The following is a 48,501-nucleotide window of genomic DNA, read 5'->3' as shown; positions in this document are numbered from 1 at the left end:
TTTTTCTTTTTTTTTTCTTTTTTTTTTTTTTTTTTTCTTTTTTTTTTTTTTTTTTTTTTTTTTTTTTTTTTTTTTTTTTTTTTTCTTTTTTTTTTTTTTTTTTTTTTTTTTTTTTTTTTTTTTTTTTTTCAAGCAGAAGACGGCATACGATATCCTATGACTCGTCTCGTGGGCTCGGAGATGTGTATAAGAGACAGGTTCAGAGCACGCCCCGACGTCCCAGCTGTTGTTCCAGCCACCCTGCGGCCCCGTCACCGGCTGGGCTGATGGTGACGTCCTCCGCGCCACCGGCATCCCGTACGCCACGGCCGGACGCTTCCAGCCTCCGGTGGCCGCCCGGGACTGGACCTCGGAATTTTCCGCCACGTCCCTCTCCCCCGCCTGCCCACAGGCACCAGTCCCCTTCCTCGACGACGTCCTGGGCACCAGGTACGGTGAACTGCCCGGCAGCGAGGACTGCCAGAACCTCTCCATCACCATGCCCGGAGACCTCAGGCCGGAGGAACGGCTGCCGGTCATGGTCTGGATCCACGGCGGCTCCTACACCACAGGCTCGGGCGACCTGGCCATCTTCGACCCCGCTCGGCTGGTCGCCGAAAACCGCGTCATCGTGGTGTCCGTGACGTACCGGCTGGGCCTGTTCGGGTTCCTGGCCACTCCGACCGGCCGGCCCGGCAACCTGGGCCTGCTCGACCAGCTTGAGGCCTTCCGCTGGGTGCAGCGGAACATCGCCGGCTTCGGCGGCGATCCGGGCCGGGTCACAGCGTTCGGCCAGTCCGCGGGCGGCGACGCCATCGCCCACCTGATGGCTGTGCCGGAAGCACCCAGGCTCTTCCACCGCGCCATCATCCAGAGCGCGCCACTCGGCATTACCCAGGGACGGGCCAGGATGAACCACGCGATGGGAACCGCTGCGGAGTCCCTGACGGAGGAGACCCCGGCCATGGAGGTGGTGGCCCGCGAGGCCGACGTGGCGCAGGTGGCCAGGAAGTTCGGGATGCTGGCGGCCATGCCGTTCGGCACCCAGTACGGGCACGATCCGCTTCCCGAGGAGCGAGGCATTGAAGAAGCGTGGAACCGCGCCGCGCCGGCGATCGACGTGCTGATCGGCCATACCTCCGAGGAGGCGCGCCTGTTCCTTCCCCGCAGCCCGCGGCTGATGCGCCTGGCCGCGGTTCCGTTTGTGGGCAAGGCCGCCGTGCGGGCCGTCGACTGGGTGGTCACCGAGACCGTGTACGGCAGGGCCACCCGCCGGTTCGCCCGCCGCCACGCCAAGGCAGGCGGAAAAGCGCACCGCTATGTGCTGGACTGGCACGCGCCCGGCAACATCTTCGGCGCCGCGCACACGGTGGATTTGCCCCTGCTGCTCGGCAACCGGAAGACCTGGGACGGCGTTGGGCTCATTGCCGGCGCGGACTGGGCGGACGTGGACGCAGCGGGCCGCAGGATGCGCGCCCTGTGGGCCGGCTTCGCCTCCGGCCGGGACCTCGGGGACTCGGGCAGCATCCCCGGCGTCCTGCGGTACCGGGCCGTCTGACGCAATGCCGTCTGACCGCAGGGGTGGTGGGCAGCCCATGAAGACGCTCGGCGTGGACCTGGCGGCCGCGACCAAGAAAACCGCCGTGGCCGTCATCGAGTGGAGCGATGACCGGGCCCGGCTCACCCACCTGGCCTTGGACGTGGACGACCAGGAGATCGTGGACCTGTTCGGCACCTGCGCCATGACCGGCGTCGATTGCCCCGTGGGCTGGCCGGACGCGCTGATCCCGTTCCTCACCGGCCACCTGAATAATGATCCGGCACCCGTCCTTGACCACGACGGGATCGCCGGCCGCCGGCTCCTCGCCTATCGCGATACCGACCGGTTCTGCACCGCGCAGACCGGCCTGATTCCGCTCAGTGTCTCCGCTGACCGGCTGGCGCACCCGGCCATGCGCTGCGCCGTCATCCAGGCGAAGATCGCTGCGCTGCACGGCCCGCAACCGCGTGACGGCTCGGGCCGGCTGGCAGAGGTGTACCCGGCGGCATCGTTGAAGATCTGGGGGCTCAAGGGCCGGGGCTATAAGGGCCGGGGCACTCCGGAAGCGGAGCGGCTTGGCGTGCTGCTCGGCTCACTCCAGGACCAGGCACCATGGCTGGACCTGGCCGGGAACGAGGCGCGGCTCGCGGCTTCGGACGACCTGTTCGATGCCGTCATCGCCTCGCTGACCGCCCGGGCCGTGGCCCGCCGTCGTACCCTCGCCCCTGACGATGCGCATGCCCGGGCGGCCCGCAGCGAAGGCTGGATCCACCTGCCCTCCTGCACCCTGGACGAACTCCCGGGGCAGTAAGTCAGCCGCCCAGCTTCCAGTTCCGGATCTCCTCCGGGTCCTCGCCGTGCGTGCGGGTGTGTTCGCGCGCCCGGTTGCGCCGGTCCTGCAGGTCCTGGCGCAGGAGTGAGTGCTTCTCGGCAAGGCCCGGTACGCGATCGATCGCGTCGATGGCCAGGGTGAAGCGGTCGATGCCGTTGAGCATGGCCATATCGAACGGGGTGGTGGTGGTCCCCTCTTCCTTGTAGCCGTGCACGTGAAGCCCCTGCTGGTTGGTGCGCCGGTACGCCAGCCGGTGGATCAGCGCCGGGTAGCCGTGGTACGCGAAGATGACGGGTTTGTCAGCGGTGAAGATGCCGTCGAAGTCATGGGCGGGGAGGCCGTGCGGGTGCTCGCTTTCGTCCTGCAGCCGCATCAGGTCCACTACGTTGACCACCCGCACCTTGAGGCCGGGGGCGCCGTTGCGGAGCAGTTCCGCGGCGGCAACGGTCTCCACGGTGGGGACGTCGCCCGCGCAGGCCAGTACGACGTCGGGCTCCTCGCCGGGCACCTCGGAGCCGGCGAACGTCCAGATGCCCAGGCCGCGGTGGCAGTGGTTGGCGGCATCGGCCGGGCCAAGCCAGGTGGGCGAGGGCTGCTTGCCGCTGACCACGATGTTCACGTAGTCCGTCGATGCCAGGCAGTGCTCCATGACGGACAGGAGGGTGTTGGCGTCCGGCGGCAGGTACACCCGGATGACCTCGGCCTTTTTGTTGACCGCGTGGTCGATGAAGCCCGGGTCCTGGTGCGAGAAACCGTTGTTGTCCTGCTGCCACACGTGGGAGGACAGCAGGTAGTTCAGCGATGGGACCGGCTGGCGCCAGTGCAGTTTGCGGGATACCTTCAGCCACTTTGCGTGCTGGTTGAACATCGAATCGACGATGTGGACGAAGGCTTCGTAGCAGTTGAACACACCGTGGCGGCCGGTGAGGAGGTAGCCTTCCAGCCAGCCCTGGCACAGGTGCTCGCTCAGTACCTCGATCACCCGACCGGACCGTGCCAGGTGCTCGTCGACGTCGTCAATCCGGTACTGCCACACCTTGTCGGTGACCTCGTAGACGTTCTGCAGCCTGTTGGACGCCGTCTCGTCCGGGCCGAACAGCCGGAAGTTGTCCATGTTCTGTGCGATGACGTCCCGCATCCAGGAGCCGAGGGTGATCATCGGGCTGACCCGGTCGGTTCCCGGGTTGGGCACCTCCACGGCGTGGTCCTGGTACGCGGGGAGCTTGAGGGCCCGCCGGAGCAGCCCGCCGTTGGCGTGCGGGGTGGCACTCATGCGGAAGTCCCCGGTGGGTGCCCCTTCGGCGACGTCGGGCCGGAGCCGGCCGTCGCCGTCGAACAATTCCTCCGGCCGGTAGGACTGCAGCCATTCCTCCAGCTGCTTCAGGTGTTCGCCGTTGGTGCGCACCTCGGACAGCGGCACCTGGTGGGCCCGCCAGGTTCCTTCCACCTGCAGCCCGTCCACCATGCGCGGCCCGGTCCAGCCCTTCGGCGAGCGCAGCACGATCATGGGCCAGCGGCGGCTCCCCTCCCCCGCCTGTTCTCCGGCGGGGTCCCGCCGGTGGGCGTCCTGGATGGCCCTGATGTCCGCCAGGCAGCGGTCCAGTACGGCGGCGAAATCGCGGTGCGCCTGCTCCGTGCTGTCCGGGTCCGCCACCGTCACGAAATACGGCTCGTGGCCGTACCCGCGCAGCAGCTGCTCCAGCTGGTCCTGCGGCATCCGGGCCAGGATGGTGGGGTTGGCGATCTTGTAGCCGTTCAGGTGCAGGATGGGCAGCACGGCGCCGTCCGCGGCGGGGTCCAGGAAGTTGTGCGAGTGCCAGCTGGCGGCCAGCGGCCCGGTCTCGGCCTCGCCGTCGCCAATGACGACGGCGGTGACCAGCTGGGGATTGTCGAACACCGACCCGTAGGCGTGGGCTAGCGCGTACCCCAGTTCCCCGCCTTCGCTGATGGAGCCGGGGCTTTCCGGCGCGGCGTGGCTGGGGATGCCGCCCGGGTAGGAGAACTGCCGGAACAGTTCCGCCAGGCCGGCCTCGTCATTGCCCACATGGGCATAGATTTCCGAGTACGTCCCCTCCAGCCAGGCATTGGCGACGACGGCGGGACCGCCATGGCCCGGACCGGCAACAAAGAGCATCTCAAGGGAGTCGCGGCGGATCACCCGGTTCAGGTGTGCGTAGACGAAGTTGAGCCCGGGCGTCGTTCCCCAGTGGCCCAGGAGCCGGGATTTGGTGTCCTCTGCCTGCAGAGGTTCGCGCAGCAGCGGGTTGGACCGCAGGTAGATCTGCCCCACGGAGAGATAGTTCGCGGCCCGCCACCACCGGTCGACGAGCTCCAGCTCCGCCTGGTCGATGCCGTCCCGCTGCACCGTGGCCTGCTGTTTCCCGTCCTGCTGCTTACTGTCCTGTCCAGTGCTGCCGGCCATAACCATCCTCACCTTGGGTGCGCCGCTGCAGGCGGCCGTTCCCCCATCGCAACAGATCAAAGGGCACGCAGGCAACCCCCGCCGTCGCGCCTTTCCACCTTGCCCCGCCTCTGCGGGCCACCTGTAGGGTAGTAAGCAAGCTTAGCTTCCGCCTGGCGGGGCTGGGAACATCTGATGAGGGGAGATCAAGACATGCCAGCCGAAGACAACATCGCAATTCCCGGGGCGCCGGCCAGTGAGGCTCCGGCGCAGGCAGAGCCCACCACACCCCGTGAACCGCTGCCGCCCAAGCCGGACCAGCGCGGCCCGGAGGCAGTGTCGCCAACCGGCAGCCCCACCGGGGCACCGGCCACTGCGCGCGCCCAGTCCGGGCAGTACCTGACCACGGCCCAAGGGCTCCGGCTGCAGGATACGGACCACTCGCTGAAGGCCGGCACGCGGGGACCCATCCTGCTGCAGGACCACCACCTGCGCGAGAAAATTACCCACTTTGACCACGAGCGGATCCCGGAGCGCGTCGTCCACGCGCGCGGAGCTGGAGCACATGGCGTGTTCCGCTCGTACGGGACGGCTTCGAAGGTCACGCGCGCCGGATTCCTTGCCCCGGACGTCGAAACGCCCGTGTTTGTCCGGTTCTCCACGGTGCTTGGCTCCCGCGGGTCAGCGGACGCGGTGCGGGACACCCGCGGGTTCTCCACGAAGTTCTACACCGATGAAGGAACCTACGACCTCGTGGGCAACAACATTCCGGTGTTTTTCATCCAGGACGGCATCAAGTTCCCGGATATCGTCCACGCGGCCAAACCCCATCCCGACCGTGAAATCCCACAGGCCCAGAGCGCGCACGACACTTTCTGGGACTTCGTCTCGCTCCACACCGAGGCGCAGGCCCACACCATGTGGAACATGTCCGACCGCGGCATCCCGCGGTCATACCGGACCATGGAGGGCTTCGGCGTCCACACGTTCCGGCTGGTCAATGCCGACGGGGACACCACGCTGGTGAAGTTCCACTGGAAGCCCAAACAGGGTGTCCACTCGCTGGTCTGGGAAGAAGCCCAAATCATTAACGGCATGGATCCGGACTTCCACCGGCGCGACCTTGCCGACGCCATCGAAGCCGGCGCCTACCCGGAGTGGGAACTGGGCATCCAGACGTTCCCGGACACCGAAGACCAGATGTTCGAAGGCATCGACCTCCTGGACCCCACGAAGTTCGTTCCCGAGGAACTCGCGCCGGTGCAGCCCATCGGGATGATGACCCTCACCGCGAACCCGACGAACTACTTCGCCGAGACCGAGCAGGTGGCCTTCCACCCGGGGCACCTGGTGCCGGGCATCGACGTCACCAATGACCCGCTGCTGCAGGTCCGCCTGTTTTCCTACCTGGACACGCAAATCTCGCGGCTGGGCGGCCCCAATTTCGCGCAGATCCCGATCAACCGGCCGCACGCCCCCGTCAACGACATGCTGCGGGACGGCATGCACCAGACGGCGGTCCACGCGGGGGTTGCCCCGTACCGGCCCAATTCGCTGGATGGCGGCTGCCCTTTCCTTGCCGGACAGGACCTGGGGGCCTTCGTGGACGTGCCGGCCGCGGTTGCGGAATCCATCAAGGAGCGGCGCAACCCGGCCTCCTTCGATGACCACTACAGCCAGGCCCGGCTGTTCTTCCGCAGCCTCAGCGCGGTGGAACAGGACCACGTGATCCAGGCGTATACGTTCGAGCTCGGCAAGTGCTACGAAACCGCCGTCCGCGAACGCCAGCTGCAGGCCCTGGCCAATATCGACGCCGCGCTGTGCGCCGCAGTGGCCGCCGGCCTCGGCATGGCTGCCCCGGAAGCTTCTGAGCAGGTGGCGGAGCATGCTCCCAGCCCGGCGCTGTCCCAGGTCGGCCTGACGTGGCCGGTAGCCGGGCGCGTGGTGGGCATCATTGCCGATTCCTCCAGCGACCTTTCGCAGGTGGACGCGGCCCGCAAGGCGCTCGACGGCGAGGGCATGGTCCCGCTCGTCATCGCACCAACCGGCGGCACGCTTTCCTCCGACGGGCTTTCCGTCACGGTGCAGCGGACCTTCCTCACGGCTCGGTCCACCGAATTCGACGCGCTGATTGTTGCCGGCGGGCAGCGTCCTGCCCCGGACGCCACTGGCGGTCGCGATGCCAAAGGCGGGGAGCCGGCGGCAGGCGCCGATCCGCGCGTCGGACTCATGCTGTCCGAGGCCTACCGCCATGCGAAGGCCATCGGCTTCTGGGGTTCGGGTTCCGGGGTTCTGGACGCGGCAGGCATTCCGCAGCAGTCTGCTGGAATAGCTGCCGGAGATGACGCTGCGTCGGTAACCTCTGCGGTCTCGGAACTTCTCGCCGCCCACCGCGCCTGGGATCGTTTCCCGGCGACCGGAGCAGCTGCGGGCCCGGCACGCTGACCCACAGAAACTGACCCAGGCAGGCTGGTCGAGGCAGGTGGTTCCGCCGCTTTATCGCTGGGGGTCCGCGTCATCCCGATGCGGGCCCCCGGCCCTGTTCCCGGGAGGTCCGGGCCGCTGACCAGTCGTAACATGCCGGTTCCGCAGTTCCTACTTCCGGGTAGTGTGGATCCAGAATGTTCACCCTGACCATCAACCAGACGGACAGCCGGCTCGACGGAGACCAGGTCCCGCAGCTGCTCAAGGCGCTGCGGCACATCCCCGCGCGCCTGGACTTCGACCGGTCGGTGGAGGACGAAGTCCAGGGAATCGTCGATTGCCCGCACCAGGCCGTTGATGCCGCGCTGATCGCGCTGCGCACCGGCCACTGGTATGTGGGGATCGGCGCCGGGCCGGTGAATGAGCCCCTGCCCAACCAAATCAAGGACGCCTCCGGCCACGGCCTGGTCTATGCCCGCCGCGCGGTGGACCGGCTGCGGAGCAGCAAGGAACGCATCCCGGTGGCGGTGGAGGGGCCCCTGGCCGATGTGGCCCATGATGCCGAGGCCATCCTCCGGCTGCTGGGACACATCGTGCGGGACCGTTCAGAGGCGGAATGGCGGGTGCTGGACCTGCTGACGCCCGGGGTCCGCGGCCAGCAGAAGGCCGTGGCCCAGGAGCTGGGCATCACTACGCAGGCCGTCAGCAAGGCCGTGGCACGGGCCCAGTGGAACGAGGAGCATGCCGCCCGGCCGGCGGCCGCCAGGTTGCTGGCGCTGATCCTGGCCGTGCAGTAACCGGTTCAGCTCCCGGTGGCGGCCATGACCGGTTCGCCGTTGAAGTACTCCAGCTTCCAGCCATCGATCGCGTGGTGGTGCGCAAGGTTGAGGGCCGCGTTGTCCACGCTGGTGAGGGTCTGGCCGATGGCGCGGCCGAGCGTGACGCGCAGGAGGGTGCCGTGGGTGACCACCAGGAGCCGCCGGCCGCGGAACTCCTCGGCCAGGGCTTCCAGGGCTGCAATACCGCGGTCGGCGGCCTCGTCTTCGCTCTCGGCACCCTCGAACCCGCCGGGGACGCGCAGCGCCTCCAGCTCGGGGCCGGCCTGCATTCCTTCGGCGGGGCCGAAGCTGCGCTCGGTGAGTTCCGGGACGCGGCGGGCCACGGTCAGCCCGAGGCCTTCCGCGATCAGGTCGGCCGTTTCAGCGGCACGGCTCAGCGGCGAGGAGACGATGGCGTCCCATTCGTACGGGGCCAGGATGCCGACGGCGGCACGCGCCTGTCCGCGTCCGACGTCGTTCAGCGGGATGTCGGTGGATCCCTGCAGCCGGCGCTCGGCATTCCAGTCGGTCTGGCCATGGCGGACGAGGGCGAACGTCGTAAGGGTCATGCGTCTATTCTGCCTTGGCGCCGGCCGCCGGCCGGAATCGCGGCAGCGGGCCCTGCCCTGCCCTGCTCAGAGGAGGCTGCGCAGCACGTGGGCCGCGCCGTCGTCGTGCACGGAGTGGGTGACCTCATCCGCTGCGGCCACCACTTCCGCGGGAGCCTGCCCCATGGCCACCCCCCTGCCGGCCCAGGCGAGCATCTCGATGTCGTTCCGGCCGTCGCCCACCGCGACGGTCAGGTGCTCTTCGAAGCCAAGCCGGACCCGGAGGTTTTCCAGGGCGCTGGCCTTGGTGACGCCGGCTGCGGCAATGTCCAGCCACGCGGTCCAGCCCACGGAGTACGTCACGCCCGCAAGTCCCACGTGGTTGATGGCCTCGTTGAACTCCTCGGGCGTGTTCTCGGTGCTGAACACCACCACGCGCACGGCGGTGGCCTCCAGCATGGTGTGGAAGTCAACGCCGATGGCCTCGACGCCGAAGCTGGCGTCCTGGAACCGCTCGGTGGAGAGGAAATTGCCGTCGGCGTCCTCGAGGGCGTACTTGGCGGAGGGCAGCCGTTCCCGGAGTGCGCGCAGGGCCGGGGCGGGGTCGAACGTAGCCTTGTGGATCACCTCGTAGCCGTTCTCCAGCTCCGGGTGGAGCCGGAGCGTCACGCCGCCGTTGCAGCAGATGGCGTACCCGCGCTCGATGCCGATCTTTTCGATGATGGGAAGGGTGGCATTCAGGGAGCGGCCGGTGGCAATCATTACTTCATGCCCTGCGGCCACCACCGCCTGCGCGGCCTCCCGCACTCCCGGGGACATGTGGCCGTCGTGGTTCACCAGGGTGCCGTCCACGTCCAGGGCGACCATGAACTTCCGGTCGACACCGGTGAAGGCGGCGTTGTCCTGGTTGTTGTCTCGATTGGTGTCTCGCCGGTCATCGTTGCCGGCGACTGAGGTTTCAGTCAGCGTTGTCATCCACATAGTGAACCAGACGTAACTGACAGGCGCTAGGACGCGGACCACAGGTTTATTGAACTGTTGGTTAACACGGCGGATTTCCACATCTGGGGGCCGGTGCTCGTCAGCTTCGTAATGCACCCGCCTGCGGACATCACAGCGCCGCCCGCACCGGTGCACCGTCCATACGGCGGTGCAAATGCGAAATCCATGGTTGTCCACATGCCCGGGCTGTCCCCTTCAACGGCCGTCCGTTGGCCGGTGAGGATAAGTGGCATGCACCTGATCTCCGCGCAGGACCTCCGCCGCACCACGGGTGACACCCGTTCACTCAGCAGGCGCTATGCGCGGGGTGAACTCGTCCGCGTCCGCAAAGGTGTTTACGCCGACAAGGAAGAGTGGGTATCCCTGGCTTCGTGGGAAAGATATCTCCAGACAGTCCGCGCCGTGGATTTGGAGCTCCCGGGATCCACATTTTGCCTGAACTCAGCCATTGCTGTTTGGAATCTGGCCCTCCTCGCAGTTCCCGGGTACGTCCATCTGGCCGGGGCATCGAGGGGGCACACCGGGCGGAAGCAGTCAACCACTTCCGCAGCCTGCAACAATTTCGGAGTAACGGGCATCGAACACATCAGCGCTTACGGAGTTCATAGGCATCCGGGGCATCCTGCCGCAGTTGAGTACGCAGGGCTTCAGGTGACTGCCCTGCCCGAGACCGTAGTGGAAGTCATCGCGAGGGAGAGCTTCGCGGCAGGAGTAGTGCTGGCGGATCACGCCATCAGCAGCCGCCGCCCTTCGGGACCTGCGCTCAGCAAGGATGAACTGCTGGACAAGGCTTCCCGGCTCCCCTCAGGAGCCCGCCGGGATTGGGTGGCCAAGGTGCTCGACTTCGCCTCGCCCGAGTCAGAGTCGGCTGGTGAATCGCTCAGCCGCGCCCAGATGCATCTGCTCGGCTTTCCGGCCCCCATGCTCCAAGCAACGTTCCGGCAGGGGGGTTCACTGCTCGCCCGGACTGACTTCTTTTGGCCTAAGTACCGGCTTATCGGGGAGTTCGACGGCGACGCAAAGTACCTGAGTGACGACTACCTGGGTACACGGACGGCACGGCAAACCGTGCTGGCGGAGAAGAAGCGCGAGGACAGGCTGCGGGCAGCGGGTTTCCGGTTTGTTCGATGGGACTGGGCAACGGCTTCAGACGCCACCCGCTTCGCGGCATGCCTCCGGCGGGCAGGCCTGCAGAGCACCCGGAGCAGATCATCCGGCACCCACTAACGGACAGTGCACCCCCGCACTCGCGGGTGCACTGTCCGTCCAAGGGTGAACTGTCCAGATGCGGGTGTATCACACAGGACTAGAGAACCGGCAGGACCTCAAGCCCGCCCAGGTACTTCTGCAGCGCCTTGGGGACGTTGACCGAGCCGTCCGGGTTCTGGTGATGCTCCAGGAGCGCCACAATCCAGCGGGTGGTGGCCAGCGTACCGTTCAGGGTGGCCACGGCGCGGGTGCCCTTGGAAACGCCCTCCGCGTTCACTACCCGCTCCCGGATGTTCAGGCGGCGGGCCTGGAAGGTGGTGCAGTTGGACGTGGACGTCAGCTCGCGGTACGCGCCCTGGGTGGGGACCCAGGCTTCGCAGTCGTACTTCCGGGCCGCTGAGGTGCCCAGGTCGCCGGCGGCGGTATCGATCACGCGGTACGGCAGCTCGCACTTGGCCAGCATTTCCTCTTCCCACGCAAGCAGGCGCTGGTGCTCCGCTGCGGCTTCCTCCACCGTGGTGTAGATGAACATCTCCACCTTGTTGAACTGGTGCACGCGGATGATCCCGCGCGTGTCCTTGCCGTGCGATCCGGCTTCACGCCGGTAGCAGGAGCTCTGGCCGGCATACCGGATGGGACCTGCGGAGAAGTCCAGGATCTCGTCCGCGTGGTACCCGGCGAGGGCGACCTCCGAGGTGCCCACCAGGTACAGGTCGTCCTCGGCCAGGCGGTAGATCTCGGCGTCGTGCTTGACGTCGAAGCCGGTGCCCTGCATGGTCTCGGGCCGCACCAGCGTGGGGGTGATCATCGGAATGAAGCCGGCTTCGATGGCCTGGTCCATAGCCATCTGCAGCAGGGCCATCTCCAGTCGGGCGCCCACGCCGCGGAGGAAGTAGAACCGCGCGCCGGAGACCTTGGCCCCGCGTTCCATGTCGATGGCGCCAATCAGCTCGCCGATCTCCAGGTGGTCCTTCGGCGTGAAGTCAGGGAATTCACGCGGCGTGCCGACGGTCTTGACCACCACGTAGTCGTCTTCGCCGCCTTCGGGAACGCCGTCCTCGATGAGGTTGGGGATGGTGCGCAGCAGCTCTTCCTGCTTGGTCTGCGCGGCATCAGCCTCGGCGGAAGCTGCCTTGACGGAGTTGGCCAGCTCCTTGACCTCGGCCAGCAGCGCCTGCTTTTCCTCACCCTTGGCCTGCGCCACCTTCTTGCCGAACACGTTCTGTTCAGCCCGGAGGTTTTCGAAACGGATCAGTGCGGCACGGCGGGCGGAATCCGCGGAGATGATCGCGTCCACCACTGATTCATCGGCGCCGCGGGCACGCTGGCTGGCACGGTACTTGTCCGGGTTTTCGCTGAGGTCTTTTACGTCGATCACCAGACAAGGGTATCCAATTCAGTGCACGACGGCGGGCGCCCGGCGCCGTGCCGCCGCCCGCCGTGCGCCGGGCTACTGTTGAACCACCATGAGCGACTGGATTCTCTACCTGCTGATTGCGGTGGCGCTTGCCTTCGCCACCTCGAGCTGGTGGGGCGTCCGCCGCCTCAAGGCACTGCATGTGCGCAGCACCGTGGCCGGCGAAGCCTACGACATAGGCCTGGCCCAGCAGCGGGTGGCGGTGGTCCTGAATCCGGTGAAGGCACGCGCCGAGGAAGCCAGGGCAACCATCCAGCGGGCCTGCCTTGCCGCGGGGTGGCAGGCGCCGGTCTTTTACGAGACCACGGCGGAGGACCCCGGCTTCTCCCAGGTCAAGGCCGCCCTGGCCGGCAAACCTGACGTCGTCCTGGTGGGCGGTGGCGACGGCACGGTCCGCGTGGTCGCTGAGGCGCTGGCGCACACTGAGATCGCGATGGGCCTGATCCCGCTGGGCACCGGAAACCTGCTGGCCCGCAACGTGGACCTGGACGTCAGTGACCTGCATGCAAGCGTCCAGACTGCCCTGTTCGGCCGCCAGCGCTACATCGACACGGCGCGGATGGCCATCGAAAACTCGCGGACCGGGCACTACTCAGAGCACGTGTTCCTGGTCATTGCCGGGATCGGCATGGACGCCGAAGTCCTGGCCGACACCAACGCGGGGCTGAAGAAGGCCGTGGGCTGGCTGGCCTACACCGAAGCGGGCGTCCGCCACCTGCCGGGCCGGCGCAAGAAGGTCTCCATCTCCCTGGACGACAGTCCCGAGCAGATCCGCAACATCCGCAGCGTCCTTTTCGCCAACTGCGGGCTGGTGCCGGGTGGGATCGACTTCATCCCGCAGGCCATGATCGACGACGGGATGCTCGATGTAGTGGTGATGAGCCCGCGCAGCGTGATGGGCTGGCTGCTGATGTACGTGAAAATCATGTTCAAGCACAGCGGAAAGCTGCCGATCATGACCGTCTACCGGTCCGGCCGGGTGGTCATCAAGTGCCCGGAACCCATGCCCACACAGCTCGACGGCGACACGTCCGGGGAGGCGACGAAGCTCACCGTGCAGGTGGAACCACGGTCGCTCCTGGTCCGGGTCAGGGGGCAGTCACACGGCAGCAGCGCCGCAATCAGGTAGGCGGCGGCAATAATTCCTGGGCGTGGTCAGGCGCTGGCCTTCTTCGCAGCCTCCGCAGCGGCTTTCGCGGCAGCGCGGGCCTCGGATTGCTCACGGATCATTGCCTGCTCCTCTTCGAAGCGCAGGCGGTCGGCGCGGTCGGCTTCGTCCCCGTCCCAGTCCTGGTTGTCCGCGGCGGGCTTGGGGTTGACGATCATCCCCTGGCCGTCATTGTCATTGCTGCTGGTCATGACCCGCTCCCTTCATCCGGGGCCATACCCCTGTGGATCAAGCAAGCATACGCATTGTCCACAGCCCGGGGAAGTACTCCGGACGGTATTCACCTACGCTGTGGGCGAAGCCGCGGAACCGTTTTCACCTGCACCGGATTCCCTGCCGAGGATGGAATCCACCCAGGAACCGGCAGCCGAAAAAGCCGCGTCCGAGGTGTACCCCGGCACAGGTGTTGCTTGCCCATCAGCCCGGGCATACGAACCCAGGAAGCGGATGCCGGGGCTGATGCGGTGCAGCCCGGCCAGCGCATCCGCCACCCGCGCCTCACCGGCGTGGCCCTCCGCGTCGATACTGAAGAAGTAGTGGCCCAGGTACTGTCCGGTGGGGCGCGATTCGATCCTGCTGAGATTGACCCCGCGGCTGGCGAACTGGTCCAGGATTTCCATCAGCGCGCCGGGACGGTCTTGGGGAAGCGGGACCACCACCGTCGTCTTGTCGGCGCCGGTCCGCGCCGGCAGTGCGCCCGGGCGGCTGACCAGGATGAAACGGGTCACCGCCTCCGGGTTGTCCCCGATATTTTCGGCCAGCACCGAGAGACCCGGGTGCCCGTGTGCGACAAGGGGCGCGCAGATCGCCGCGTCATAGTGGCACTCGTCGGCCAGCAAGCCCATGGCCGACGCCGCTGTAGAGGAGCCGGGAACGTATTCCGCTTGGGGAATGTTGGTATCCATCCATACGCGGCACTGCGCCCAGGCATGGCCGTGCGTGGAAACCCGCCGTACATCCCGAAGCTGCACTCCAGGCCGGGCCACCAGGACAAAGCTGATGGGCACCAGGACTTCCCGGATAATCCGAAGTTCCTGGCCGGACGCGATAGCGTCCAGGGTGGCGGTAACGCCGCCCTCCACGGAGTTCTCGATGGGGACCATCGCGGCGTCGGCCTGCCCTGCGCGGACCATGTCGAGTGCAGCATTGACGTTCGACGCCGGGACTCGGGCCGCCTGCAATGCGCCGGGTACCTGCAGCAGCGCTGCCTCCGTGAACGTCCCCTCGGGTCCCAGGAAGGCGTACACCGGCGAGTGTGCCGGCACTAAAGCACCAAGGGCTTCAGCCCGTTGTCCGAAACCAGCGGCTTGCCGGATTCCAGCCACTGGTCCATGCCGCCGGCAACGTTGATGGCGGTGTAGCCCTGGCCCGTCAGCCATTGGGCAGCCCGGAAGGAGCGGCCGCCGGTCCGGCAGATGACGTAGATGTCCTCGTCGGGGTCGAGCTCGTCCAGCCGGGCCGGGATCTGGTCCATGGGGATGTGGAGGGCGCCGTCTGCATGGCCGGCGACCCACTCATAGTCCTCCCTGACGTCCAGGATGACGGCGTCGGCGGGGATGTCGTGGACGGGGACGGTATCGAAATCACTCATCGGGAGTCCTGTCGTGGTGGATCAAAGTCAGTATTAAGCCTAGTAGGTCCTGCTCCGGCCAGCGGATGGACGGGCAAGGCTAGGCTTCTTGGTGACGTTGGGGCTTCCGTTGGGTTCGACGTCCCAACTAGGCCTGCGCAGCGCCCGCCAGGCCGGAAACCACCCGCGAGAGGACAGGAGGCCCGCATGGTTGAGCTGCACGACCTCCCGGCGGTGGAGCTGCGGAACCTCCTGCGTACCGGAGAGGTGTCCGCGGTGGAGGCCGCCGCCCATTTCCTGGCCCGCATCGAACAGCGCAACCCCCTGCTGGGCGCCTTCATCACCGTCACCACCGGGCAGGCGCTGGAACAGGCGAAGGCGGCTGATGCCCGCCGCTCCCGCACAGCCGGCGGCGATCTGCCCCTGCTGCATGGCATGCCGATTGCCTTCAAGGACCTCACCGATGTGGCCGGCGTGGTGACCACCCATGGCAGTGCCGCCCTGGACCACAAGCCCGCCCCGGCGGACGCCCCGCTGGTGGCCCTCTTCAAGGACGCCGGCGCAATTTCGCTGGGCAAGACCCAGGTGCCTGAATTCGGACTGACGGCCTACAGCGAAAACCGCATCGCGCCGCCGTCGCGCAATCCGCACGCACCCAGCAGGAGCCCGGGCGGGTCCTCCGGGGGCAGTGCAGCCGCCGTCGCGGCAGGGCTGCTCCCCTTTGCCCCGGGGACCGACGGCGGCGGATCAGTCCGCATTCCAGCTGCGGCCTGCGGACTCGTCGGGTTGAAACCAGGCCGCGGGCTGGTGGCAGCTGGGGAAAGCGCGGGCGATCCCGCACGGCTGGTGGTGCCTGGTCCGCTCGCCCGGAGCGCGGAGGATGCAGCGCTGATGATGGACGCCATGGCGCCCGGCGGCCACTACCTTGGGGCGCTTCGGCGGGAGCCGCCGCGCCTGAGGATCGGAATCACCCTGGACAGCCCCTGGTCCGGCACGTTCCCCTTCACCCCGGACCAGGAGGCCCTGGACGCGCTCCGCGCAGGCGAAAACCTCCTGGAACACGCGGGCCATACCCTTGGCGACGCCGCCATTCGTTACGACAACCGGTACCCGGACGCCTTCACCACCGCCTGGACGGCCGGGGTGGGCGCTGCCCGGATCAGCCCCGCACGCGAAGCCTCGCTGGCACCCCTCACCCGGACCTTCAGGCGGCGCGCTCAGCAACGCAGCCCGGCCAAGCTTGCCGAGTCGCTGGCATTCCTGCGCCGGTTCCAGCACGACACCTTGGCCCAGTACGGCGAGTGGGACCTGATGCTGATGCCCGCACTGGCGCAGACCCCGCGTCCGGTGGGCTGGTTCACCGGGACCGCCCACGGCAGTGAGCCTTGGCCGTCCGCCCAGTGGCCCGGAGACGCCGACGGCGACTACCGGAAGCAGTGCGAGTACGCGCCGTGGTCATCGATGGTGAACGTGTGCGGCCTGCCCGCCATCACCATTCCGGTGCACTGGACCGGCGGTTCCAGCGGCAGCGGGCTCCCCATGGGCATCCAACTGGTGGGCCCGATGGGTTCCGAGGCCGTCCTCCTGCAGGTCGCCCACCAGCTGGGTTTCTAGGGGCCACCCCGGTCCCCGCTGTTGACCTGACCCTAACGGCGGCTTAACCCGGCCGTAACCTGGCCTGACCAGACTGGTAAGGCGCCATCCCGTTTCCTCCACCATCAAGTGCTCCACGAGGAGTTGTCCTGCATGAACGCTGAAACCAACGCGACCGGCGCCGAAACGGACGCAACGGCTGCCGACGGCCGCCCGGACCTAAGCAACACCAACGTCAGGGAAGACCTCGCCATGACCGGCCGGTGCGCCCTGGTCCACCTGCCCACCGGCAGGACCTGCCTGCTTCCGCTGCGCCACCAGGGTCCGTGCGACTTCCATGGCCCGCAGGAGGCCCAGGACGTGGTGGCGGCCGGCAGCTAGCCCGAAGTAATCGCCGGCGCAGGAAATTTCCGGGCGCTGGCGCTTTTGACGTGCAGGCAAGGTCCCGGCGCAGGCGTTTGGCGCTGACTGTCGACTCCCGGAGGGATCAGGAGGACGATTAATAGGCAGTCACCATAAGGAGGTCTGTGATGTGCTACGCATCGAGCAAGGACTTTGGGTGGGGCGCCAGGAAAGAAACCACGCGCCGGCCTGAAGCGGAACCGGAAACCCCTGCGGAGACGCCGGAGAAGCCGGTCAAGGCACAGGATTTCACGTTCTGGGCCTTTCCCAAGTGGCGCAGGACGCCTGCGCCCCGCACCCCCTCCGCTGAACGGAGCAAGGAGAGGGTCTGACGTCCGGACCGGGTAACCGGACCGGAGTCACGGAGGGGTCCTGACGGGGCCCCTCTGCCATGCCGGCACCGTTTCCAAACCCCGAGGTGCTGCAGCTGAGCCCGCCGCCGGCGTCGTCCGGTCGTTGTGCTGCGGCAACCAGGGCGTCTATGGTTGAACGATAAGCATGCTTAGCATTCGGGAAGAGGACGACTATGAGCGCAGGACAGAGTACGCCTACACCTGACAGGCAGCCGGAATCCGAACCTGGAACGGTGCAGCCCACTCCGACGGCAACATCGCCGGGCCGCCCTGCGGGCTACGGGAACGCGCCCGCCTACCGGGCGGATGGCCCGGAGACCACGGGCACCGGGCCGACGGCGGGGGCCGCTCCTGAGCGCAAAGTCACCCGTGCCGGGGTCATTTGGGCCGCGGTGGTGGCCGCCTTGGTCCTCTTGATCCTGCTGATCGTCTTTATCCTGCAGAACCAGGAGCTGGTGCTGGTGAAATTCCTGGGCTTTGAGGGCTCCGTCCCGCTGGGCATGGCGCTGTTCATCGCCGCCGTGACGGGCGGAGTGCTCGTAGCCGTCGCCGGCGGCGCGCGGATTCTGCAGCTTCGCTCCAACGCCCACCGGGACAGGGCCCGGCAGCGCAGGTAACCGCGGCTGCCAGGCCGGCGCGGGAAAGGCTGGCAACAATGGGCAAGGTTGTGGTGGCCAACCACGTGACGCTCGACGGCGTGATGCAGGGACCCGGCCGGCCCGACGAGGATACCCGCGGCGGCTTCAGCCACGGCGGTTGGGCTGTTCCCTATGCAGACCAGGCCACCGTCCACAAGATGGGCGAACGGATGGGCCCGGACCACGCCTTCCTGTTCGGACACCGCACTTACCGGCAGTTGCTGGAGTCCTGGAACCGGCAGGGCGGCCCCTTCAAGGACGCCTTGCTCAATACGCCCAAGTACGTCGCATCGAGGAATCCGGAAACCCACCTCGAGTGGCCCCATTCAACCCTCCTGCACGGTGACGTTGCCGCCGCCGTACAAGAACTGCGGGCAGGCACCAGCTCAAACCTGGTGGTCATGGGCAGCGGGGAGCTGATCCGCTCCCTCATGGCCGCCGGCCAGATCGACGAGTACCTGCTCATGATTCATCCCGTCGTCCTGGGCACGGGCCACCAACTTTTCGCTTCCACCAGCCGCGCTGCGCTGCGGCTGGTGGAAGCAGAACCTACTGCCACCGACGTCATCGTGGCCCTCTATACCCCCGACCGCCGGTAAGGGACAGCGCGAGCGGCCCAACCCGCCGTCGAGCGCTGTTGCCCCACCCCGTGCCGCGCCCGTGCCCCGGTGCGCGCCGGCCAGGCCGGACCTGTCAGCGGGCTCCCAGGGTGGCGAACTTGCGGGCCCGTGCTGCCACGAGATCCGGCACGGGAGTGGAGGCCACGGCGCCCAGTTCATATTCGATAGCCCTGGCCATCCGGGTGCAGAACTCGCGGGGCTCCAGTGAGGCATCCCCGCGCTCGTCCACAATGTGGTCCACCAGGCCGTTGGCGTGCAGGGCGGCCACGTTGACCCCCTGGGCCTGCGCCATTGCGGGCGCGAAAGCGGTAGTCCGGTGCACGATGGCGCTGGCACCCTCCGGCGGCAGGGGCGAAAGCCAGCTGTGCTGGGCGGCGATGGTCCGGTCCGCCGGCAGCAGCGCCAGCGCCCCGCCACCGGCACCCTGGCCCAGCAGCACCGAGACCGACGGCGATTGCAGCCCGATCAGTTCGTGCAGCGACCTGGCGATCTCCCCGGCAAGGCCGCCTTCCTCCGCTTCCTGCGAGAGCGCCGCACCGGCAGTGTCGATGACGGTGAGCAGGGGAAGCCGCAGTTCCTCCGCGAGCTTCATCCCGCGGCGGGCCTCGCGCAGCGATCCGGGCCCCATCCCGGCCGCGTCCCTCCGGAGCGGACGGGCGTGGCCCAGCACAATGCAGGACTGGCCTCCGAAACGAGCCAGCGCGAGCAGCAGCCCCGGATCCTTTTCCCCCTGGCCCGTGCCATTGAGGGGCAGCGCGTCGGTGGCGCCGAACTTCAGCAGTTGGCGCAGGTCGGGGCGCCGCGGCCGGCGGGACAGCTCGATGGACGTCCAGGCATCAACCGTTGACGGCCGGATGCCCAGGGTTTCGGGGGGAGCCGGCCGCACCTGGCCGGCCACGGGATCCCCCGGGGACAGCATGGCGAGTGCCCGGCCCACCAGGTCGGCAAGATCGCCCGGTTCCACCACCCCGTCGATCAATCCCTTGTGGAAGAGGTTCTCCGCCACCTGGACGTTCGCCGGGAACGGCTGGCCGTAGAGTGCCTCGTACACCCTGGGGCCCAGGAAACCCAGCAGGGCACCGGGCTCGGCCACGTTGATGTGTCCCAAGGATCCCCAGGACGCCATGACGCCCCCGGTGGTGGGGTGCCGGAGGTAGACAAGGTAGGGAAGGCCGGCCTGGCGGTGGGCACGGACAGCGCCGGTGATTTTGACCATGGACAGGAATGCAAGCGTCCCTTCCTGCATGCGGGTTCCGCCGGAGGCGGGGCCGGCCAGCAGGGGAAGCCCCTCAGCCGTGGCACGTTCGACGGCGGCAACAATCCTTTCCGCCGCCGCGTGGCCGATCGACCCGGCCAGGAAGGAGAATTCGCTGACGATCAGCGCCACTCGGCGGCCGCGGATGAGGCCGGCGCCGGTGAGCACGGATTCGTCGGCGCCGCTGCGCTCCCGGGCGCCGGCCAGGTCCTGCGCGTACTCCGCGGACAGCTCCGGCTGCTGCGGTTCCGTGTCCCAGGAAACGAAGGAGCCAGGGTCCACCACCGCGCCCAGAAGTTCGGCTGCGTTCATGTGCCGTACCTTTTCCGCCGTCGCCATGCCTACTTCGCCCCGGCTGCGGCAGAGGCCAGGCCCAGCCATTCCCGAATCGCCGGCCCGTCCTCGTCCAGCAAAGGCGGCGCGTCGTGTTCGGTGCGGGTGGTTTCGGCCGTGTCCCCCGGCGCGAAGAACCGCAGCGGCGGCCCGGGCAGGCTCACCTTGCCAAGGAGTGGATGCTGCACGTCCACCACCAGGCCCTGGGACGCCACCTGTTCCCAGGCGTACACCTCATCCAGGGAGCGGACCTTCCCTGCCGGGATCCCGGCGTCGTTCAGCTTGTCCAGCAGCTCCGCCGCGCCGTAGCTGGCAAAGACGCGTTCGACGGCGGCAACCACCCCGGCGCGGTTCCGCACCCTTTCGGCGTTGCTGGCAAAGCCCGGGGCGGCCGGGTCCAGCCCGAAGGCGGAGGCGAACGAGTGCCAGAGCTTCTCGCTGCCGACGCTGATCTGGACGCTCCCGTCCCTGCAGTTGAACAGGCCGTAGGGGGCGATGGACGGGTGGTGGTTGCCCTGGGCGCGCGGCACCTCGCCGGCGATCGTGGTCCTGGTGCCCTGGAAGGCATGCACCCCGATCAGCGATGCCAGCAGGGAGGTGCGCACCACCTGGCCCCGGCCCGTGCTGTTCCGCTCGACCAGGGCCGCCAGGACGCCAACCGCCCCGTTCATGCCTGAGAGCAGGTCGGCGATGGGGACGCCCACGCGCTGGGGGTCGTCCGGCCCGGAACCGGTCAGGGACATGAGGCCGGCTTCGCCCTGGAGGATCTGGTCGTAGCCGCTGCGCTGGGATTCGGGTCCGTCATGGCCAAAACCGGTGATGGACAGGATCACCAGCCGGGGGTTGAGCGCGTGCATGGCGGCCGTGGAGAAGCCCAGCCTGGCCATCACGCCGGGCCGGAAATTCTCGATCACCACGTCTGCCCGCTCCAGCAGGCCGCGGAGCACCGCCTGGCCGTCGCCGCTCTTCAGGTCCAGGCTGATGGACTCCTTATTGCGGTTGCAGGACATGAAGTAGGTGGACTGCAGGTCGTCTTCGGGGCCGACGAACGGCGGGCCCCAACCGCGGGTGTCATCCCCGGCGCCGGGGCTCTCCACTTTGATGACGCGGGCGCCAAGGTCCGCCAGCATCATGCCGGCGTGCGGTCCGGCCAATGCCCGGCTGAGGTCGACCACGAGGTGTCCGGCCAGGGGGCCTCGGGTGGTTTCGGTTGTGCTCATGTGCTGGGTTTTCCTTTCTGAAGTGCGGGCGCCGGCCGGTCCGTTGGCGGCTACAGCCAGCCGGGGACCACCAGCGCCAGCCAGGCCAGGACGGGTCCTACCACGATGACGATTCCGCTGTAGCCGAGGATCTGCTTGTAGAACCGGTCCTTGTCCACGCCCTCCGGCGCGTTGGCCAGGACCAGGGCGCCGTTGGTGGAGAAGGGCGAAACGTCCACGATGGTGGCGGAAACGGCGAGGGCGCAGATGACGCCGACGGCACCGATCTCGCCCGTGGAGAGGAACGGCACGGCGAGCGGGATGAGTGCGGCCAGGATGGCCGTGGACGAGGCGAAGGCGGACACCACGGCGCCGATGAAGCAAATGATGAGTGCGGCCAGGAGCGGCATGCCCATTCCGGCGACGCCGCCGGAGACGAATTCGATGGTGCCGGCTTCCTCCAGCACGCCGACGAAGGTCAGCATGCCGCAGATCAGCAGCACGGTGGACCAGCTGATCTTGTTGATGGCGCCTTTTTGGGCTGTGGGTGAGACCAGGGCCAGGACTATGGCGATGGTGATGGAAACGAATCCGACGTCCATCTTGAAGCCGAGGGCCACGACGGCCAGCACGATCAGGCCGGCAATGGTGACGAGCTGCGGAATCCGCTCCCTGCGCTCCTTGGTGGCGGCAACGCCGTCACCCGCGGGGTCGCGGGGCCCGTACATGCCGGAACCGAAGCCCTTGAAGGGAACGTCCGCGCCGGCCTTGGCGCCGACACTGACTGCCATGCGCGCCTCCGCTGCCTGTTCCACGAACTGGCCCACCCGAGAGGACAGGAGGTTCCTGCCGCCCAGGACCACGAAGAGGACCAGCGCGATGACCAGGTTGAAGACCAGGCTCGAGAGGAACAGCGCCGTGGGGCTGAAGGCGAGGTCGGTCTTGGCCAGGATGCCGTTGACAGTGACGCCGTAGACAGCGATGGGCGAGAAGCCGCCGGCCTGGGCGCCATGGATGACCATCATGCCCATCAGGAGCGGGCTGATCTTGTACTTGCCCGCAAAGCTCAGGGCGATGGGGGCAATGATGGCGACGGCGGCGGGAGAGAGCGCGCCCACGGCCGTGATGACAGCGGTGATCGCGAACATGACCCATGGGATCAGGGCGACGCGGCTGCCCACCAACTTGACGGCACCGCGCACCAGGAGGTCGATGGTGCCGTTGTTCTGGGCGATGGCGAACAGATACGTGACGCCCACGATGGTCAGGAAGAGGCCGCCGGGAAAGTTGGCCAGAATCTCGTTGGTGGACATGCCCAGCACCACGGAGCCGAGCAGGAAGGCACCGACGAACGCGAGGGCACCCATATTGAGGGGCAGGACGGTGGCGAGCAGGAACATCGCCGCCAGGATGATGATCGACAAGACAGGAGCGGACATCGTTGGTCCTCCGTTGGGGGAAAGAATGTGACGTGAGTTACTGGCTCACTGGACTAGCCTCTTAGACAGTGAGTCTATCTGTCAATAGAACGAGGGAGTATTCTGGACAGGGATAACCCCAAGGGAGGGCTTTGTGGAGAAGACTGCACGGATGGGCCTGGAACGCGTCACGCGGCCACGGCTCTACGAACAGCTGGTGGAGCAGATCCTCGCCTACATCGAGTCGGCCCAGCTGCGTCCCGGCGACCTCCTGCCCGCGGAGCGCGACCTTGCCGAGCGGCTGGGAGTTTCCCGCGCTACCCTCGCCCAGGCCCTGGTGGCCTTGGAAGTACTGGGGGTCATTGACGTGCAGCATGGAACCGGGGCTGTCCTGGCCCGCCGTCCAAGCGTGGCCTCAGTGATCAAGGGCCTGCGCGAACACCAGAGCCGGCTGCCGGAAATCGTGGAGGCACGCAGCACGCTCGAAGTGAAGTTGGCGGCACTGGCGGCCGAGCGGCGGACGGAGGAGGACCTCGCCGCCATCGACAATGCGCTGGACGTCATGGCGCAGGAAATCAACGACGGCGACCGCGGCACGCATGGCGACGAACTGTTCCACCAGGCCATCACCGCCGCGGCGCATTCCTCGGTCCTCGCGCAACTGATGGCCTTTATCGCGGAGATGATCCTGGAGACGCGGATGGAGTCCCTGGGCCAGCCCGGGCGGCCCGAGCAGTCACTGGCGTCCCACCGGAAAATCACCGATGCCATCAGGGCGCAGGATCCGCGGGCCGCCGCCAACGCCATGCTGGCCCACATCGAGCTGGTCTCGGACGTGGAACTGCTCCGCTAGCAGCAGGCCGCCGTGGACTCCAAGGTGCGGCTAGAAGGTCCCGCTGTTGGACCCGGCACTGCCCGCGACGGCCAGGCCGATAATGAGCAGCAGCCAGATGGCGCCGTACCCCAGCAGGCAAAGGTAGCCCAGCACCAGGCCCGTGATGGACATCCCCCTGCCGGACGGTTCCCGGCGCAGGGCCAGGTGGCCGGTGGCAATGGCAGCGATTTGGGGCAGCATGAGCCACCCCATGATGACCGAGGCGATACCGCAGACCATGCTGGCGATGCTGAGGGTCTTGGGCTCAACAGGCCTGCCGTAGTAGGACTGCTGACCGAAGTATTGCGGCTGGCCGTACTGGGAGTTGCCGTACTGGGAGTCGCCGTACTGGACCTGGTTGTACGGAGCCTGGCCGTAGGGGGCCTGGCCGTAGGGGCCCTGGCCGTAGGGCGGCTGCCCGGACTGCGGCGGCTGGTAGCTGGGCCAGGGTGAATCGCCGTTCTGGCGGTCGGGCCCCTGGGATGGCTGGTTGCTCATGGTTTCTCCCCTGCGAATTCTGGCTACAGCCTACTTCAGTGCAGGACCATGCGGATGGCCAGGAAGACCATGAGGAAGCCGATGCCGGCGTCTATCCATCGCCAGGTCCGGGGGCTGCGGAGCACACCAGCCAGCCCCCTGGCCCCGTACCCCAGGGCGGAGAACCACAGGACGCTCCCCGTCACGGCTCCGCCGGCGAAGACCCACCGCAGGCCGGCGCCCTGCTGGTTGGCGAGGCTGCCCAGCAACACCACCGTATCCAGGTAGACATGCGGGTTGAGGAAGGTCAGCGCGGCCGTCGTGGCGATCACCGAGTTCTTCGACCTGGGCTCCTGCTCCGCCAGCGAAGAAGGCCTCAGGGCTGCCATGAAGGAGCGCGCTGCGAACCAGAGCAGGTAGGCAGCACCGGCCCAGCGAAGGACCTCCAACGCCTCGGGAAAGCGGGTCACCACTGCGCCGATTCCTGCCGTTCCGCCCAGGATCAGCACGGCGTCGCCAGCCATGCATACGGCCACCACCGCGCCGACGTGTTCCTTCCGGACGCCCTGGCGCAGCACAAACGCGTTCTGAGCGCCGATTGCCACGATCAGTGCCAGCCCGGTCAGCAGTCCTGTAATTCCCGCAGTCCACATGCCCTCGACGGTACGGTCACCCGCAAATGCAGGCAAATAACCGATTCTTGAGGATCATTAGAATAGCTTCATGAATTTGGAACACTTAAGGGCCCTCGCGGCAGTCATCGATGAGGGAACATTCGAGGCGGCGGCCGACCTGCTCCGGATCACACCATCCGCGGTGAGCCAGCGGATCAAGGCACTGGAAACCTCCGTGGGCCAGGTCCTGGTCCGCCGCCGGGTGCCGTGCGCCACTACCGACGCCGGGGCGCTGCTGCTGCGGATGGCCCGCCAGGTGCAGGTGCTGGAAGCGGAGACGTCGGCGGCACTGGGCACGGGGCCGGCCGCCAGGGCGCACCTGCCCGTGGCAGTCAACGCGGATTCGCTGGCCACCTGGTTCCTGCCGGTGCTTGGCGATGCCGCCGGGTGGGAGGACTCTGCCCTCAACCTGCACCTGGAGGACCAGGGGTTCAGCAGCCAGCTTCTCCGTGAGGGCGAGGTGATGGGGGCCGTGACCTCGGATCCCGTGCCGGTCAGCGGATGCCGGGTGGAACCGCTGGGCTTGATGCGGTACATCCCGGTGGCCGCACCCGGCCTGCGCCACCGCTTTTGGGGCTCCGGACGTCTCGACTGGGCGGCCATGCCGGTCCTGAAATTCAACAGCAAAGACACTCTCCAGCAGCAGCTGCTCACCCACAAGGAGGTCTCCCGGCAACCACCAACCCACACCATCCCCTCTTCCCAGGGGTTCCTCGCGGCCATCAAGGCCGGCCTGGGCTGGGGAATGATCCCGGAACTCCAGCTGGCGGATGAGCTGGAGCTGGGCTCCCTGGTGCGGCTGGACGAGGACGGCCACGAGGACGTTGCCCTCTACTGGCAGGCCTGGACCCTGGATTCGGAACGGCTCAACCGCCTTACCGCCGCCGTCCGCAGCGCCGCGCGCAAACGGCTGCGGGCGGTGGATGCCGACGGCCCTAGCGGCCCAAGTAGGGCAGGATATACACGGCGAAAATGACGAAGGCTGCCAGCAGGGCGAGCTTCGCGCCGCTGGTTCCCGCGGGCTGCTGCGCCTTGCTGTTCCGGCCGTGCCGGCCCCGGCCAGCATGGTCCGCCGTATGCTGTCCCGCCGGCTTCGCTGCGCGGTGTCCTGCCTGCTTGGCCGGGTGCTGGGCCGCCTGTTTTTCAGCATCCCGTCCCGCCTGGTTTCCTTTCGGAGGAAGCCCGCGTCCCGCGGGGTGCCTTGCCCTGCTGTGGCTTCGGCCCGCTCCCTGGGAAGGGCGGAGTCCACCGTGCGGGGACTGCCCGTGCGGAAGTTCCACGTCCGGCGCCACAGCGGGACCGGCCGGCGGCAGCGCTCCGGCCGGCCGCACCACAGTTCCGGGCCGCACATTCCTCAGGGCCGTGATGCCCGGTTCCTGCTCATGGGTCAGCAGCTGGCCCAATTGTTCGTAGAGTCCCACCACGGCTTGCTGGTCGAGCACAGCGGGCAACGCTGCAATCGCGTCCACCACGCGCTGCGAACCGGCCACGGCAACGTCCGACGCCGTCACGCCGAAGAGGTCCGGCTGGGCCGCCATGCAGATGAGGGGACGCACCAATCTGCGATGCGGGGGCGGCAGCACCGAGGCCACGGCGGCGCACTGGGCCAGCGCACCTTCCACCGCCTGGGTCCGCGCATAACGGCCCTGCCACAGGACACCGGAGGCTACCCGCACTTCACCGGTCCAGTTTTTCGAATCCACCACCACTACCCCGCCGGGTCCCACCAGGACGTGGTCGAGGTTCGCCTTGGGCCGGCCCGGCCAGTGCACGTCGTGGAGTACATACCAGCCGCGCGGTACCAGTTCACTGAGCTTGTCTGCCACCACCCGCTCCCCCACCGAGCCCGCGTCCCATGCCTTCGTGCAGCGCTCGGCCTCGTCCAGCCGGCGCTTGAGCCGGGCCACACGCTCGGCCGCCAGCCTGGACTGCTCCGCTGCCCCGTCTCCTGCCCCCATTGGACGTCCCCGTTTCCTTGCCGGACAGGACGACGGCGGCGGGCCGCCGTCGTCCGTTCCTTTCGGTCATTTCGTGGAATTTCCTTGAAATTAGCAGGGCGCCGAAGGCCCGGTATATAGGTACTTTCCTGACCGTGTACTCAGGTGGACTACTTGGTTGGCGCCGTCACGGCAGGTCACAGGGGCCGCATTTCGGGCGGGTCGTTTTGACTCGTGCCAGGTTCTGGCATGCTGGAGCCATGGCTAGCCGCGCGGGCACAGTTGCCCAACCCCAGGACCTTGTTGACATCACTGCGCTCCTTGACGCGTACTACGACATCGCACCGGACCTCAGTGATCCGGGCCAGCGCGTGGTGTTCGGGACCTCGGGGCACCGGGGGTCCAGCCTCAAGTCCTCGTTCAACGAGCAGCACATCGTGGCCATCACCCAGGCCATCGTGGAGTACCGGGCCGCGCAGGGCGTCACCGGCCCGCTGTTCCTGGCGAAGGACACGCACGCGCTGAGCGAGCCCGCCCAGAACTCCGCCCTGGAGGTGCTCGCCGCCAACGGCGTCCAGGTGCTGGTGGATGCCCGCCACGGCTACACCCCCACCCCGGCCCTGAGCCACGCCATCCTCACCTATAACCGGAAGGCTGCGCCGGGGGCCCCGCAGGCAGACGGCATCGTCGTGACGCCGAGCCACAACCCGCCCGCGGACGGCGGCTTCAAGTACAACCCTCCGCACGGCGGCCCTGCCGACTCCGACGCCACCGGGTGGATCGCCAACCGGGCGAATGAACTGCTCGAGAACGGCCTGCGCGGCGTAAAGCGGATTCCGCTCGCAGACGCCCAGGCCGCTGACACCACCGGCAAATTCGACTTCCTCAGCAGCTACGTGGACGACCTTCCGTCCGTCCTGAACCTGGACGCCATCCGCGACGCCGGCGTCCGGATCGGCGCGGACCCCATGGGTGGCGCGTCCGTGGACTACTGGGGCGAGATTGCCGAGCGCCACCACCTCAACCTCACCGTGGTGAACCCCACCGTGGACCCGCAGTGGGCCTTCATGACCCTGGACTGGGACGAGAAGATCCGGATGGACTGCTCCTCGCCGTCGGCCATGGCCTCGCTGATCCAACGGATGTCGGACGCCGCCGCCTCCGGCCAGGCGGCCTTTGATATCGCCACCGGCAACGACGCCGACGCCGACCGGCACGGCATCGTCACCCCTGACGGCGGCCTGATGAACCCCAACCACTACCTGGCCGTGGCCATCGACTACCTCTACCGCAACCGCAGCGGCTGGAACCCGGCCTCCGTGGTCGGCAAGACCTTGGTGTCTTCCTCCATCATCGACCGGGTGGCCGAAAGCCTGGGCCGCAAACTCGTAGAGGTTCCCGTGGGCTTCAAGTGGTTCGTGCCGGGCCTGCTCTCAGGCGAGGGTGCCTTCGGTGGCGAGGAATCCGCAGGCGCCTCCTTCAATAAGCTGGACGGCAGCGTCTGGACCACGGACAAGGACGGCATCCTGCTGGCCCTCCTGGCCTCCGAAATCACCGCGGTCACCGGCAAGTCCCCGTCGCAGCTGTACAAGGGGCTGACGGACCAGTTCGGCGCGCCCGTCTACGCCCGGATTGATGCCGCGGCCACCCGCGAGCAGAAGGCCAAGCTGGGCAAGCTCTCCGCCAGTGACGTCACCGCCACGCAGCTGGCAGGGGAAGAAATCACCGCCAAGCTCACGGAGGCTCCGGGCAACGGCGCAGCCATCGGTGGCCTCAAGGTGGTCACGGAGAACGCCTGGTTCGCGGCCCGGCCCTCCGGCACCGAGGACGTGTACAAGATCTACGCCGAGTCCTTCAAGGGCGAGGAGCACCTCAAGCAGGTGCAGGCCGAGGCCAAGGCGCTGGTGGACAGCGTCATCGCCTAGCCGCCGGCGTCAAGGCTCCACAGCCGGAGGACCTGCCTGATGGCGTGGTCCCCGCCGGGGGCCATGTCCACCAGGGCGACGCGGTCGAGCACGACGGCGTCGCCCCGGTGGAGGCGTTTGCTGCCGTGGTGTGAGATGTGCGGCCGGTAGCCTGCGAGGGTGTGGCGCGGGGTGAGGATCCTGCCGCCGACCTCCGGCACCAGGTGCACCAGCTGTTCATGCAGCTGCTGCAGGGCCCGGTTTGGGGCCACGAGATTGACCGGCACGCTTCCGTCGCGGCCGAACCCGGCGTCCGCCCCCACCGTCAGCGGGGTGCCCAACGCTGCGGCAACCGGGACGTCGGCGAGCCCTGCGAGGCGTTCGGCGACGTCCGCACCCGCCGCATTGCCGGCGTCGAACCTCACGTCGAACCTCACCAGGGTGATGTGCAGCGGCCAGTCCGTCCGTGGGAAAACCTGGCCCTCAGCCACCGGCTCCACGAAGGCCACAAAGATGAGGTTCCGCATCGGCATGCCCCCAGTCTTCCACCCGCCCGTCAGACGCCCCATCACCTCCCGCCCTTAAAAACCCAACGCCCCATCACCTCCCGCCCCTAAAAACCCAACGCGCCATCAGTAGGTGATGGCGCGTTGGGGAAAAGGGGGTTAAAGGTGATGGGGCGTTGGGAAAAAGGGGGCAGGAAGTGATGGCGCGCCCGGGGAGGGTTAGACGGTGCGGACGGCCTCGTCATAGGAAAACTTGGGCTTGGCGTCGCCCCAGGCGTCGGCACCGGGCTGGCCGATGTTGACCACCAGGAAGCTCTTCTGGTCGCCGGCCGGGAAGAAGGCGGCGTCGATGGCGGCGAAGTCGGCACCGGTCATCGGGCCGGCGGCGAAGCCGAGCGAGCGGACGGCCAGGATGAAGTAGCCCGCCTGCAGGTGGGCATTGTTGTTTCCCGTGGCCGCGGCAAGCTCCAGGTCGGCGTCGTACATCGCCTTGGGGGCGTTGTAGCCGGGCAGGAACTCGTCCCACTTGCCGGCCCAGTCGGTGTCGTAGCTGAGGATGGCCACGAGCGGGGCGGAGGCAGTCTTGGCCTGGTTGCCGCGGGACAGCGCGTCCACCAGGGTGGCGCGGGCTTCGGGCGACCGGACATAGGTCACGCGCAGCGGCTGGGAGTTGAAGGCCGTGGGGCCGAACTTGGTGAGCTCGTAGATGGCCCGGGCCTGCTCGTCGGTCACCTCGCCGGTGAACGAGTTGGCGGTGCGGGCCTGGGCGAAGATGGCGTCCACGGCTGCCGAATCGATAACCGCTTCTTCATGGGCAATGGTCATTGGCTTACCTTTCGCTGCGCCTCCCCGCCAGCTGGGGTGGCCTCTGTGCTTTCCATAGTTGCAACTTCAACTGCTTCGGCCCTCTTCCCATGACGGCGGGTGACGTTGGCCACAGCAGGCGGCCGGGAATTACTTGGCGGTATTCTTGACCGAGTTATTCTTTGCCCCCTCGCGGCACCCCCTGAAAGGCATTCCTTCCCATGAGCATGCTTGGAATCAAATGGAAGCTGCACGGCACCGGCAAGACCATCAATCCCGGACAGGTGGTGGCCCCGGATGAGCGCCTGGCCTGGCCCCTGACGATCGGGGTGGGAATGCAGCACGTGGTGGCCATGTTCGGCGCCACGTTCCTGGTTCCCATCATCACCGGGATGCCGCCGGCCACCACCCTGTTTTTCTCGGGGATCGGCACGCTGCTGTTCCTGGTGATCACCAAGGGCCGGGTGCCCAGCTACCTTGGCTCAAGCTTCGCCTTCATCGCGCCCATCACGGCCTCCCAGGCGCAGTTCGGCATCCCCGGCGCCCTGGGCGGCGTGGTGCTGGCCGGTGCCACCCTGGCGCTGGTGGGTGCGGTGGTGCAGAAGTTTGGCGCCGGCTGGATCAACCGGCTCATGCCGCCGATCGTCACCGGCGCCATCGTGGCGCTGATCGGCCTGAACCTCGCCCCCGCCGCCAAGCAGAATTTCGATGCGGCGCCCATCACGGCCCTGGTCACGCTGGTCACCATCATCCTGGTCAGCGTCCTGTTCCGCGGGATCCTGGGCAGGCTCAGCATCCTGGTGGGCGTGGTGGTGGGCTACCTGGTGGCGATGCTCCGAGGCGAGGTGAAGTACGACAAGATGGACGCCGCAGCCTGGGTGGGCCTGCCGCACTTCCAGACGCCCGAGTTCCACATCGGCGTCCTGGGCCTGTTCGTCCCGGTGGTCCTGGTGCTGGTGGCGGAAAACATCGGCCACGTGAAGTCCGTCGCCGCCATGACGGGGCAGAACCTCGACGGCGTCTCCGGGCGCGCGCTGATGGCTGACGGTGCCGCCACGGTACTGGCAGGCCTCGGCGGCGGGTCCGGCACCACCACATACGCCGAAAACATCGGCGTCATGGCTGCCACCAAGGTGTATTCGACGGCGGCCTACTGGGTGGCGGGCATGTTCGCCATCCTGCTCAGCTTCTCGCCCAAGTTCGGCGAACTGATCGCCACCGTCCCGGCAGGCGTGCTGGGCGGCGCGGCCACCATGCTGTATGGCATGATCGGCATCCTGGGCGTCAAGATCTGGGTACAGAACAAGGTGAACTTCGCCAACCCGGTCAACCTGACCACCGCCGCAGTCGCCCTGATCATCGGCATCGCCGACTACACCTGGACTATCGGCGACCTGAAGTTCACCGGGATCGCGCTGGGATCCGCCGCCGCCCTGGTGATCTACCACGGCATGAAGGCCATAGCAAAGGCACGCGGGACCGTGGCGGAACCCGAAACGGAGCCGGGCGTGCTGCCACCAGCGGCGAAGGCCGCAGCAAAAGCTGCAGCCAAGGCCGAGGGCAAGCGTTCCCCCAGGAAGCGGTAGCGGCCTCAGGCAACCCTGTCCGGGGCCGCCCCCTCTTCCGGTCCCAGCCGGAAGCCGGCGGCCATGCCGGGCGAAGCGGCCTGGACTGCCGGGTGGCCGGGAGGAAACGGGCCGGGACGGCCCTGGCCGAACACCGGACCGGGCAGCGGGCGCTTGGCCGTCAGCAGGTCGTCAGCCTGGTGGGGCCGCAGCCGCTTGAGCACCCAGGGCACAAAGTACTGCCGCGCCCACACCAGGTCCTCGGCCCGGGCCTGGGTCCACCCATGGACCGGAAGCGGACGCGGCTGGAGCGGCTTGAGTCCGTGGGGCACGCCCAGGGCGTCGAGGGTTGCCACGGCCACCGAGTGGTGGCCCAGCGGCGATAGGTGCAGGCGGTCCGGATCCCACATCAGCGCATGCTGGAGCTCCGGCAGGCACCACAGGTCCACCATAATGGCATGGTTCCGGACCGCGATCCTGTGCAGGTGCTCGTTGTAGATGGCCACCCGGCCGCGGATCTTGCCGAAGACCGGCGTGTTGCCCCAGTCCGGTCCCGCGAACAGGAGCACGGTGGCGCCCGTGGCTGACAGCGTGCCGATGGCCTGGTCGAGCTTTTCTGCCAGCTTGTCGGGGTCGCCCCGTTTGAAGATAATGTCGTTGCCCCCGGCAGCCACGGCCACCAGGTCCGGCTTCAGGGACAGCGCCGGCGCCAGCTGCCTGTCCAGGATCTGCTTCAGCAGCATGCCGCGGATGGCCAGATTTGCATAGGCGAAGTCCGGATCGCTGGACGCCAGTTCCTCCGCAACCCGGTCGGCCCAGCCCCGGAATCCGCCCAGGCTGAGCGGTTCGGGATCGCCAATCCCTTCGGTGTAGGAGTCTCCGAGGGCAACGAACCGGTGCCAGGGGTGCCTGCCCGGTCCTTCCGCAACGGAACGCAGTTCCTGCTTCTCGACGGTCATGCCGTCCTCCCTTCTGCGGCGGACGGAGGTTCCTTCCCCGTCCGGGCATTCCTGCGGGGGGACGTCCCGGTTGGAAAGTCCCGCCCCGCCGCCGGCGGCCGCGGCAGCTCCGCCACGCCGTCGTACGTTTCCTGCCGCAGCCCCGAAGGCTGCCCGGCCCCGCGGTCCAGCCCGCCTGGGGCCACGACGTTCAGGGCCGCGTCCCGGAGGTCCAGTTCATGGTGCAGCGCCTGCGTCTGCAGGAACCGCAGCGCGCCCTCCCGGGTGAGTCCGTATTCGTTCATGAGGCTGCGCACGGCCAGGTCCACCAGGACCAGGGAGCTTTGGACGACGGCGAGGCCCGCCGTCGCCTCCGCCCGCCCGGCCACGCGGAGCACAACCCGCAGCGCCCGGGCCACCTCGCGTGCGTAATTCCGGCTGCTGACCAGGTCGTCGCTGGTGAAGGTGTGCGGCTCCGACGCGTAAAGGCTGATCGCTGCGCTGGTGCCGCCTTCGGAAAGGATGGGGACGGCGAGGAGGGACTGGACTCCGTGGGCGGCGGCAGCACTGGCGTAACCCGGCCAGCGGCGGTCCATGCCGAGGTCTGACACCAGGACGAACTCCCCGCTGCGGACCGCCTCCATGACCGGGCCGTCCGAAAACGAGCATTGCTCCCGGTCCGCCTCGCGCGCCTGCTCGGTACTGGCCGCAAGTGCGCGGCCTTTGCCCAGCCGGAAGAGGGTGGCTGCCCAGCCGATGCCGCGCCGGTCGCCGTTGATTTCCACCATCAGGTCATGGGTGACTTCCCAGAGATAGTTTTCGACATCCTTGCTGTCGAAAACCGGCTCCGGGGTAACTGGAAGCGGTCCCCAGCGAACCTGCCCCATGGGATCAGCGGCCATGTTCCAGCCTTGCTTCTTAGAGCTCCGGGCCCACTGCAAAACCTGTGCTCTAAGAATACGACCGGATGGCCGGTTGGGGGTGGACGGTGGCCAAACAAGGGGGATTGGCCGCGTTAGGGGCAGGCGGCGCGCCGGTGGCCCCGCCACCGGCTCCGCTGCACAGTAGCATCGGGAGAGGGAACGCGAATAGTCCCTTGTTCGCCTGGGTACCTGTCCTTGAGCAAGGGGTCTTGGAGCATCCATGCCAGCACGGAAACGAGCAATGGAAAGAGGAGCTTATGCGGGAACCAGGTACCAGCGAGCGCACTTCAGAAGCGGATGCACCCGCCGGTAATGGCGAAGTGGAGGCCGGCACCGAGCCGTCAGCGGAGCTGGATGTCAATTTCGACGAACAGTTCTTCGCGGCGCGGCCCAAGGCCCTGCGGCCGATTGCGCGCCGTCGCCAGTTCGTAGGCACCAGGCCTTCCTTTGAATTCGACGGCCGGAACGCGGCGTACGTGGAGTGGCTGCGGAACCAGGCGATGCTCGGGGATGCGAACACGCTGGCGCGCCAACTGTCCGGCCAGGCCAGCATGTGGCAGAACTCCTATGCGCACCCCAACCCGCGGGCCGCCGTCGAACGCGCCTCTGTCTGGTTCACCGCCTACCCGCTGTCCTTCATCACCCGGACCGGCCAGTCGTTCCTTTCGGCGCTGGGTGATCCGGAGATGTGGAAGGCGTTCCGCGAAATCGGCATCCGCGGCATCCACACGGGACCGGTGAAACTCGCCGGCGGCATCAGCGGCTGGTCCCACACACCCAGCGTGGACGGGCACTTCGACCGCATCAGCATGGCCATCGACCCGGTCTTCGGGACGGAAGAGGAGTTCCGGCGGATGTGCGAGGTGGCCGCCGAGCACGAAGGCACCGTCATCGACGACATCGTCCCGGGCCACACCGGCAAGGGCGCGGACTTCCGGCTGGCCGAAATGAACTTCCGGGACTACCCCGGGATCTACCACATGGTGGACATCCCGGAGGAGGACTGGCACCTGCTTCCGGACGTCCCCGAGGGCGCCGACTCGGTCAACCTCAGCCCCGACTCCGAACAGGCCCTGCAAAAGGCCGGCTACATCATCGGCCGGCTGCAGCGCGTTATCTTCTATGAGCCCGGCGTGAAGGAGACCAACTGGAGCGCCACCCGGCCCATCGTGGACACCACCGGCAAGACCCGCCGCTGGGTCTACCTGCACTACTTCAAGGCGGGCCAGCCGTCCATCAACTGGCTGGACCCCACCTTCGCCGGGATGCGCCTGGTGGTGGGCGATGCCCTGCATTCGCTGGTGGACCTGGGCACGGGGGCGCTGCGCCTGGACGCCAACGGCTTCCTGGGCGTCGAAAAGAGCGCCGAAGAGCAGCCCGGCTGGTCCGAGGGCCACCCGTTGTCCGAGGCCGCCAACCAGCTCATCGGCTCCATGATCCGCAAAGTGGGCGGGTTCTCCTTCCAGGAACTGAACCTGACCATCGACGACATCAAGGCAACCTCGGAGTCCGGCCCGGACCTCTCCTACGACTTCATCACGCGGCCCGCGTACCATTACGCCCTTGTCACGTCGGACACCGAGTTCCTGAGGCTCACCCTCCGCCTGTCCCTGGAAATCGGGGTGGACCAGGCCTCGCTGGTGCACGCACTGCAGAACCATGACGAGCTCACCTACGAACTGCTGCACTTCGCCGCCGGCCACCGGGACGAAATGTTCGAGCTCAACGGCGAGGAATTGACCGGAGCCCAGCTGGCCGAACAGGTCCAGCAGACCCTGCGGGACCGGCTGACCGGAGAGAACGGGCCTTACAACGCCGTGTTCACCACCAACGGCATCGCCTGCACCTCGGTGAGCTTCATCATGGCTGCCTTGGGGATAAAGGACCCCGCCTCGGTCACCCCGGAGCAGGAAGCCCAGATCCGGGACGTCCACCTGCTGCTGGCCATGTACAACGCCCTGCAGCCCGGCGTCTTCGCCCTGTCCGGCTGGGACCTCACGGGCATCATGGCCCTGGACCGCAGCAGCGTCCGGGAGCTGACCTCGCAGGGCGATACGCGCTGGATCAACCGCGGCGCGCACGACCTCATGGGAACCAGCCCTGACGCCACCACGTCCTCCGCCGGGATGCCGCGGGCCCGGAGCCTCTACGGCTCGTTGCCGGACCAGCTGAAGGACGAAGACTCGTTCGCCCGGCGCCTGCAGCGGATCCTTGCCGTGCGTGAGGACAACGGAATCGCCACCGGCACCCTGCTCGACGTGCCGGACGTCTCCAACCGCAGCGCGCTGGTGCTGGTCAACCGGCTGAAGGACGGCACCCTGCAGGTTACGGCGCTCAATTTCTCCGGGCAGGACATCGCCGGCAGCATCCAGTCCAACGAACTGCCGTCCGGCGCCAATGTCCAGGACCTGTTCAGCGGGGAAACCGTGGGCCAGGTGGACGACCTGCACAGCTTCTTCCTGGAGCTTCCCGCGTACGGGGGGACCGCGCTGGTCCTGACCGAGGCGCCGGACGCGGAAGAGGAAGCCTAGGGCAGTCCGCCGGGTAACGCCGGGGACGCAGAGTCCGCGGCGTTACCCGGCGATCGCCCCGGCCAGCGTGGCCTCGATGACGGCCGGGGAGAGGACATACTGGGTGACCAGCTGGCTTGCGCCCAGGACGCCCGCATGGCCGCCGGCCCGGGAAACGTTGATGCGCAGGTGCGAGGTGGCCAGCGGCGGAGAGCGCCGGTACACCACCTCACGGATGCCTGCCACCAGGTGCTCCCCGGTCTCACCCACGCTGCCGCCCACCACGATCACGGACGGGTTGAGCAGGTTGACCACCGTCGCCAGCACCTCGCCGATGTCCCGGCCCGCCTGGCGCAGCGCCTGGATGGCCTGCAGGTTGCCGTCGGCCGCCAGCCGGAGAACGTCAGCGGCCTTTGCCACCTCCAGTCCCTGGCCCTTCAGGGAACGCACGACGGCGGGTCCCGACGCCAGCGCCTCCAGGCACCCATAGTTTCCGCAGGCGCACAGGACCTCCGCGCCGCGCGCCACCTGGACGTGGCCCAGGTCCCCGGCGGTGCCGTTGGCGCCGCGCTGCAGTTCGCCGTTGCTGATGATCCCGGAGCCGATGCCGGTTGCCACTTTCACGAAGAAGAAGTTGTTGTGCTCGGGCCAGTGGGCCGACTGCTCGCCCAGCGCCATGATGTTCACGTCGTTATCCACCAGCACATGCACGGGCAGTGAGCGCTGGACGTAGCTGACCACGTCGAAGCCGTCCCAGCCCGGCATGATGGGCGGCTTCACCGGCTTCCCGCTGTCGTGTTCCACGGGCCCGGGCAGCCCGATCCCGATTCCCGCGAGTTCCGCGACGCTCCGTCCGGCCGCTACCAGCAGTTCCCTGCCCTGTGCCACCACCTGGTCCAGCACCGCTTCCGGCCCGTCGGCCACCTGCTGCTCCAGCCGGTGCTCGGCCAGGATCTTCCCACCCAGGTCAGTGACCGCCACGATTACGTGGGTGGCCCCCACGTCCACAGCCAGCACCAGCCGGGCGGCCGGGTTGAAGGCAAAGCGCGACGGCGGCCTGCCGCCGCTCGAGAGCGCCTCACCTGCCGGACCCACCAGTCCGGACAGCATCAGCGCGTCGATGCGGGAGGCGACGGTTGAACGGGCGAGGCCGGTGCTCAGCGCGAGTTCGGCACGGGTCCGGGCTTTGCCGTCCCGGAGGAGCTGGAACAGGTCTCCGGCACGGGACAGGCTGCCGGCGTCGGAATCTTTTCCGGGCTGTTTCCCCGAGCCTGTAGAAGTCATGCCTCAGTCATAACACTCTTACTTATGGCTGTCACGATGGCAGAAGAATGACGCGCAACAAACAACTTTTGCTTGACGCGCGTCAAAAGTGGTTCTAGGTTGTGACTCAGGGCACATCGGTTCGCCCGATGTCTCCCATCACCGGCAGTTATCCCTGGTCCCCTTGAGTCCGCTTACAAAGAGGTAATTGAACTTGTCCCACCATGCAGCGCCACCAGACCGGCCCCTCGGCGTCGGCATCCTCGGCGCCGGACCTGTCACCCAGGCCATCCACCTCCCCGCACTGGCCCGGCTCCGGGACATCCTGGAAGTTCGGCACATCATGGATGTGGATCCCGCAGTTGCCTCCTCCGTGGCGGCGCGGGTTGGCGCAACCGCCAGCACCAGCGTTGACCACCTGCTGGGTGACACCGGCGTGGACATCGTGGCGATCTGCAGCCCGCACCAGTTCCACGCAGAGCAGGTCATCGCAGCCTGCAGGGCGGGCAAGAAAGCGGTGCTCTGCGAAAAGCCCTTTGCCATGAACGCAGCCGAAGCCGAACGCATCTCGGCCGTCAGCACCGAAACCGGGGTACCGATCGTGGTCGGGGCGATGCACACCTTCGACCCCGGCTGGCTCGCCGGGGAACAGCATTGGGACGACCTCCCGGCCCGGGTGCATACGATCCGCTCCTCCATAGTCCTGCCGCCCAATGCGCGCTTCGAGGACTTCGCTACCGAGATCGTGACCCGGCCTGCTTCCGGCAACCCGGATTACGGGGACGTCGAGGTCATCAAGGGCGCACTCCAGGGCGGGATCATGGGGCTGGCCATCCACGACCTGCCGCTGGTCCGCCGGTTCACCCCCGACTTCGCCGACGTCGAAGTGCTGCAGGTATTCCACGTCCGTCCGTTCGGCTACGCCGTATCGCTGCGCACCCCCACGCGGTCCATCGAACTGCGCGCCGTCATGGGCAGCACGTGGAAGCCTGAATGGACCTTCGAGGCGATCGCCGACGATGAGGCGCTCCGGATCGACTTCACCCCGTCCTACGTCCAGGCCGGATCCGCCGTCGCCACCTTCTCCCGCGGCAGCGAAACCAACAGCTTCGGCCCCTACGGACACAACGGCTACGAAGGCGAATGGCGCGAACTTGCCGCGTTGGCCCGCGGAACCAGGCAGGCTCCGTCCGCCCAGGCCCTCATCGATGACCTGACCTTCGCCCTCGACATCGCCGGGGCCACGGTGGCGGCCGCCGCGGCAGGGCATGCAGCCGCCGACAAAGCAGGAGTCTCCGCATGAGCGGCCAGTACACGGTGTCGGCAACCCCGGCCGCAGTGGAGGCCGGGGCGGTCACGCAGACCCTGGCTTCGCTGCCCGCAACGTTCCAGCCGGCCGGGGAAGACCAGGCAGGCACGGCCGACGTGCTGGTGCTGGCCGGCGGTGCGGGCTGGACGACTGAGGCGGCCGCCGCTGTCGCGGCCGGGACGCGGGGTGTCGTGGTGGTCAACCCGGTTCCCGAGGACACCACGGAACTGGCCGCTGCGGCGCATGCCGCTGGAACCGCCGTCGTCCTTGACCTCCGCTGGGCCTCGAATCCTGCGCTGGTGGCCGGAAGCGGCCAGCCGGACGCCCGCGGTGCGGTGCGCAGTGCCCTGGGCACCGCCGCACTGCTGGACAGTGTTGCGGCTTCGGCACCGGGCACGGAATCCAAGGAGCTCCTGGCTGCACACCTCGCCGCCCTGCTGGCAGTCAGCGGGCAGCTGGATGGCGTGCGCGTCATCCGCAGCGACACCACCGGGTACACGGTCTGCGGCAGGCTGGCCAACGGCGCCCCGTTCACCGCCCAGGGCGTGTTCACCGCTGCCCGGCCGGCCGGCGTCGACATCCGGCTCTACACCGCCGACGGCGGGGTGGCCGTCCAGGTGCCCGATCCGGACGCCGCCTGGCCTGCGACAGTCCGGGTCACCGGGGCCCACGGCGAACTTATGCTCCCCACGCTTTACGAATCCGCCCACCGGTCAGCGTGGCGGCGCCTGAAGGACCATCTTGGCGCCGGCACCCTGCCGGACGACCTGGCCGGGTTCGCCCGGCTGGCCGACCTCTACGCAACCCTCGCTGCCACGTAACCAGTCCACCGATACGCAACCACACAAGCAGTCCAACAGCCAAGCAGTCCAACGCACACACAGTCCCACCTCCACTCTCAACGATGAGCAGGACCGCATCTACGGCGCGCCGCGCCCGCCGGTCCCGAAAGGACACATCATGAACGCAACTTCCGAACAGCGCCGCTCCTTCTCCCGGCGCGGTTTCCTCGGCCTGACGGCTGCCGCCGCAGCAGCCCCGCTCCTGGCTGCCTGCGGTGGCGGTTCGGCAACCCAGGGAGGCGGCGGCGGTGCAGGCGGCACCGTCAAGTTCTGGGACATGCCCTGGGCAACCCCCGCCTACAACGATGCCGCGAAGGGCATCGCGGAAGGATTCTCGGGGGCCAACGGCGCCAAAGCGTCCTACCAGATCATCCAGTGGAACAACTTCTACCAGACCTTCTCCTCCGCCATCGCGTCAAAGACAGGACCCGCGGTCTCCACCGGCGGCGGTTTCCAGGCGTTCCAGTTCGAGCAGCAGGGCCAGATTGCTTATGCGGACAAGGTAATCGAGAAGCTGAAGGCCAATGGCCAGTTCGACGACTTCCTGCCCGGCGTGCTGGATCCGTTCAAGTCGGACAAGGGCTATGTGGCCGTCCCCTGGCAGCTGGACATGCGCGTCTTCTGGTACCGCAAGTCGCTGTTCGAAAAGGCCAACGTCGCGCTGCCAACGGACTGGCCGTCGCTGCTGGAAGCCGGCAAGGCGCTGAAGAAGGTGGGTGCGTTCGGCTTCACCACCGGCGCGGGCGCGGGCAACAACTATGCCAACCACTCCATGATCATGATGATGGTCAACAACGGCGGCGGTGTCTGGAACAAGGACGGCGAGCTGGACCTGATGAATGACCGCAACGTCGAGGCCATGGAGTTCGTGCTGGAGCTGGTGTCCAACGGCATCGTCGACCCGGCCGCGGTCAGCTACACCACGGACAACATGTCCGCCCAGTGGAAGGACGGGAAGGCGGGCTACGGCCTGTTCCAGGTGAACGTCCCGCAGCGCGTGGGCGACACCTCCGGCGACCTGCTGGTGGCTGACCCCATCAAGGGCCCGCACGGGGACAAGGCCACCATCGTCTTCCCGAACAACATCATGATGTACACCAACACCCCGTCCCAGGACGCGTCCGAAGAGTTCCTGGTGTACTACCTGGGCCAGCTCAAGCAGCTGTGGCAGAAGAAGCTGATGTCCGCCCTGCCGGTCTTCAAGTCGATCACCGAGATCCCCGAATTCGCCAACGATCCCAACAACGTCAAGATCGTCAAGGACTGGCAGCCCATCGCCAAGACCTTCGCCGCCCAGGGCAGCACGCTGAATGCCAACCTCGCCGCGCTGGACGGCGGCCAGGCCCTGAACCAGTTCAGCCAGACGATCATCACCGGGAAGGCCGACGCCAAGACGGCCCTGAAGACCTTCCAGTCCGGCCTCGAGTCCGTCCTGAAGAAGTAGAACGGACCCGGTCATGTCCAGCACCACCACCCAGTCCGGCTTTGCCCGGGCCCGCCGCGGGCTTGCCCTCGGCGGGTCCGGGGCCGCCCCCGGCAAGCGCAAGAGCAAACTCTCGGCCCAGGCCACCAGGACGTTCTTCTGGCTCCTGCTCCCCTCCGTGGTCCTCCTTGTCCTGATCCACGGCTACCCGCTCATCTACGCCGCCATCCAGGCCACACACGACGGAAACCTGCTCCAGACCGGAAACTTCGTGGGCGGCCAGAATTTCGCCACCGTCCTGACGTCGCCCGCGTTCTGGAAGGCGGCCCAGTTCACGCTGTGGTTCACCATCGTGGGCGTCTTCGGTTCCTGGCTCGTTGGCCTCGGCCTGGCCCTGCTCCTGCGCACCAGGATCCCGGGAAGAAACACGTTCAAGGTCCTGCTGCTCCTGCCCTGGGTGGTGCCCATCGTGGTGTCCTCCACCGCGTGGAACTGGCTGGTGGCCACCCCGGACAGCCTGATCCCGGCGCTGTTCCGGAATCTGGGCATGGGCACCCCGCTCTTCCTGGCGGATCCCACCCTGGCCTCCGTCACCGTCATGGTGTTCAAGGTCTGGGTCAGCTTCCCCTTCATGATGATGATGATCTCCGCCGCCCTGGCCTCCGTTGACACCACCGTCTACGAGGCAGCCAGCATGGACGGGGCAAGCCGCTGGCAGCAGTTCACCCAGATCACCCTGCCGCTGATCGCCCGCTCCACGTACATCAGCTGGATCCTGATGACCATCTTCTGCGTCAACGACTTCCCCACCATTTACCTCCTCACCGGCGGCGGCCCGGTCAACGCCACCACCTCCCTGGTGGTCCTGGCCTACCGGACCGTGTTCCAGGACTTCGCCACCGGACCCGGCGTCGCCATCGCCTTCCTCATGACCATGACCCTGGTGGTCATCTCCGTCATCCTGTACCGCCAGATCCGAAAGTCGAGCGTCGAATAATGAGCGCAGTCCTTCACGCCCATCCCGAATCCGGCCCCGCACTCGGCATCGACGCCGCCAAACGGCGCAGGGTCCTCTCCGAAGCCGGCCAGCGCGGCCGCTGGTGGCGCTTCGCAGCAATCCTGATCATCACCGGGATCGTGCTGGTTCCCATCATGGTTACCGTGCTGCTGGCCTTCACCCCCGGACCCAACAGCACCGCCACCGGGCTGACTTTCGAAAACCTCGGCAACGTCTTCTCCAAGACCCTGGCAGCCACCTGGCTCAAGAACAGCCTGGTCACCACCCTGTCCACCGTGGTGGTCTCTGTGGCCGTCGCGGCCCCGGCCGGCTATGTCCTTTCCCGGGGCCGCAGCAAGGCAGTCTCCGGGTACTCCCTGCTCCTGTTCGTGATGCAGTCCCTCCCCATCATCACCTCCGTGGTGCCGCTGTTCATCCTGTTCGCCGGCATGGGTCTGGTGGACAACCTCCTGGGCCTGACCATCATCTACGTGGGTTCCACCATGACCGTGGCCACCTGGATGATGGCCGCCTACTTCGACTCCATCCCCATCAGCCTGGAGGAAGCATCCTGGATCGACGGCTGCTCCGTCTTCGGGTCCTTCACCAAAGTGGTGCTGCGGAACTCCCTTCCCGGCGTCCTTTCCACCGCCATCTTCGCCTTCCTCCTCGCCTGGAACGACTACCTCGTAGCCATCGTGTTCCTCCGCTCCAACGAAATCTTCACGCTCCCCATGGGCGTGCAGTCCTTCTTCCAGCAGAATGCAACTGACTGGACATCCGTCATGGCCCTGGCCGTGGTCATGATGCTTCCGCCCGTTATCGTCTTCGCCACCCTGAACAAGTACTTCAGCGTTGGCGGCATCGGCGGCTCGCTCGCCGGCCGCTGACCCCGACCTCCACGACCACCAGAACCACCAAAGGAAATCCATGTCGTACTCACTGCAGCTTTACACCCTCCGCAACGCCATGTCGGAAGATCTTCCGGGGACCATCAAGCGGGTGGCGGAGATCGGCTTCACGCAGGTCGAGCCGTACAACTTCGTGGCCACGGCCAACGAACTGGGCGCTGCCCTGAAGGAAAACGGGCTCACCGCGCCGTCCGGCCACGCACCCCTGATGAGCCAGGACCAGGACGAAATCTTCGCGGCGGCGAGGGAACTGGGCATCAGCACGGTAATCGACCCGTTCCTGCCCGCCGAGCACTGGCAGAAAGCGGAAGACATCCAGGCCACCGCAGGGAAGCTGAATGCTGCCGCCAGGAAGGGTGCGGAGTACGGCATCCGCGTGGGTTACCACAACCATGCGTGGGAACTGGAGTCCACCATCGAGGGCCGGACCGCCCTTGAGTACTTCGCGTCGCTGCTGGATCCGGAACTGGTCCTGGAAGTGGACACCTACTGGGCCGCAGTGGGCGGCCAGGACCCCGTGGAGCTCCTGGGCCGGCTCGGTGACCGGGTGAAGTTCATCCACATCAAGGACGGCCCCCTCAACAAGGACAACAAGGCCCAGCAGCCCGCGGGCCAGGGCAAGGTCCCGGTCCTGGACGTCATCGCAGCCGCCAAGTCCCTGGAGGTGGGCGTGGTGGAGTTCGACGACTACGCCGGTGACATCTTCGAGGGCATTGCCCAGTCCCTGGCCTTCCTGAACAGCAACAGCACCACTGGAGCAGAAGGAGCCCAGGCATGAGCACCCCAGCAGCCAAGCCGGTCCGCAGCGGCCCGGTAGGCGTCGGCGTCATCGGCGCCGGCGTGATCAGCAAGCAGTACCTGGATAACCTCACGGCCTTCCCGGATGTCAAGGTCCACGTCATCGCCGACCTGTTCGAGGAAGCCGCCGAGGCACGCGCCACGGAGTACGGCATCGCCGAGTGGGGCGGCGTGGACAAGGCCCTGAACCACCCGGACGTCGAAATCATCGTCAACCTCACCATCCCCGCAGCGCACGTTGAGGTGGCCACGGCCGCCGTCAACGCCGGCAAGCACGTCTGGACCGAAAAGCCGTTCAGCCTGGACCGGGAATCCGGGCTGGGCCTGCTCAAAACCGCTGACGCCGCCGGCATCCGCCTGGGCTGCGCCCCGGACACCTTCCTGGGCGCCGGCATCCAGACCGCCCTCCGCCTGATCCAGCGGGGCGACATCGGCACCCCGCTGACCGCGATGACCACGTTCCAGACCCCCGGCCCGGAATCCTGGCACCCCAACCCGGCCTTCCTCTTCCAGCATGGCGCGGGCCCGCTGTTCGACATGGGTCCGTACTACCTCACCACCCTGGTCCAGGCGTTCGGTTCCATCCGCAAGGTGGCCGCCGTCGGGTCCAAGGCCAAGGACGTGCGGGTGATCGGTTCCGGGCCCAAGGCCGGCGAGGAATTCACCGTCGAGGTGCCCACCCACGTCTCGGCCATGGCCCAGTTCGAATCCGGGGCCTCCTCGCACAGCGTCTTCTCCTTCGAGTCCCCCCGCACCCGGATGGGCTTCGTGGAAATCACCGGAACCGAAGCCACCCTGTCGTTGCCGGACCCCAACTACTTCACCGGTGACATCAAGCTCTGGCGCGCCGGCGACGAGGACTGGACCACCGTCCCGGCCACCGGGCCCGCCAACGGCCGCGGCATGGGCGTGCTGGACATGGCCCGCTCCCTGCGGGCCGGGACAGCCCACCGGGCCACCGGCGAACTGGCGTACCACGTCCTGGACACCATGGTGTCCATCTCCGAATCCATCGATTCGGGCACGTTCGTGAACGTCGAAAGCTCAGCCCCGGCCTCCGCCGCACTCCCCGAGGACTGGGCGCCGGAGTCCGCCACCCTCTGACACGGACGCCACCCCGGCACCCGCCATCCCGGCAGCCAGCATCCCCGGCAAGATCCAGCACCGTCCAGCAAGATCCAGCACCGTCCAGCAAGCAGGAAGCACGCAGGAACGCATCATGACCACACCCGCACACACGTCAGAACCACCGGCCTCCCGCCCGTTGGGGGTAACCGCCATCGGTTACGCCTTCATGGGCAAGGCGCATTCGAATGCGTGGCGGAACGTGGCCAGCTTCTTCGACGTCCCGGCCTTCGAACAGAAGGTCCTCGTGGGCCGGGATGCCGGCGCCGTGGCCGAGGCAGCAGCCAAGTACGGCTGGGCAGAATCGGCCACGGACTGGCGCACCGTCATCACCCGCGACGACATCGACGTCGTGGATATCTGCGCCCCGGGCTGGATGCATGCCGAGATCGCCATCGCGGCGCTGGAGGCGGGCAAGCACGTCCTGGTCGAAAAACCCCTGGCCAACACGCTCGCCGAAGCCGAACTCATGACGGCCGCGGCCGCGAAGGCCCGCGCCAACGGCGTCCAGTCCATGATCGGCTTCAACTACCGCCGCGTCCCCGCCCTGGCCCTGGCCCGGGAACTCATCGCAGAGGGACGGCTGGGCACCGTCCGGCACGTCCGTGCAGCGTACCTGCAGGACTGGCTCGCCGACGCCCAGGCACCCATGACGTGGCGGCTGCGGAAGGAAACCGCCGGGTCCGGCGCCCTCGGGGACATCGCCAGCCATGCCATCGACCAGGTCCTGTTCCTCCTGGGCGACCAGGTCACCGAGGTATCCGGCCGGCTCAACACCTTTGTGGGGCAGCGCCCCGGGGAAAACGGCACCGAGGAGGTGACGGTCGACGACGCCGCCTGGGCAACGCTGACCCTCGCCTCCGGAGCCGTCGCCTCCGTCGAGGTGTCCCGGGTGGCCACCGGCCGGAAGAACAGCCTGCAGATCGAGGTGTACGGGGACAAGGGCAGCCTGCTGTTCGACCTGGAAAACCTCAACGAACTCGGCTTCCTGGATGCCACCGTCCCGGTCCGGGAGCAGGGCTTCCGCCGGATCCTGGTCAACGAACCCGACCACCCCTATCTGGAGGCCTGGTGGCCGCAGGGCCACATCATCGGCTGGGAACACACCTTCACGCACCAGGTCCGCGACTTCCTGCTGGCCATCAAGGACGGAAGCCGGCCCTCGCCGTCGTTCGAAGAGGGACTGAACGTCCAGTACGTCCTGAACGCGGTGGAGGAATCCGCCGCCAACAAGAGCACCCTCACCGTCGTCCGCCACTAAGCCAAGGAGCCTGACCATGCCCCGCCCCTTCACCCTGTTCACCGGCCAGTGGGCCGACCTGCCCCTCGAGGAAGTCGCGCGCCTGGCCTCCGGTTGGGGCTACGACGGCCTGGAAATCGCCGTCTCCGGCGACCACCTGGACGCCTGGCGCTGGGACGAACCCGGCTACGTCGAGTCCAAGCTCGAACTCCTGGACAAGTACAACCTCAAGGTCTGGGCCATCTCCAACCACCTCAAGGGCCAGGCCGTGTGCGATGACCCCATCGACTTCAGGCACCAGGCCATTGTCGGGTCCAAGGTCTGGGGCGACGGTGACCCCGAAGGCGTCCGCACCCGCGCCGCCGAGGAACTCAAACACACCGCCCGGCTCGCCAAGGCACTCGGCGTGGACACCGTCGTCGGGTTCACCGGCTCCTCAATCTGGCAATACGTGGCCATGTTCCCGCCTGTCCCGGACAAAGTCATCGACGCCGGCTACCAGGACTTCGCCGACCGCTGGAACCCCATCCTGGACGTCTGCGACGAATGCGGCGTCCGCTTCGCCCACGAAGTCCACCCCTCCGAAATCGCCTACGACTACTGGACCACCGTCCGCACCCTCGAAGCGATCGGCCACCGCGAAGCGTTCGGCCTGAACTGGGACCCCTCGCACATGATGTGGCAGGGCATCGACCCCGTCTCCTTCATCTGGGACTTCAAAGACCGGATCTACCACGTGGACTGCAAGGACACCAAGGTCCGCCAGACCGGACGCAACACCGTCCTGGGTTCCCACCTGGCGTGGGGCGATCCGCGCCGCGGCTGGGACTTCGTCTCCGCCGGCCGCGGCGACGTCCCCTGGGAAGCCTCCTTCCGGGCCCTCGCCGCCATCGGCTACGACGGCCCCATCAGCATCGAGTGGGAAGACGCCGGCATGGACCGCCTCCACGGCGCCCCCGAAGCCCTCGCCAACCTCAAGAAGTACGACTTCCCCGCCTCCCAAACCAGCTTCGACGCCGCCTTCAGCAGCAAGGACTGAATCCTCGATGCGCAGCCTGCAGCCCGGCCAGCACTGCGAAATCCGGGTTGCCTCCGTCACTGGCGATCAGGAGATGGCATACGCCACCGGGAATATGCTCCTTGAGGCACCCAACTGGACGCTTGACGGCCGGGCGCTGATCCTGAATGGGAACGGCAGGCTGTGGCGGCTGGAACTGGCCAGCGGTGCACTCAAGGAAATTCCGCTCACCGGGGTCCCCGCGCTCAACAATGACCACGTCCTGGCCCCGGACGGGAGCACCGTCTGCCTGTCCGGGGAGGACGGCCACATCTACCGGGCACCCCTCCTGGGAGGCCAGGCGACCCGGATCACGGACGACGACGGCTCGTTCCATTTCCTCCACGGCGTCAGCCCCGACGGCCGGCGGCTGGCGTATGTGGACATCGAGGGCGGCGACTTCGGACTGCCGGGCCGGCTCCGGACCATGCCATCCGGCGGCGGCCCGGCAGAGAGCGTGGACGTTGGCCCCGGCCATTGCGACGGGCCCGAGTATTCGCCGGACGGCGGCTGGCTGTACCTCAACACGGAGTCCTTCACCACCGCCCCCGGCCATGCCCAACTGGCCCGTGTCCGCCATGACGGCAGCGGCTTCGAACGGCTGGCGCAGAGCGGAACGGTCGACTGGTTTCCGCACCTCTCCCCCGACGGCCGGCTGGCCAGCTTCATCCGCTTCCCCACCGGGACGCAGGGCCACCCCGCCGATCTGCCGGTCGACGTCGTCCTTGTTTCCACCGGCGACTGGGCCACACCGCTGCACACGTGGCCGGTTTTGGGCGGCCAGGGCACCCTCAACGTCAACAGCTGGTCCCCGGATTCGCAGCGCTTCGCGTTCGTCGCGTATCCACGGGCCGGGGCGGCGCCGGGAGGCGGGCACCAGCGCCTTCCTGCCACCGCCTTATAGGTCGGCCCGGTCAGACACGGTCCTTGTCCAGGACCACGTCGTACGCCTCCACCCGCCGGTCCGTCACGGTGGTGGGTGCCTCCAGGTGGACCGCCCCGGCGGGCAGGATGCCCGCCCCGCCGTACCGTTCCATCACCTGCCACTGCGCCACGACGTCCTCGCCGGCGTGGTCTGCCGGAAGGCTGGTCCAGAAACGGAAGCCACCGGCGTCGTTCAGCGCCTCCCTGCGGTACAGGACGCAGCCGCCCAGCCACGCCACGTGGTAGGGCACCCATTCGCCCGGCTGGAGCGACAAATCGGCGCTGACGTGGCTGAGGTTGGCTGCGCTGTGCAGCGGCCACCGCTCAAAACCCGGCTCACCGGGCCGGATGCGCTCAGGGACCACCGGGCCCTGCCAGGCCTCGAAGGGGGCGGTCTGTTCCGGCCGCCGGTCGCCCAGAAAGGACAACCCCTGCGGGGCCATGCCGACAAAACCACATTGCAGCCGGTCCAGCGCCCCGCTCAGCCGCTCCAGCGCTCCCGGCTCCAGCCAGACGTCGTCGTCCAGGAAGAGGCATTGGGCCGCCGTGGACTGCTCCAGCAGGAACTGGCGGTGTTCGGCCAGCCCGCGCCGTGGCAGGTGCCGCAGCAGCGTGACGGGACGGCCCTGGGCTTCCAGGACGCGCACCATGGCCGCAGCGGCGGGGTGCTCCCAGGCGGGCTGGCCCGCTGACTGGTCACTGACCACGACGGCGAAGGCCGGCCCGGATTGCGCGGCCAGTCCCGCGAGGGTGACGGCGAGTTCGGCCGGCCGGTTGCAGG

45 protein-coding genes are annotated in these 48,501 nt (G+C 67.5%); 26 read left to right on the top strand and 19 right to left on the bottom strand.

The window, feature by feature from the left end:
* Nucleotides 1–226 precede the first annotated feature (226 nt).
* Both PUN71_RS09855 and PUN71_RS09850 read left to right on the top strand, forming a co-directional pair.
* Nucleotides 227–1,537, top strand: coding sequence for a carboxylesterase family protein (locus tag PUN71_RS09855; RefSeq protein WP_277798252.1), 1,311 nt, complete (start codon nucleotides 227–229; stop codon nucleotides 1,535–1,537).
* Between the two features lie 37 nt (nucleotides 1,538–1,574).
* A complete protein-coding gene (locus PUN71_RS09850) occupies nucleotides 1,575–2,330 on the top strand; it encodes a DUF429 domain-containing protein (protein WP_277798251.1) in 756 nt (251 codons plus the stop codon).
* Between the two features lies 1 nt (nucleotide 2,331).
* On the opposite strand, the gene PUN71_RS09845 is transcribed toward PUN71_RS09850, so the two are convergent.
* Nucleotides 2,332–4,773: a phosphoketolase family protein gene (locus PUN71_RS09845; protein ID WP_277798250.1), complete on the bottom strand. Its 2,442-nt coding sequence runs from the start codon at nucleotides 4,771–4,773 to the stop codon at nucleotides 2,332–2,334.
* Nucleotides 4,774–4,965: 192 nt separating this feature from the next.
* Here PUN71_RS09845 and PUN71_RS09840 point away from each other — a divergent pair, with 192 nt between their 5' ends.
* Nucleotides 4,966–7,197, top strand: coding sequence for a catalase (locus PUN71_RS09840; protein WP_277798249.1), 2,232 nt, complete (start codon nucleotides 4,966–4,968; stop codon nucleotides 7,195–7,197).
* 176 nt (nucleotides 7,198–7,373) lie between these two features.
* The gene (locus PUN71_RS09835) at nucleotides 7,374–7,973 is read left to right on the top strand and encodes a hypothetical protein (RefSeq protein ID WP_277798248.1); all 600 of its coding nucleotides are present in this window, start codon (nucleotides 7,374–7,376) and stop codon (nucleotides 7,971–7,973) included.
* Nucleotides 7,974–7,978: 5 nt separating this feature from the next.
* Here the strand turns inward: PUN71_RS09835 and PUN71_RS09830 are convergent, their stop codons facing one another.
* Together PUN71_RS09830 and PUN71_RS09825 are read right to left on the bottom strand one after the other, a co-directional pair.
* Complete coding sequence (locus PUN71_RS09830; protein WP_277798247.1) at nucleotides 7,979–8,563, bottom strand: histidine phosphatase family protein; 585 nt, start codon at nucleotides 8,561–8,563, stop codon at nucleotides 7,979–7,981.
* A gap of 66 nt (nucleotides 8,564–8,629) precedes the next feature.
* Complete coding sequence (locus tag PUN71_RS09825; protein WP_277798246.1) at nucleotides 8,630–9,517, bottom strand: HAD family hydrolase; 888 nt, start codon at nucleotides 9,515–9,517, stop codon at nucleotides 8,630–8,632.
* 258 nt (nucleotides 9,518–9,775) lie between these two features.
* Here PUN71_RS09825 and PUN71_RS09820 point away from each other — a divergent pair, with 258 nt between their 5' ends.
* Nucleotides 9,776–10,771, top strand: a complete 996-nt coding sequence (locus PUN71_RS09820) for a hypothetical protein (RefSeq protein ID WP_277798245.1) — start codon at nucleotides 9,776–9,778, stop codon at nucleotides 10,769–10,771.
* 79 nt (nucleotides 10,772–10,850) lie between these two features.
* Here PUN71_RS09820 and serS read toward each other — a convergent pair whose 3' ends face one another.
* Nucleotides 10,851–12,131, bottom strand: a complete 1,281-nt coding sequence (gene serS, locus PUN71_RS09815; protein WP_277798244.1) for a serine--tRNA ligase — start codon at nucleotides 12,129–12,131, stop codon at nucleotides 10,851–10,853.
* A gap of 88 nt (nucleotides 12,132–12,219) precedes the next feature.
* On the opposite strand from serS, the gene PUN71_RS09810 reads away from it, so the two are divergent.
* Nucleotides 12,220–13,299 carry a diacylglycerol/lipid kinase family protein gene (locus tag PUN71_RS09810; RefSeq protein ID WP_277798243.1) on the top strand — a complete coding sequence of 360 codons (1,080 nt, stop codon included), beginning with the start codon at nucleotides 12,220–12,222 and terminating at the stop codon, nucleotides 13,297–13,299.
* A 26-nt stretch (nucleotides 13,300–13,325) separates the two neighbouring features.
* Here the strand turns inward: PUN71_RS09810 and PUN71_RS09805 are convergent, their stop codons facing one another.
* From PUN71_RS09805 to PUN71_RS09795, 3 genes are all read right to left on the bottom strand, one after another.
* Complete coding sequence (locus PUN71_RS09805) at nucleotides 13,326–13,529, bottom strand: hypothetical protein (RefSeq protein WP_043450123.1); 204 nt, start codon at nucleotides 13,527–13,529, stop codon at nucleotides 13,326–13,328.
* A gap of 93 nt (nucleotides 13,530–13,622) precedes the next feature.
* Entirely contained in the window at nucleotides 13,623–14,603 is a 981-nt protein-coding gene (gene pheA, locus PUN71_RS09800; protein ID WP_277798242.1) for a prephenate dehydratase, read from the bottom strand.
* On the bottom strand, nucleotides 14,603–14,929 hold the full coding sequence (locus tag PUN71_RS09795; RefSeq protein ID WP_043450131.1) for a rhodanese-like domain-containing protein: 327 nt from the start codon (nucleotides 14,927–14,929) through the stop codon (nucleotides 14,603–14,605). The genes pheA and PUN71_RS09795 overlap by 1 nt, the downstream gene beginning before the upstream one ends.
* Before the next feature lie 186 nt (nucleotides 14,930–15,115).
* On the opposite strand from PUN71_RS09795, the gene PUN71_RS09790 reads away from it, so the two are divergent.
* From PUN71_RS09790 to PUN71_RS09770, 5 genes are all read left to right on the top strand, one after another.
* On the top strand, nucleotides 15,116–16,522 hold the full coding sequence (locus PUN71_RS09790) for an amidase (RefSeq protein ID WP_277798241.1): 1,407 nt from the start codon (nucleotides 15,116–15,118) through the stop codon (nucleotides 16,520–16,522).
* Between the two features lie 132 nt (nucleotides 16,523–16,654).
* Nucleotides 16,655–16,882: a hypothetical protein gene (locus PUN71_RS09785; protein ID WP_043450135.1), complete on the top strand. Its 228-nt coding sequence runs from the start codon at nucleotides 16,655–16,657 to the stop codon at nucleotides 16,880–16,882.
* Nucleotides 16,883–17,031: 149 nt separating this feature from the next.
* Nucleotides 17,032–17,235: a hypothetical protein gene (locus PUN71_RS09780; protein ID WP_277798240.1), complete on the top strand. Its 204-nt coding sequence runs from the start codon at nucleotides 17,032–17,034 to the stop codon at nucleotides 17,233–17,235.
* Between the two features lie 254 nt (nucleotides 17,236–17,489).
* Nucleotides 17,490–17,873: a LapA family protein gene (locus PUN71_RS09775; RefSeq protein WP_502860423.1), complete on the top strand. Its 384-nt coding sequence runs from the start codon at nucleotides 17,490–17,492 to the stop codon at nucleotides 17,871–17,873.
* Nucleotides 17,874–17,911: 38 nt separating this feature from the next.
* Entirely contained in the window at nucleotides 17,912–18,493 is a 582-nt protein-coding gene (locus tag PUN71_RS09770) for a dihydrofolate reductase family protein (RefSeq protein ID WP_277798238.1), read from the top strand.
* Nucleotides 18,494–18,587: 94 nt separating this feature from the next.
* Here the strand turns inward: PUN71_RS09770 and PUN71_RS09765 are convergent, their stop codons facing one another.
* Genes PUN71_RS09765 through PUN71_RS09755 form a run of 3 tightly spaced genes read right to left on the bottom strand, consistent with a single transcriptional unit; the run spans nucleotide 18,588 to nucleotide 22,740 of the window.
* A complete protein-coding gene (locus PUN71_RS09765) occupies nucleotides 18,588–20,108 on the bottom strand; it encodes a carboxyl transferase domain-containing protein (RefSeq protein WP_277798237.1) in 1,521 nt (506 codons plus the stop codon).
* 2 nt (nucleotides 20,109–20,110) lie between these two features.
* Nucleotides 20,111–21,322 carry a CaiB/BaiF CoA transferase family protein gene (locus PUN71_RS09760; protein ID WP_277798236.1) on the bottom strand — a complete coding sequence of 404 codons (1,212 nt, stop codon included), beginning with the start codon at nucleotides 21,320–21,322 and terminating at the stop codon, nucleotides 20,111–20,113.
* A gap of 50 nt (nucleotides 21,323–21,372) precedes the next feature.
* Nucleotides 21,373–22,740: an SLC13 family permease gene (locus PUN71_RS09755; protein WP_277798235.1), complete on the bottom strand. Its 1,368-nt coding sequence runs from the start codon at nucleotides 22,738–22,740 to the stop codon at nucleotides 21,373–21,375.
* A gap of 133 nt (nucleotides 22,741–22,873) precedes the next feature.
* On the opposite strand from PUN71_RS09755, the gene PUN71_RS09750 reads away from it, so the two are divergent.
* Entirely contained in the window at nucleotides 22,874–23,572 is a 699-nt protein-coding gene (locus tag PUN71_RS09750) for a FadR/GntR family transcriptional regulator (protein ID WP_277798234.1), read from the top strand.
* A gap of 30 nt (nucleotides 23,573–23,602) precedes the next feature.
* On the opposite strand, the gene PUN71_RS09745 is transcribed toward PUN71_RS09750, so the two are convergent.
* A complete protein-coding gene (locus PUN71_RS09745) occupies nucleotides 23,603–24,091 on the bottom strand; it encodes a DUF4190 domain-containing protein (protein ID WP_277798233.1) in 489 nt (162 codons plus the stop codon).
* Nucleotides 24,092–24,126: 35 nt separating this feature from the next.
* On the bottom strand, nucleotides 24,127–24,723 hold the full coding sequence (locus tag PUN71_RS09740) for a LysE/ArgO family amino acid transporter (RefSeq protein ID WP_277798339.1): 597 nt from the start codon (nucleotides 24,721–24,723) through the stop codon (nucleotides 24,127–24,129).
* Between the two features lie 70 nt (nucleotides 24,724–24,793).
* On the opposite strand from PUN71_RS09740, the gene PUN71_RS09735 reads away from it, so the two are divergent.
* Nucleotides 24,794–25,720, top strand: a complete 927-nt coding sequence (locus PUN71_RS09735; RefSeq protein WP_277798232.1) for a LysR family transcriptional regulator ArgP — start codon at nucleotides 24,794–24,796, stop codon at nucleotides 25,718–25,720.
* On the opposite strand, the gene PUN71_RS09730 is transcribed toward PUN71_RS09735, so the two are convergent.
* Nucleotides 25,680–26,702 (bottom strand): nuclease-related domain-containing protein, encoded by a 1,023-nt coding sequence (locus PUN71_RS09730; protein WP_277798231.1) that lies wholly within the window; start codon nucleotides 26,700–26,702, stop codon nucleotides 25,680–25,682. The genes PUN71_RS09735 and PUN71_RS09730 overlap by 41 nt on opposite strands.
* Before the next feature lie 239 nt (nucleotides 26,703–26,941).
* On the opposite strand from PUN71_RS09730, the gene pgm reads away from it, so the two are divergent.
* Nucleotides 26,942–28,606 (top strand): phosphoglucomutase (alpha-D-glucose-1,6-bisphosphate-dependent), encoded by a 1,665-nt coding sequence (pgm, locus tag PUN71_RS09725; protein WP_277798230.1) that lies wholly within the window; start codon nucleotides 26,942–26,944, stop codon nucleotides 28,604–28,606.
* Here the strand turns inward: pgm and PUN71_RS09720 are convergent.
* Both PUN71_RS09720 and PUN71_RS09715 read right to left on the bottom strand, forming a co-directional pair.
* Complete coding sequence (locus PUN71_RS09720; protein WP_277798338.1) at nucleotides 28,603–29,112, bottom strand: 2'-5' RNA ligase family protein; 510 nt, start codon at nucleotides 29,110–29,112, stop codon at nucleotides 28,603–28,605. The genes pgm and PUN71_RS09720 overlap by 4 nt on opposite strands.
* A gap of 198 nt (nucleotides 29,113–29,310) precedes the next feature.
* Nucleotides 29,311–29,916: a malonic semialdehyde reductase gene (locus PUN71_RS09715; RefSeq protein WP_277798229.1), complete on the bottom strand. Its 606-nt coding sequence runs from the start codon at nucleotides 29,914–29,916 to the stop codon at nucleotides 29,311–29,313.
* 200 nt (nucleotides 29,917–30,116) lie between these two features.
* Here PUN71_RS09715 and PUN71_RS09710 point away from each other — a divergent pair, with 200 nt between their 5' ends.
* A complete protein-coding gene (locus tag PUN71_RS09710; protein ID WP_043450168.1) occupies nucleotides 30,117–31,481 on the top strand; it encodes a uracil-xanthine permease family protein in 1,365 nt (454 codons plus the stop codon).
* A gap of 5 nt (nucleotides 31,482–31,486) precedes the next feature.
* On the opposite strand, the gene PUN71_RS09705 is transcribed toward PUN71_RS09710, so the two are convergent.
* Together PUN71_RS09705 and PUN71_RS09700 are read right to left on the bottom strand one after the other, a co-directional pair.
* Entirely contained in the window at nucleotides 31,487–32,419 is a 933-nt protein-coding gene (locus PUN71_RS09705; RefSeq protein WP_277798228.1) for an SGNH/GDSL hydrolase family protein, read from the bottom strand.
* On the bottom strand, nucleotides 32,416–33,300 hold the full coding sequence (locus PUN71_RS09700) for a GAF domain-containing protein (RefSeq protein ID WP_277798227.1): 885 nt from the start codon (nucleotides 33,298–33,300) through the stop codon (nucleotides 32,416–32,418). The genes PUN71_RS09705 and PUN71_RS09700 overlap by 4 nt, the downstream gene beginning before the upstream one ends.
* Nucleotides 33,301–33,578: 278 nt before the next feature.
* On the opposite strand from PUN71_RS09700, the gene treS reads away from it, so the two are divergent.
* Nucleotides 33,579–35,852 carry a maltose alpha-D-glucosyltransferase gene (gene treS, locus PUN71_RS09695; RefSeq protein WP_277798226.1) on the top strand — a complete coding sequence of 758 codons (2,274 nt, stop codon included), beginning with the start codon at nucleotides 33,579–33,581 and terminating at the stop codon, nucleotides 35,850–35,852.
* A 42-nt stretch (nucleotides 35,853–35,894) separates the two neighbouring features.
* Here the strand turns inward: treS and PUN71_RS09690 are convergent, their stop codons facing one another.
* Nucleotides 35,895–37,115, bottom strand: a complete 1,221-nt coding sequence (locus PUN71_RS09690) for an ROK family transcriptional regulator (protein ID WP_277798225.1) — start codon at nucleotides 37,113–37,115, stop codon at nucleotides 35,895–35,897.
* A 193-nt stretch (nucleotides 37,116–37,308) separates the two neighbouring features.
* On the opposite strand from PUN71_RS09690, the gene PUN71_RS09685 reads away from it, so the two are divergent.
* From PUN71_RS09685 to PUN71_RS09640, 10 genes are all read left to right on the top strand, one after another.
* On the top strand, nucleotides 37,309–38,397 hold the full coding sequence (locus tag PUN71_RS09685; RefSeq protein WP_277798224.1) for a Gfo/Idh/MocA family protein: 1,089 nt from the start codon (nucleotides 37,309–37,311) through the stop codon (nucleotides 38,395–38,397).
* Nucleotides 38,394–39,224, top strand: a complete 831-nt coding sequence (locus PUN71_RS09680; protein WP_277798223.1) for a hypothetical protein — start codon at nucleotides 38,394–38,396, stop codon at nucleotides 39,222–39,224. Before PUN71_RS09685 ends, PUN71_RS09680 begins: the two co-directional genes overlap by 4 nt.
* A 139-nt stretch (nucleotides 39,225–39,363) precedes the next feature.
* Nucleotides 39,364–40,689 carry an ABC transporter substrate-binding protein gene (locus tag PUN71_RS09675; RefSeq protein WP_277798222.1) on the top strand — a complete coding sequence of 442 codons (1,326 nt, stop codon included), beginning with the start codon at nucleotides 39,364–39,366 and terminating at the stop codon, nucleotides 40,687–40,689.
* A gap of 13 nt (nucleotides 40,690–40,702) precedes the next feature.
* Complete coding sequence (locus tag PUN71_RS09670; protein ID WP_277798221.1) at nucleotides 40,703–41,665, top strand: carbohydrate ABC transporter permease; 963 nt, start codon at nucleotides 40,703–40,705, stop codon at nucleotides 41,663–41,665.
* Complete coding sequence (locus PUN71_RS09665) at nucleotides 41,665–42,555, top strand: carbohydrate ABC transporter permease (protein ID WP_043450184.1); 891 nt, start codon at nucleotides 41,665–41,667, stop codon at nucleotides 42,553–42,555. Before PUN71_RS09670 ends, PUN71_RS09665 begins: the two co-directional genes overlap by 1 nt.
* A gap of 40 nt (nucleotides 42,556–42,595) precedes the next feature.
* Nucleotides 42,596–43,354, top strand: a complete 759-nt coding sequence (locus tag PUN71_RS09660; RefSeq protein ID WP_277798220.1) for a sugar phosphate isomerase/epimerase family protein — start codon at nucleotides 42,596–42,598, stop codon at nucleotides 43,352–43,354.
* A complete protein-coding gene (locus tag PUN71_RS09655) occupies nucleotides 43,351–44,478 on the top strand; it encodes a Gfo/Idh/MocA family protein (RefSeq protein WP_277798219.1) in 1,128 nt (375 codons plus the stop codon). Before PUN71_RS09660 ends, PUN71_RS09655 begins: the two co-directional genes overlap by 4 nt.
* Nucleotides 44,479–44,593: 115 nt before the next feature.
* Complete coding sequence (locus PUN71_RS09650) at nucleotides 44,594–45,760, top strand: Gfo/Idh/MocA family protein (RefSeq protein WP_277798218.1); 1,167 nt, start codon at nucleotides 44,594–44,596, stop codon at nucleotides 45,758–45,760.
* Nucleotides 45,761–45,776: 16 nt separating this feature from the next.
* Nucleotides 45,777–46,778 carry a sugar phosphate isomerase/epimerase family protein gene (locus tag PUN71_RS09645; protein WP_277798217.1) on the top strand — a complete coding sequence of 334 codons (1,002 nt, stop codon included), beginning with the start codon at nucleotides 45,777–45,779 and terminating at the stop codon, nucleotides 46,776–46,778.
* A 7-nt stretch (nucleotides 46,779–46,785) separates the two neighbouring features.
* Entirely contained in the window at nucleotides 46,786–47,700 is a 915-nt protein-coding gene (locus PUN71_RS09640) for a TolB family protein (RefSeq protein WP_277798216.1), read from the top strand.
* Between the two features lie 10 nt (nucleotides 47,701–47,710).
* Here the strand turns inward: PUN71_RS09640 and PUN71_RS09635 are convergent.
* The coding region (locus tag PUN71_RS09635) for a glycosyltransferase (RefSeq protein ID WP_277798215.1) at nucleotides 47,711–48,501 on the bottom strand (791 nt) is incomplete at its 5' end.

Origin of the sequence: Arthrobacter sp. NQ7 (assembly GCF_029581595.2) — a bacterium.
Lineage (GTDB): Bacteria > Actinomycetota > Actinomycetes > Actinomycetales > Micrococcaceae > Arthrobacter > Arthrobacter phenanthrenivorans_B.
The sequence above is the reverse complement of the archived record's forward strand: the minus strand, read 5'-3'. Positions and strand labels throughout refer to the sequence as shown.

Bases quoted from the DNA above. Each gene is read 5' to 3' on its own strand.
- PUN71_RS09720 (WP_277798338.1), bottom strand. From the start codon at position 29,112: ATGCGGAACCTCATCTTTGTGGCCTTCGTGGAGCCGGTGGCTGAGGGC.
- PUN71_RS09700 (WP_277798227.1), bottom strand. From the start codon at position 33,300: ATGGCCGCTGATCCCATGGGGCAGGTTCGCTGGGGACCGCTTCCAGTT.
- PUN71_RS09745 (WP_277798233.1), bottom strand. From the start codon at position 24,091: ATGAGCAACCAGCCATCCCAGGGGCCCGACCGCCAGAACGGCGATTCA.
- PUN71_RS09830 (WP_277798247.1), bottom strand. From the start codon at position 8,563: ATGACCCTTACGACGTTCGCCCTCGTCCGCCATGGCCAGACCGACTGG.
- PUN71_RS09640 (WP_277798216.1), top strand. From the start codon at position 46,786: ATGCGCAGCCTGCAGCCCGGCCAGCACTGCGAAATCCGGGTTGCCTCC.
- PUN71_RS09660 (WP_277798220.1), top strand. From the start codon at position 42,596: ATGTCGTACTCACTGCAGCTTTACACCCTCCGCAACGCCATGTCGGAA.
- PUN71_RS09825 (WP_277798246.1), bottom strand. From the start codon at position 9,517: ATGACAACGCTGACTGAAACCTCAGTCGCCGGCAACGATGACCGGCGA.
- PUN71_RS09735 (WP_277798232.1), top strand. From the start codon at position 24,794: ATGAATTTGGAACACTTAAGGGCCCTCGCGGCAGTCATCGATGAGGGA.
- PUN71_RS09835 (WP_277798248.1), top strand. From the start codon at position 7,374: ATGTTCACCCTGACCATCAACCAGACGGACAGCCGGCTCGACGGAGAC.
- PUN71_RS09765 (WP_277798237.1), bottom strand. From the start codon at position 20,108: ATGGCGACGGCGGAAAAGGTACGGCACATGAACGCAGCCGAACTTCTG.
- PUN71_RS09650 (WP_277798218.1), top strand. From the start codon at position 44,594: ATGACCACACCCGCACACACGTCAGAACCACCGGCCTCCCGCCCGTTG.
- PUN71_RS09740 (WP_277798339.1), bottom strand. From the start codon at position 24,723: ATGTGGACTGCGGGAATTACAGGACTGCTGACCGGGCTGGCACTGATC.
- PUN71_RS09655 (WP_277798219.1), top strand. From the start codon at position 43,351: ATGAGCACCCCAGCAGCCAAGCCGGTCCGCAGCGGCCCGGTAGGCGTC.
- PUN71_RS09755 (WP_277798235.1), bottom strand. From the start codon at position 22,740: ATGTCCGCTCCTGTCTTGTCGATCATCATCCTGGCGGCGATGTTCCTG.
- PUN71_RS09760 (WP_277798236.1), bottom strand. From the start codon at position 21,322: ATGAGCACAACCGAAACCACCCGAGGCCCCCTGGCCGGACACCTCGTG.
- PUN71_RS09690 (WP_277798225.1), bottom strand. From the start codon at position 37,115: ATGACTTCTACAGGCTCGGGGAAACAGCCCGGAAAAGATTCCGACGCC.
- PUN71_RS09705 (WP_277798228.1), bottom strand. From the start codon at position 32,419: ATGACCGTCGAGAAGCAGGAACTGCGTTCCGTTGCGGAAGGACCGGGC.
- PUN71_RS09785 (WP_043450135.1), top strand. From the start codon at position 16,655: ATGAACGCTGAAACCAACGCGACCGGCGCCGAAACGGACGCAACGGCT.
- PUN71_RS09665 (WP_043450184.1), top strand. From the start codon at position 41,665: ATGAGCGCAGTCCTTCACGCCCATCCCGAATCCGGCCCCGCACTCGGC.
- PUN71_RS09715 (WP_277798229.1), bottom strand. From the start codon at position 29,916: ATGACCATTGCCCATGAAGAAGCGGTTATCGATTCGGCAGCCGTGGAC.
- PUN71_RS09780 (WP_277798240.1), top strand. From the start codon at position 17,032: ATGTGCTACGCATCGAGCAAGGACTTTGGGTGGGGCGCCAGGAAAGAA.
- PUN71_RS09730 (WP_277798231.1), bottom strand. From the start codon at position 26,702: ATGGGGGCAGGAGACGGGGCAGCGGAGCAGTCCAGGCTGGCGGCCGAG.
- PUN71_RS09845 (WP_277798250.1), bottom strand. From the start codon at position 4,773: ATGGCCGGCAGCACTGGACAGGACAGTAAGCAGCAGGACGGGAAACAG.
- PUN71_RS09770 (WP_277798238.1), top strand. From the start codon at position 17,912: ATGGGCAAGGTTGTGGTGGCCAACCACGTGACGCTCGACGGCGTGATG.
- PUN71_RS09850 (WP_277798251.1), top strand. From the start codon at position 1,575: ATGAAGACGCTCGGCGTGGACCTGGCGGCCGCGACCAAGAAAACCGCC.
- PUN71_RS09840 (WP_277798249.1), top strand. From the start codon at position 4,966: ATGCCAGCCGAAGACAACATCGCAATTCCCGGGGCGCCGGCCAGTGAG.
- PUN71_RS09710 (WP_043450168.1), top strand. From the start codon at position 30,117: ATGAGCATGCTTGGAATCAAATGGAAGCTGCACGGCACCGGCAAGACC.
- PUN71_RS09645 (WP_277798217.1), top strand. From the start codon at position 45,777: ATGCCCCGCCCCTTCACCCTGTTCACCGGCCAGTGGGCCGACCTGCCC.
- PUN71_RS09805 (WP_043450123.1), bottom strand. From the start codon at position 13,529: ATGACCAGCAGCAATGACAATGACGGCCAGGGGATGATCGTCAACCCC.
- PUN71_RS09810 (WP_277798243.1), top strand. From the start codon at position 12,220: ATGAGCGACTGGATTCTCTACCTGCTGATTGCGGTGGCGCTTGCCTTC.
- pgm (WP_277798230.1), top strand. From the start codon at position 26,942: ATGGCTAGCCGCGCGGGCACAGTTGCCCAACCCCAGGACCTTGTTGAC.
- PUN71_RS09795 (WP_043450131.1), bottom strand. From the start codon at position 14,929: ATGAGTGATTTCGATACCGTCCCCGTCCACGACATCCCCGCCGACGCC.
- PUN71_RS09820 (WP_277798245.1), top strand. From the start codon at position 9,776: ATGCACCTGATCTCCGCGCAGGACCTCCGCCGCACCACGGGTGACACC.
- PUN71_RS09680 (WP_277798223.1), top strand. From the start codon at position 38,394: ATGAGCGGCCAGTACACGGTGTCGGCAACCCCGGCCGCAGTGGAGGCC.
- PUN71_RS09790 (WP_277798241.1), top strand. From the start codon at position 15,116: ATGGTTGAGCTGCACGACCTCCCGGCGGTGGAGCTGCGGAACCTCCTG.
- PUN71_RS09675 (WP_277798222.1), top strand. From the start codon at position 39,364: ATGAACGCAACTTCCGAACAGCGCCGCTCCTTCTCCCGGCGCGGTTTC.
- treS (WP_277798226.1), top strand. From the start codon at position 33,579: ATGCGGGAACCAGGTACCAGCGAGCGCACTTCAGAAGCGGATGCACCC.
- PUN71_RS09670 (WP_277798221.1), top strand. From the start codon at position 40,703: ATGTCCAGCACCACCACCCAGTCCGGCTTTGCCCGGGCCCGCCGCGGG.